Genomic DNA, 57,671 nt, shown 5'->3' with positions numbered 1-57,671 from the left:
CTGATGCCCTGATCGGCGCCGATCTGATCGAGCAGCGGGCCGACGCCAGTGATCGTCATGCGCAGGTTGACTGCGACGAGGCATACCGCCACGAAGAGCAGCAGCCAGGGGCGGCGCTCGTCGGCCGCGGAGCCCGGGGCGTTCGGGGAAGACGGGGGCACGGAACCGCACTCTATCCCATGACGGCGGGGTGCGCGTCGCTGCCCGAAGGGATCGCGCGGATCGTCTCGATCGCGAACTGCGCGAACCACGCGCTCGCGTTCGACATGGCCTGCCGTGCCGTGTGCCCGCGCACGGTGCTCGTGAAATGCTCGGCCGGCAGCGGCCACTCCTCGAGCGGCCAGGCCGGCGTCCAGACCTGTGCGATGCTGCGCGGTACGAAGGCCACGAGGTCGGAGTGCGCCACGATGGCGGGCACGGCCGCGAAGGCGGGCAGGTGCAGCGACCCCGGCGGCGGCGCGGCCATGTGCGATTCGAGCAGCTGGTGCCCGAGCGCATTGGGGGTGACGATGCGCGGCAGGGCCGAGAGTTCGTCGAAGCCCGGCTCGCCCGTGAAGCGACCGGCGCGCGCGACGCAGCAGTAGACGTCGTGCCGCAGTACCGAGGTGCGCACGTCGCCCGTGAGCAGAGTCGATGCGACGGCGAGGTCGAGCCGCCCGGCGAGCAGCTCCTCGGGGGCGGTGTCGATGTCGAGGTTCACCGCCACGAGGCTGCTGTGCGGCGCGACGCGGGCGAGCGCCGGAGCGAGTGCGGGGAGGAAGAGCGTCTGGCCGAGGTCGGTGAGCGCGACGCTGAAGGTCTCGGCTGTCGTCGTCGGGTCGAAGAGCGTCAGCTTGCGCACTGCCGCTTCGGCCGCGCCGGGCAGGTGGCCGATCTCGAGGTAGAGCTGGGTGGCCGAACGCGTCGGGGCGATGCCGCGGCCGATGCGAGTGAAGAGCGCGTCGCCCGCCTCGCTCCGGAGGCGGTTGATGGCCTGGGTGACCGAGGGCTGCGACATGTGCAGCCGCTTCGCCGCGGCCGTGACCGTGCCCTCCTCGTAGACCGCGGTGAATATGCGGATGAGGTTGAGATCCATGTCGCTCCTCGTTCGCCCTCGAACGTGCTCCGGTGTTGGGGACGCCGGTGTGAGCGGCGGTACATCTGCCCATTCTATAGGCTGGGTCTATAGATATTGACGCAACATCTATTAGAAACTTGGCATATTCCTCGATAACGTCGAATCCAGCGCCACCCCGCACGGGGTGAGCCGGCAGCGGAGCCGAATCGGGCTCCGCGAGTGCCGCCGTAGCAACCGCAGGAGTGGAACGATGACGTCAGTGCTTGAGTCGACCTTCAACGTGTTCCGTGCGCACGGGATCACGAAGATCTTCGGCAACCCGGGCTCGAACGAGATCCCCTTCCTCGCCGACCTCCCGGCCGACTTCGACTTCGTGCTCGGGCTCCACGAGCAGGTCGTGATGGGCCTCGCCGAGGGCTACTCGCGTGCGACTGGCGCAGCGGCGCTCGTGAACCTGCACGCCGCATCGGGCACGGGCAACGCCATGGGCGCCCTCACGAACGCGCAGAACGGCCATACCCCGCTCGTCATGCTCGCGGGGCAGCAGGTGCGCCGTACGGTAGGGCAGCGGGTCATGCTCGGCAACGCCGAAGCCGCGACCCTGCCGTCGCCGCTCGTGAAGTACTCGCACGAACCGCTCTCGCCCCAGGACGTGCCGCGGTCGCTCTCGCAGGCGCTGCTCGAGGCGACGACCGCGCCGACCGGCCCCGTCTACGTCTCGGTGCCGCTCGACGACTGGCAGGCCGAAGCGCTCGACAGCGACGCGCTGCTGACCCAGCGGAGCGTGGTCGTCGACACCAGCGAGCGCGGCCGTGCCGTCGCCGAGGTCGCCGCGGCGATCGCTGCGGCCGAGCGGGTCGCCATTGTCTTCGGCCCGCAGGTCGACGCCGCCGCGGTCCAGGATGCCGCCGTCTACACGGCGGCCATGGAGCTCGCCGAACGCGCCGACGCCTCCGTGTTCTCGGCGCCGTCGCCCGATCGCTGCGCTTTCCCGACCACGCACCCGAACTTCGCCGGCGCGCTCGTGCCGGGCATCAAATCGATCCGCGATGCGCTCGAGGGGTACGACCTCGTCGTGGTGATCGGCGCACCGGTCTTCCGCTACCATCGCTGGGAGCCGAGCGAGTACCTCGGAGCCGGCGTCGCGCTGATGCAGGTGACCGAGGACGCCGGCGAGGCGACCCGCGCCCCGTTCGGGCGCTCGTTCGTCGCCGACGTCGCATCGACGGTGCGCGGGCTCGCGCGCGAGGTGCCGGATCGCGGGTCGCGGCGCGGCGAGCGCGGCAGCCGGGCGATGACCCCGCCGACGCTCTCGGACGCCGGCATGACCGGAACCCAGGTGCTCGACGCGCTCAACGAGCTCGTGCGCGATGACGTGGTCTACGTGAACGAGACGACGAGCCTCGATGTCGACTACTTCGAGCGCGTCGCGATCGATCGGCCCGGCATGTACCATTTCCCGGCCTCGGGCGGCCTCGGCTTCGGCCTGCCCGTCGCCGTCGGCCATGCGATCGGCGACCCGGCGAAGCGGGTCGTCGCGACGGTCGGCGACGGCTCTGCGAACTTCGGCATCACAGCGCTCTATACGGCCGCGCGCAGGCGTGCCGGAGTGGTCTTCGTGATCATGAACAATGCCGGGTACGGCGCGCTGGCCGGATTCACGAAGCGCATGGGCGCCTCGTCGGTGCCGGGCCTCGAGCTCGGCGAGATCGACTTCGTCGCGATCGCCGAGGGATACGGCGTGCCCGCGAGCCGGGTCGCCACGGTCGACCAGTTCCGCCGTGCGTACGGCGCGGCCCTCGACGCCGAGGGGCCGGTACTGATCGACGTGCAGATCGTGCGCGAGAACTAGCCATGCCGGGCGGGCGGCGCCCTCCCGGACACGTCCAGACGAACCAGAGAAAGACCGAGAGCCCGAGGGGGCGGAGGAAAGGGAGAACGATGAAGAGGATGCAACGTCGAGCAGCGGCGCTCGTCGGAGGAACAGCGGCGGCTCTGCTCGCCCTCACCGGGTGCGGCGGCGGAGCGGGCGGCAGCGCAGAAGGGGAGACCATCACGCTGCACGTGGCCTCGTGGGCCAGCCCCAACAGCATCAGCGAGTACATGGCCGACTGGTGGTACGCCGAGATCGAGGATCGCACCGACGGTCGCGTGACCTTCGACGTCGCGGCGGGCGATACCCTCTGCAGCGCCTCCGAGATTCCCGAGTGCGTGCGCGACGGCCGCGCCGACGTCGGCCAGACGCTCACCGATTACTCATCGCAGCTCTTCCCGATGGCCTCGGTCGCGAGCATCCCGTTCCTGAGCCCCGGCAGCGAAGTCGTGGCGAACGCGATCTACGACCTCGGCACCGAGCACGAAGGCGCGGCCGCGCTCTGGGAGCAGAACGGCCTGCAGCCCCTCGCGCACATTCCGCCCGGGCGACTGCTGCTCGGCGGCCATGAAGACCTGAACTCGGTCGAGTCGCTCGAGGGCCTGCGCCTGCGCATGGCCGGCCAGTACGCGCAGCAGGCGGTCGACGCCGCCGGCGCTTCGAGCGTCGCGCTCACCGCCCCCGAGACCTTCGAAGGTCTGCAGCGCGGCGTCGCCGATGCCGCCGGTTTCCCGCTCGACGGCACGATCGCATACCAGCTCAAGGACATCCTGCCCGAGTGGACCGACCCCGGCGTCGGCACCTACACCACCATCGGCATGTGGATGAACAAGGACGTCTACGACGGCCTGCCCGAAGACATCCGCCAGGTCGTCGACGAGGTGACCGAGGAGTTCGTGCGCGAGGCCGCGCCCCGCATCTACTCCGAGACCGGCGAAGGCCACTGCGACCAGCTGCTCGAGACCGTCGGCGACCTGAAGCAGTGGGACGACGCCGAGACCGAGAAGTGGAGGGCCGCGCTCGAGAGCGAGGACATCGAGGCCAAGTGGATCGCCGCGGCCGAGAAGGACGGCCTGAAGGATGCCGAGGGCTACCTGGCCGCGTACAAGGAGAAGCTCGCGGAGTACGAGGCGACCTCGACCCAGGTCGATCCCGCGATCGCCTGCGCGACCCGCTGACCCGAACGACCGGGAGCCGAAGCACATGGAAACTCAGCAGAGCGCGCCGCCCGACCGGGCCGAGCGAGTGTTGCGCAGCGCGGCCGGCGCCATCGCCGGCCCGCTGGGCGCCCTCGGGTCGATCTCGACCGTGGCGATGATGATCGGCATCACCGCCGACGTGATCTCGCGCAACTTCTTCGGGCAGTCGATCGCGGGCCTGCTCGAGTTCACGGAGACGCTGCTCGTCACGACGGTCTTCCTCGGGCTCGCCTATGCGGGCGCGACGAACGCGCACGTCTCGGTCGACCTGCTGTCGTCGAAGCTCCCGACCGGCGTATCGCGCCGCATGGGCGGAGCGATGTGGCTGCTCGGCGCCGCGATGACCGTCTGGTTCATCGACGCGTGCTGGCAGCGCGCAGTGCAGAGCACTCAGCGCGGCGAGGTCACGCAGGGGCTCATGGAATGGCCGGTCTACCCGGCCCGGTGGATCATCGTGATCGGCCTCATCGCCTTCCTCGTCATCGCCCTGATCAACGCCTATCTCGGCCTGCGCGGCAGGCTGCTGCTCGGCGAGGACGAGTGGGACCCGACCACGGGCGACCCGCGGCCCGAGACCGCCGCCGTCCCGACCATCGAAGATGACGCCGCCGGCGTCGCCGCGGCCTCGGGCGCGGAACGAACGGAGAGGAACGCATGAGCGCCGCACTCGCCGTGCCCGTCGTCGTCGCGCTGCTGCTCGTGCTGCTGCTGCTGCGCCTGCCCGTGTGGCTGTCGCTCGCGGTCTCGGGAGCCGCCGGCCTGTTCCTGCTGCGGGGCGAATCGTTCGTCACCAACACGCTCGCGGCCGTCGCCTACGAGCAGACCTCCAGCTTCACACTGACCATCATCCCGATGTTCATCCTGCTCGGCGTCTTCGCGGTGAAGGCGAAGATCGCCGAACAGGTCTTCGCCATCGCCCGCCGCATCTTCCGGGAGACCCCGGGCGGCATCGGCATCGCGACCGTCGCCGCGTGCGCCGGGTTCGCGGCGGTGTCGGGCTCCACGATCGGCACGACCGCCACCATGGCGAAGCTGTCGGTCGAAGAGATGCGGCGCTCCGGCTACAGCCAGAGCCTCGCGGGCGCGCTCGTCGCCGTCGCCGGCACGATCGGCGCCATGATCCCGCCGAGCCTGTTCCTCGTGCTGTACGCGATCCTCACCATGGAGCCGATCGGCGAGATGCTCGTCGCCGGCATCATCCCCGGCGTGCTCAGCGCCGTCGCCTTCGCGGTCTACGTACTCATCCGCACCCGCAAGATGCCGGCACTGGCCGAGACCCCGGCGCGCCCCGGCGCGCTCGTCGGCGCGTCGGCCGGCAGCGGTGCGAGCGGTGCCGGCCTCGACGACGCCCTCGGCACCGCGATCGCCGACGCCCGCGAGGCCGGCGATCGCACGCGCCTGCCCTGGCGCGGCCTCGTGCGGCTCGTGATCATCTTCGCCATCATCATGGGCGGCATCTACCTCGGCTTCTTCACGCCCACCGAATCGGCCGCCATCGGCGCCCTCGCCGCGCTCATCATGCTCGTGCTCGAATTCCGTAGGCAGGGCATCCGCACCATCGTCGCGCAGTTCGTGGATGCGCTGAAGGAGACCGCGAAGACGACGAGCATGGTGTTCGCGATCGTCTTCTCGTCGGCGCTGCTCTCGCTGTTCTTCGTCGTCGCGCGCGTGCCGCAGTCGATCGGCGACTTCGTGGGCGGCCTCGACGTGCCGCCGTGGCTCGTGGTCGCGATCCTGCTCGCCTTCCTGCTGCCGCTCGGCATGGCGCTCGAGTCGATCTCGATCCTCGTGATCACCGTGCCGCTCATCTACCCGGTCGCGACCGAGCTCGGCTTCGACGGCATCTGGCTCGGCGTCATGATCGTGAAGCTCATCGAGATCGGGATGGTGACGCCGCCGGTCGGCATCAACTGCTTCGTCGTCGCCGGCACGGCGCGCATCCCCACGGCCGAGGTGTTCAAGGGGGTCTGGCCCTTCGTCGTCGTCGAACTCGTCCTGCTCGCGATCCTGTTCGTGTTCCCGCAGCTCGCGACCTGGCTGCCGTCGTTCGTGCAGTAGGCCCCTTGTGAGCCGCACCCGGGTGCGGCTTGACTCGTAATCAGACCAGCAAGAAGGAGGAATCATGTCAGAGAATGCATCGGCAGAGCCCCGCGGAGACGCGATGGACGTCGAGCGGTGGCGCGGAAAGGTGTACACCGACGGGTGGACGGTCGCGGCCGGCGGCACCATCGATGTGATGGAGCCCGGCACGCTGCAGAAGCTCACCGAGGTCGGCCTCGCGAACGCCGATGACGTGTTCGCCGCGGCGACCCGTGCTGCCGAGGCGCAGCGGGAGTGGGCCGCGAAGAAGCCGGCCGAGCGCGCAGCGGTGCTGCGGGCCGCGGGCGACTTCTTCGTGCGCAACGCGGAGGAGCTCGGCGAGTGGGTGCAGCGCGAGACCGGTGCGATCGCCCCGAAGGCCGGGCTCGAGACCCTCGTCGCCTCGAACGAATGCTTCGACGGCGCGGCGCTGCCGCATCACCCCATGGGCGATGTGCTCACCTCCGATGAGGATCACTGGTCGTTCGCACGGCGCCTGCCGTCGGGCGTCGTCGGCGTCATCTCGCCGTTCAACTTCCCGCTGATCCTGTCGATCCGCTCGGTCGCCCCGGCGCTCGCCCTCGGCAACGCCGTGATCCTGAAGCCGGACCCCCGCACCCCTGTCGCGGGCGGCGTCATGATCATGCGGGCCTTCGAGGAGGCCGGTCTGCCGGCGGGCGTGCTGCAGCTGCTGCCCGGCGGCGCCGACGCGGGCGCCGCACTGACCGAGGCGCCCGAAGTGAACGTCGTCTCGTTCACCGGCTCGACCCCGGCAGGCCGCGCCGTCGGCGAGGCCTGCGGCCGCAACCTCAAGCGCGCCCACCTCGAGCTCGGCGGCAACAACGCGCTCGTCGTGCTGCCCGGCGCCGACATCGCCGCAGCTGCCTCGGCCGGCGCCTTCGGGTCGTTCCTGCACCAGGGCCAGGTCTGCATGACGACCGGGCGCCACATCGTGCACGAATCGGTGTACGACGAGTACGTCGCGGCGCTGCGCGAGAAGGCAGAGCATCTACCCGTCGGCGACCCGTGGACCACGCTCTCGCCGATCGGCCCCATCATCGACGAGAAGCAGCGCGACCGCATCGACGGCATCGTGCAGGCCGCGAAGGCCGCGGGCGGCACCATCGAGGCCGGCGGCAGCTACGAGGATCTCTTCTACCGCCCGACCGTGGTGTCGGGCATCGACACGCAGAACCCCGCCTGGTCCGAGGAGATCTTCGGCCCCGTCGCGCCGGTGATCAAGTTCTCGACCCTCGACGAGGCCGTCGCGCTCGTGAACCAGAGCGCCTACGGTCTCTCGGTCGGCATCCTCGGCAACGTCGGGGAGGCGATGAAGGTCGCGGATCGCGTGCGCTCGGGCAAGGTGCACATCAACGAGCAGACCGTCAGCGACGAGTCGAACGCACCGTTCGGCGGCTTCGGCGACTCGGGCACCGGCTCGCGCTTCGGCGGCTACACCGCGAACATCGAGGCCTTCACCGAGGTGCAGTGGCTGACCGTGCGGTCGGACATCGCGCCGTACCCGTTCTGATCGGAGGACGCACCATGCGCATCGCGATCGTCGGCGCCGGAGCGATGGGGCAGCTCTTCGGGGCGCACCTGGGCGCGGCCGGCCACGACACCGTGCTGATCGACGTGTCGGCCGAGGCCGTCGCCGCCATCGACGCGCACGGTATCGCGGTGCGCACGGGCGACGGGGGCGGATTCCGCGCTCAGGTGCGGGCCGCCCTCGCCCCCGAGATCGCAGGGGCCGTCGAGCTCGTCATGGTCTTCACGAAGACGATGCACTCGGAGGCCGCCCTCGACTCGGTCGCGCACCTCATCGACGACGGCACGCTCGTGCTGAGCCTGCAGAACGGGCTCGGCAACGAGCGGCCGATCGTCGATCGGGTCGGGGCGGATCGGGCCTTCATCGGCACCACCGACTATCCGGCCGACCGCCAGCCCGAGGGCGGCATCGCGACCTCGGCCGAGGGGAAGATCGTCATCGGCGGCCTCGGTGCGGCAGGGTCCGACCGGGCGGCCGAGCTCGCCGAGGTCTTCGCGGCGGCGGGCATGCGCGCGCTGCACCACGAACGGGTGTACGAGGCGGTGTGGGAGAAGGCGATCTTCAATGCGGTGCTGAACACGCTGACCGCGGCGACCGGGCTCACCGTCGGCGCAACGGGGCGCGAGCTGCCGGCGCTGCGCCTCGTCGACGACGTGCTCGCCGAGACGTTCGCCGTGGCCGCTGCGCGCGGCGTCGCGGTCGACGAGGCCCGTGTGCGCGCGGCGGTGCGGAATGCGCAGCAGTCGCACGGCGAGCACCGCACCTCGATGCTCGTCGACCTCGAGGCCGGTCGCGCGACCGAGATCGAGGCGATCGGCGGCGCGATCAGCCGCATCGGGGTGGAGGTCGGCGTGCCGACGCCCGTGCTCTCGACGCTCTGCGACATCGTGCGCCTGCGCGAGGCCGCGCTGCAGCGGACCGCATGATTCAAGCAGCTTCGGGCTGCAGCGAGGCAACGATCTCGGCGATCTCATCACGGCATTGGAACAGCAGTGCGAGCCGGTCGCGCCGCAGCATCGAATCGAGTCGCACGATCGGCGTCGCGATCGAGATGCCCACTGCGGGTCGTCCTTGCGGGCCGAGCACGGCCGTGCCGACTGCGCCGACCCCCATCTCGGTTTCGCCCCGGCTGAGCGCATACCCCCAGGCGCGCGCCTGGTCGAGCTCCTGTGTGAACCGTTCGAACTCCGCTTCGTCGAGGGCGGTACCCGCGATCTGCGCGGCGCGACCGCGGTAGAGATTCTCCAGTTTCTCTCGAGGTTCGTAAGCGAGAAGCGCTTTGCCGCTCGATGCGCCGATCGCCGGCATCACCGTGCCGCTCCGGTCGCCGATGCGCAGCATCTGGCTCGCTTCGACGGTGTGCAGGAATCTGATGCTCACGCCGACGCGCACTACGAGGTTCACGGTCTCGTCGAGCTGCGATGACAGGATCTCCATGGGCTCCTGAGCCTCGCGGCGCAGTTCGTGCAGCCATGGGGCGCCCACCGCCCGTACGCCCAGTGCCGGGCCCGCGACATACCGGCGCCTGTCGTTCTGCATCGCGAAGCCCCGGTAGATGAGCATCGCCATCAGCCGGTGCGCTGTCGACTGAGCGATCTGCAGCTCCTCCGCCGCATCGGTCAGGCGGATATCGCCGCCGTCGCGCAGCATCTGCAGGAGGCGCAGAGCGTTGTCGACGGACTCGATCGGGTAGGGGGGCTTCTGCTGGAGCAGTTTCTTCTTCACACCAGAAGATCATTGTCTATTTTCTTCTGCGAGTAAAGAGTCGATGTCAACAACTCGTTGTCAGCGCCAACTCGAAGGAGAGAAGCAGATGGCCGATACGACAGTGATCGACGACCTCTACGTCGGAGTCGATACGGGCGGCACGTTCACCGATGTCGTCGTGATGGATGGAGCGGGCGGAGTCATCACGAACAAGGCCCCCACCACCCCGCACGCGCTCGAAGAAGGCGTGCTCGCCGCGCTCACCCTCATTGCGGACGAACGGGGGCAGACACTCGCCGAGATGCTCGCGCAGGTCGTCAGCTTCGGCCACGGCACGACCCAGGCCACGAACGCGCTCATCGAGCGGCGAGGCACCATGACCGGTCTGCTGACGACGCGCGGCTTCGGCGACACGATCCTCGTGCAGCGTCTCATGGGCTTCACTGCGGGGATGCCGAACGAGCTGCTCGGCCGCTTCAGCCAGCGCGCCTACCCGGAACCTCTCGTTCCCCGTCGTCTGATCGCCGAAGTGCCGGAACGCGTCGATCAGGCCGGCGAGATCCTGCTCCCATTGGACGAGGAGGCGGCTCGGACAGAGGTGAGGCGTCTGCGCGACGCCGGAGCCGAGGCGTACGCGATCAGCCTGCTGTGGTCGTTCCGCAACCCGGCGCACGAGCAGCGCATCGCCGAGATCATCCGCGAAGAGGCCGGCCCGGACGTGTACGTGAGCCTGTCGAGCGAGGTCAATCCGGTGCTCGGCGAGTACGAGCGCACCGCGACGACTCTGCTCAATTCGTACCTCGGACCGACCGTCGCCCGATACCTCGAACGTCTCGAACGAGTACTGCGGGATGCGGGCCTCGTCGGCAGGTTCAGCGTGCTGAACTCGATCGGCGGCGTGATGAGCGCCCACGACGCGGCCGAGCGGGCGGTGCTGCTGCTCGCCTCGGGCCCCACCGGCGGCGTGCTCGGCTCGCACTTCCTCGCCCAGGAGCTCGGACATCGGAACGTCATCACGACCGACATGGGCGGCACGAGCTTCGACGTCGGCCTCGTCGTCGCAGGTCGACCCGTGGTCTCGCAGGTGACCGAAGTCGCGCAGTACCATGTCGGCGTGCCGATGGTGAACATCACCGCCATCGGAGCCGGAGGCGGATCCATCGCCGAGGTCGTGTCGGGCGAGCTGCGAGTCGGCCCGAAGAGCGCGGGCGCCTTCCCCGGCCCCATCTGCTACCGGCGGGGCGGAACCCAGGTCACGGTGACGGATGCCGATGTCGTACTCGGCGTGATCGACCCGGCCGTCTTCCTCGGCGGGCGCATGAACCTCGACAAGGCGGCGGCCGAAGAGGCGATCCGCACCCAGATCGCCGAGCCGCTGGGCCTCTCGACGATCGAAGCCGCGGCGGGCATCAAGCGCATCGTGGACGCCCGCATGGCCGACACCCTGCGCGAGCTCACGGTCGGCCACGGACACGACCCCCGAGATTTCGTCATCTACGCCTACGGCGGCGCCGGACCGATGCACTGCGCGGGCTTCGGAGCGGACCTCGGAGTCGGCACCATCCTGGTGCCCGCGACCTCGATGGCGCACTCCGCGTACGGAGCGCTCGCCGCGGACATCCACCACAGCGCCGAACGGTCGATCTCGTTCCGTTCTGCACCGGGCAGCGATGACCCCGCCTCCGATTTCGACGCGACCGCACTGCGCGAAGTGTTCGCCGAGCTCGAGGTGCTCGCGCGGGAGCAGCTCGAGCGCGATGGAGTGAAATCGGAGGACGTGATCATCGATCGGTCGATCGACATGCGCTACCGGATGCAGACCCACGAGTTGATCGTTCCCGTCAGTGAAGAGCTGAGCGATGCCGATGCGGTCTCGCGGCTGGTCGCGCGATTCGAGACCATCTACGAGGACACCTACGGCCACGGCGCCGGGTTCCGGGAAGCCGGGCTCGAGATCACGACCTTCCGGGTCTCCGGTATCGGTCGGACGCCGAAACCGCGCTTCGCCGAAGCAGCGCGAGAGACGGCGCCGGCGGCGCCCACCAGCAGACAGGTCTACGACGTCAACCAGGCGGCATGGTTCGACGCGACGGTCATCGACTGGAACGGGCTCGGCACCGACCCGATCCCGGGCCCCGCGGTCATCGAACACCCCACGACGACGGTCTATGTGGCGAGCGGGCAGCAGGTCGCCCTCGACGCCATCGGCAACCTCGTCATCACTCCCACCGTGTGACAAGGAGGTCACGAACATGAATATCACCGTGCAGCAGAACGACACGGCGACGACCGACGTCGATCCGATCACCTTCGAGGTGGTCCGCAACCGCCTGACCGCGATCACCGAGGAGCAGGCGATCACGCTGAAAGCGGTGTCGGGGTCGCCCGTGGTGACCGACGCCACGGACTTCAACGTCGGCACCTACCTCACGGATGGCGAAATCGTCACCATGGGCCCGCAGGTGCTCTTCCACTCGGGATCGATGGCGAGCGTCGTGCGCAACATCGTCGCCGATTGCGCGGAGAACCCCGGCATCCGGGAGGGCGACATGTTCATATTGAACAATCCCTACAAGGGCGCGTTGCATCAGCAGGACGTGTCGATCGTCGCCCCCGTCTTCTCTGACGGTAAGCGGGTCGCCTGGGTCGGGTGCTGCGCGCACCAGATCGATATGGGAGGCCTGAACTTCGGATCCTGGGGCATCGGTGCGACGATGGTGCAGCAGGAGGCCGTGCTGATGAGCGGGGTCCGCATCGTCGAGGCCGGCGAGATCCGCGAGGATATCTGGAACATGGTGCTCGGCATGACGCGCATGCCGCTCGCAGTGGGGCTCGATCTCAAGGCGATGATCGCGGCGAACAACGTCGCGGCCAAGCGTCTGATCGAGCTGTTCGGTCGCTACGGGCTCGATCAGGTGCAGCAGGTCATGAGGCTCGAGATCGAGCACTCGGAAGAGCAGCTGCGGGATCGCCTGCGGGAGCTGCCGGACGGCGTCTACCGGGGACAGGATTACATCGAGCACGACGGCCACACGAACAAGCTCTACGAGTTCCGCCTCGAAGTGCGCAAGACGGGGGACCGGCTCGTCTTCGACTTCACCGGCACGAGCGAGCAGGCGCCCGGCTTCATCAACTGCACCTGGTCGGGCATGCTTGCCGGCGTGTTCTCGGCCCTGCTGCCGACGCTCGCCCCGACCCTGCGTTGGAACGAAGGACTGCTCCGAGTCATCGAGATCGAGGCCCCCGAGGGCATCGTGTGCAACGCCAGCTTCCCCTCCCCGGTCTCGGCCGCGACGATCTCGGCGACCTGGGTCGTCACCAATGTCGCGGTGCAGGCGCTCTCGCGGCTCGCCGCGACCACGCCCGAGACCCTCGCCGATGCGACCGCGGTCACCAAGGGGTCGATGAGCGCGTTCGTCATCAACGGGATGAACCGCGACGGCACCCCCTACGGCAACTTCCTCCTCGATTCCACCGCGGGCGGCGGCGGGGCGTACGACGATCACGACGGGCTCAACGGATCCGGCGACTTCTGCGTGCCGCGCCCGGCGATCACGAACGTCGAATCGCACGAGGCATCGGGTCCGATCCTCTTCCTCTACCGCGGCATCATCGCGGACACCGGCGGCCCCGGGCGGCACCGCGGTGGGGCATCCCTCGGCCTGGCCATCACCCCGCACGACACGGAGAGCCTGAACGGGATGATTGTCGGGCACGGTGTCGAGGTGCCCAACAGTCTCGGTCTCTTCGGCGGGCTCGAAGGGTCGTGCAATCGCAACGCCAAGCTGCATGCGGACGGGAGCAGCCCGGTGGGCCGCATCTCGGGCATCGACGATCTGCCGAAGTGGCCGGGCGAAACAGAGAACTTCGGGGCGAAGCCCGGTTTCTTCGGTTTCGAACGCGGTGACGTCATCGCCTACAGCTTCCAGGGCGGCGGCGGTTTCGGGGACCCGCTCGATCGCGACCCGCTCTCGGTCGTGGCGGACGTGCTCGACGGCTATGTGAGCGAATCGGCGGCACGCGAGATCTACGGGGTGGAGGTCGCGGGACCCGACTTCGATGCCGCCGCGACCGAAGCACGGCGGGCCGCGATCCGCGCCGCGCGCGTCGCCGGCGCGAGCTCCGAGACGGATGTCCCGGTCCCTGACGATGCGGTATGGATCACCCCGGACGTGTTCCAGAGCGGCGAAGAGGTGCGCACCCGCGCCGGCGCGCTGCTCGGCGGCCCGCACGATTGGGCGACGGGAGCGGTCCGACGGATCGTGCCGGCCGCGGAGCACGGCCCGTACATCGCGCTGCACGAGGAGCTCGAACTGCGCGAGTACCTGTGCCCCGTCAGCGGTCGACTGCTGTGGACCGCGGTCAGCCGCATCGGTACGCCCGACCTCGTCCCGGTGGAACTCCGATGAGTACCGGGTTCACCGTCGGCACCCGGATCCACTCGGGGCTCGGAACGCTCGCCGGCACCGCAGGAATCCTCCGCGGCATCGGCGTATCCCGGGTGATGGTGGTCGTCGACGGCGGCCTCGCCCGGCTCGGGCTCCTCGACGGCCTGGTCGAATCTGCCGGGGTACGCGATCTCGTCGTCGGGACGTCCCTCGTCGGTGTGAACCCCGCCCCGGCCGAGGTCGAAGCGGCGGCGGCCGAAGCGCTCGCCGCGGGCGCCGACGGCGTCCTCGCGATCGGCGGCGGCAGCGGGTTGAGCGCGGCGAAAGCCGTCGCCCTGCTGATGACCAACCCCGTGGCGATCGGCAGTCTCGAGGGCGATGGTCGGGCCGCGCACCCGCCCGCTCCGACCGTCGCGGTGCCGACGACCGCCGGCAGCGGGAGCGAGGTCTCGAACGCGCTCGTTCTGCACGAGCCCGGGAAGATCCGGGAGATGGTCATCAGAGGCACTGGATACGAACCCGTGGCTGCGGTGCTCGATGCGACCGTGCTGCGCGGGCTCCCGAAGGAGCCGCTGGTGTTCGCCGCTCTCGACGCGCTCACCCATGCGCTCGAGTCGCTGTGGTCGCGCGGGCGCAACGTCTTCACCGATGCGTGCGCACTGCACGCCGGTTCCGAGATTCTCGATGCGCTGCCCGAGACCGTCGAGGGGGCGATCGATGGGCGCAATGCGCGCGGCGAGAACGACGATGCGCTGCAGCGTCTGCTCGAAGCCGCGAGTCTTGCGAACATCGCGTGCGGCAACAGCGGCCTCGCGCTCGTGCACGCGCTCTCGTCGTCCCCCGCGGTGCAGGTGCCCCATGGCCTGCAGAACGGGATACTGCTGCCCTACGTCGCGGGCTTCAACCGGGGCGAGCTCTCCCGCGAGGGGCAGGAGCTCGTCGACCGGATCGACGAGCTCTATCACCGGATCGGCTTCGAAGCCCGCTTCGATGCGGGTCAGGCGCAGGCCGAGGCGATGATCGATGCCAGCCGTGGACATGTGTTCAGAAACAATAACGCCCGTAATTCGAGCGATGGCGAGCTGCACGAGCTGCTCCGGCTCGCCGGCGCAGCCGCCGCGTGATGCCGCGGGTGCGATCGCGAGGCCCCGTACGACCGAGCCGACCGAGGAGGAAATGATGACTGGAATCGACCTGAGCTCAGCGCTCGAAGGCCGCGAGCACGCGGCCGAGGTGGAGCGTCTGCTGAACCGCGAATGGCGCATGCTGATCGGGGGCGAGCTGCGCGCCGCGAGCGACCGCAGCACCTTCGCCTCGACCGATCCGTTCTCGCTGCAGCCCATCGCGGATGTGCCCGATGGTACTCCGGAAGATGTGGATGCGGCCGTCGCGGCCGCCGACGCGGCCCGCACGGGCTGGCGCGAGACCCCGGCGCTCGAACGGGCGGCACTGGTGCTGGAGTTCGCGGACCTCGTGGAGGAGCATGCGGACGACCTCGCCCTGCTCGACGCGATCGACGCCGGCTCGCCCATCGTCAACGCCCGCTTCGATGTGCAGATCGCGCTGCAGCAGATGCGCATGTTCGCGGGTCTCGCCCTCGAGATGAAGGGGCAGACGATCCCTGCGTCGAACGGCTTGCACATCACCGTGCGGGAGCCGGTCGGTGTGGTCGCCAAGATCTGGCCGTACAACCACCCGCTGATGTTCTTCTGCCGTATCGCGGCTCCGCTCGTCGCGGGCAACACCGTCGTCGCGAAGCCTCCGCAGACGGCACCGCTGTCACCGCTCGCCCTCGCCGAGCTCGCGGCCCGAGTGTTCCCCCCAGGGGTGGTCAACGTCGTCGTCGGCAGCGATGCCGAGGTGCCCGACCGTATCGTTCGTCACCCCGCGGTGCGACGCATCGGGTTCATCGGTTCGGAACCGACCGGCCGCCGGATCCAGCGGGCGGCCGCAGAGAGCGCGGTCAAGCATGTGACCCTCGAACTCGGGGGTAAGAACGCCATGGTCGTCTTCCCCGACTCCGACCTCGACGAGGCCGCGGCCGGCGCGGTGAACGGCATGAACTTCACCTGGTCCGGCCAGTCCTGCGGATCGACCTCGCGATTGCTCGTGCATCGCGATATCCATGACGCGCTCGTCGAACGGGTGGTCGCATTGGTCGAGGCCCGGCGGCAGGACGACCCGTTGAGCGAAGCCTCGCAGCAGGGCACGATGATCGACCGCGGCCAGTACGAGAAGTCGCTCGACTACATCGGCGTCGCGCAGGCTGCAGGAGCGCGCGTGGTGACCGGAGGCGGGCGACCCGTCGGGGAGCGCTTCGGCGACGGACTGTTCGTCGCCCCGACCGTGCTGACCGGGGTGACCCCCGAGTCGCGTATCGGGCAGGAGGAGGTCTTCGGGCCGGTGCTCTCCGTCATCCCCTTCGAGACCGAGGCGGAAGCGGTGCGCATCGCCAACGGCGTCGACTACGGGCTCACGGCGAGCGTCTGGACGAAGGACATCGACCGGGCGCTCCGCGTCGCGCGGGCCTTCGAAGCCGGCTTCGTCTGGGTCAACGGGTCGAGCGCGCACTACCCGAATGTGCCCTACGGCGGGGTCAAGGGCTCCGGTGTCGGCGGCAAGGAGGAGTGCCTCGAAGAGCTGCTGAGCTACACCGAGGAGAAGGTGATCAATCTCGTGTGAGGCGCACGGCCGCATCGCGATACGCATGACGAAATGACTGAAAGGCAAGTGGAAATCATGACCGACTACCAGGAACTGCGGGAGACCGTCGCTCTCTCCAGCCGCATCATGGCGGCATCGGGCAGCGGCGACTTCATCTGGGGCCACGTCTCGGCACGGGACCCCGAGGCTCGGGGCGTTTGGCTGAAGCAGGCATCGTGGGGTCTGGAGGAGATCACTCCGGAACGCGTGCACCTCGTGAACTCCGATGGAGAGGTGCTCGCCGGCGGCGGGCAGCGGCACAGCGAGTACCCGATCCACACCGAGATCATGGCGGCGCGCCCCGATGTCGGCGGCGTCGTCCATGTGCACAGCAGATACTCCGTCGCCCTCGCCGCCGCAGGGGCGGAGCTGCATCCGGTGAGCCACGAGGCGAACTATTTCGCGCCGCACGGCGTCCCCCGCTTCACGAAGACCGCCGACCTGATCCTGACGACGGAACTCGGTCGTTCGGTCGCCGCAGCATTGGGGGAGGCGGAAGCGCTGTTCCTGGTGAACCACGGCGTGGCGGTCGTCGGCCCCGACCTGCAGACCGCGACGGTCGCCGCGGTCGTGCTCGACCGCGCCTGCCGGCAGCAGCTGCTGACCGCGGGGTACGGCGGCGAGCCGAGCTGGTCCGGTCCCGAGGAGTCCCTGGCCAAGCGGGAGCACATCTACGGGGGCAACGCGCGGCACCAGGTCTGGGACTACCTCGTGCGCCAACTCCCTGCGCTGCGATCCTGAGCGTCCTCCTCGAACCGACACCGACAGACAAAGGAGTCTGACATGACACTCGTATCGGAACCGCGATCGCACGCGGCTGATTCCGACCCACAGCAGCACGAGCGAGGGCCGTCGCGAAACCGATGGAACGGCATCGGCTATCGCTACGGCATCGTGCTGGTCTGGGTCGCCATCTTCCTGCTCTTCAGCGTGCTTTCGCCGGGGGTGTTCCTCACGACGAACAACCTGTCCGCGATGCTGAGTTCGCAGGCGTCTCTGATCCTGCTCTCCCTCTCGGTGCTGCCGGTGCTGGCGGCCGGGGAGATCGACCTGTCGATCGCGGGCGCTATGACGATCGCCGCGACGACGGTCGGCCAGCTCAACGGCGTCTGGAAGATCGACATCGCGGTGTCGATCGTCGCGGCGCTCGCGATCTCGGTGCTGGTCGGGCTGGTCAACGGTCTGCTCACCATCAGGGTGGGGGTGGCCAGCATCGTCGTGACGCTCGGTATGAGCACGCTGCTCGTCGGGCTCTCGGTCTGGCTGAGCAACACGCTCACGATCACCGGCGTCTCGCCCGAGCTGGGACGGTTCGTGAACACACCGGTGCTCGGAATCAACCTCGCCTTCTGGATCTCGATCGCGATCGGCATTCTGCTCTGGTACGCCTACCGCCACACCGCGGTCGGCCGGCACATCGTGTTCATCGGTCAGAATGCCGAAGTCGCGCGGCTCTCCGGCCTACCGGTCGCGAAGCTGAAGCTCGGGGCATTCGTCGTCACCAGCTTCCTCGCGGGCCTCTCCGGGGTCATGGTCGTCTCCATCGCGGGAGGCCTGCAGCCCACCTCGCTGCAGACGCTGCTGCTGCCAGCCTTCGCCGGCGCATTCCTCGGTTCGGCCATCATCGACCCGGGCAGTCACAATCCGATCGGCACGATCATCGCGGTGCTGTTCCTCGCGACAGGGATCAACGGCCTGATCCTGCTCGGCGCCGAGTCCTGGGTCAACAACGTCTTCTACGGCGCTGCGGTCATCCTCGCCGTGACGATCTCGCGGATCGTCTACGTCCGGGCCCGCAAGAAGAATCTCGTCTAGAACTTTCCCCCTCCCATCAACATTCATCAGAAAGGCGTGGAGTCATGCGTACTTCCAGGCTCGTGAGGCGACGGAGCCTCACGCTCATCACCGCGATCTCGGCTGCGGCCGCACTCGCACTCGTCGGCTGTTCGAGCGGTGCCGGAGGCGATGCCCCGGGCGACGGCACGAATGCCGAGGTCGCGCAAGAGGTGCTCGACCGGATCGACCAGTACAGTGCGGCGCAGCCGTTCGAATACGACGGCCCCGCATTCGATGCCTCATCGGCCGTCGGCTCCACCGTATGGTGGGTGCCGATGACCTCGCAGAATCCTTTCCTCGTGACCGTCGGAGGAAACTTCGAGCGGGCGCTCGAATCGCAGGAAGTCGCGGTCAAGGAATGCGACGGCAAGGCGAACCCCGTGGACATCGGCACCTGCGTGGATCAGGCCACGGCGCAGCAGGCGAACGCGATCCAGGTGGACGGGCCCGAACCCGACATGTACTTGAACTCCCTGCAGGCGGCAGCGGCCGCCGATATCCCCGTGCTCGTCGGAGCCGCAGGAGCCGCCGAGGATCCGATGCCCGCCGAGGTGTCGGGTATCAGCAGCCAGCCGTTCGCACTGAGCGGCCAACTCGCGGCCGACTGGATCATCTCCGACTCCGATGCCAGCGCGAACGTGCTCATCATCACAACGCCCGACGTCGTCGGATCGATCAGCCAGCAGGAGGGCTTCGAAGCCGAGATGCAGGAGTTCTGCCCGCAGTGCAAGGTGACCGTGCAGGGCGTCACGCTCGCGAACTGGGCGACCGACCTCGGGCAGACGGTGAGCGGCGCGCTGTCGCGCGACCCGAACATCGACTACGTCTTCCCGGTATTCGACCCGATGACCCAGTTCACGAACCCGGCGATCCAGCAGGCCGGGCGAGCGGGATCGGTGAAGGTCATCACGGTGAACGGCAATCTGCCCTTCATGCAGGAGCTGGCGCAGCCCGACAGCCTCATCCACGCGATGATCGGCCTCGATCTCAACGCGCAGGGCTGGCAGGAGGCGGACCTCGCGCTGCGAGCGATGGCCGGCGAGCCGACAGTGGCGGGCGTGCACCCGCCGGCCCGCATCTTCACGAAGGAGAACGTCGCCGAACTGACGCTCGACGAGGCGTCGGCGAACGACAGCTCGTGGTACAGCGGCGCCGGTACCGTCGATAAGTTCTTCACGGAGCTCTGGCAGAAATGACCAGCACGGCCTTGCTCACGGATGGCGGGGCGGAGGACCGGCCCGCCATCCGGCTCCGCAATGTGAAGAAGTCGTACATCGAGGGCATTCCCGTGCTCACCGATGTGAACCTCGACATCCCGCGCGGACGAGTCACGGCATTGGTCGGCGCCAACGGGTCGGGCAAGTCGACGCTCGTCAAGATCATCTCGGGGTACCAGGCCCCGGATAACGGTTCGGAGATCATGATCGGCGACCACCGAGTCGAGGGGCAGGTGCGCGCAGACGAAGCCCGGGCCGCGGGCATGCGTTTCGTGCACCAGGACTCGATGCTCGTGTCCGGCATTTCCGTTCTCGAGAACATGCTCATCGGTGTCTACCGCACCGGGTGGCTCGGGCGCATCGCCTGGCGATCCGAACGCCGCAGTGTGCAGGCCATGCTCGACCGCTGGGGAATCGACATCGACCTCGACCGGGACCCGAGCGAGCTGCCGATCGCGACGGTGGCGAAGCTCGCCGTCATCCGCGCGCTGCGCACCGAGCCCGGCGAGCGCATCACCGGCCTCGTGCTCGACGAGCCGACGGCCTCGCTCGGGAAGGCCGACTCGCAGGAGCTCCTGCACTGGGTGCGCGAGCTCGCGAACCGGGAGCACGTCGGCGTGCTGCTCATCGGGCACCGCATCGACGAGATCCTCGCCACCGCCGACCGGGTCGCCGTACTGCGAGCGGGCCGGATCGTCACCGAGAGCGCGGTCGCCGACCTGACTCCGGACGGTCTCGTGCAGCAGATCGTCGGAGGCGAGATCGACTCCTTCTACCCCGAGCGGGAGGGCTCTGCTCTGGAAGAGGGAGGAGCCGCCCTTCGAGTACGAGGTCTGTCGCACCATCGACTGACCGAAGTGTCGTTCGAAGTGCGCCGAGGCGAGGTGCTCGGGGTCACCGGTCTGGTGGGTTCCGGATTCGAGGACCTGCCCTACGCTCTCGTCGACCCCGAGGCGGGGGCAGATGGGTCGATCCTCATCGATGGGACCGAGATAGACCCGCGGCGCGCATCCATCTCGGAGCGCTTGCGGCTCGGTCTCGCCCTCGTACCTGCGGATCGGAAGCGTCGTGCGCTCGCTCTCGACCTGAGTCTGCGCGAGAACATGGTGCTGCCGAGGCTGCGCGACTTCGTCAAGCGCGGGGGGCTCGACAGACGGGCCGAGCAGGTTGATTCCGAGCGATTGCTCGAGCGGTTCGGAGTGCGGCCGCCCGATGCGCGACTCGCGGCGAGCAACCTCAGCGGCGGCAACCAGCAGAAGGTCGTGCTCGCGAAATGGATGTCGGTGGAGCCCTCGGTTCTCGTCATCCACGAGCCGACGATCGGCGTCGACGTCGGCGCGAAGTCGGATATCTTCACACTGATCGCCGACTCGGCGGAGGCCGGGTTATCGACCGTCGTGGCGAGCGTCGAGTACGAGGATCTTGCTCACCTCTGCGATCGCGTACTGGTCATCGGAGACGGCCGTATCGTCGCGGAGCTGAGCGGGGACTCCCTGACCACCGAGTCGATCACCTCCGCCGTCCTGCTCGGAGCCGGCGCAGTGGCCGCGTGATCGACGGCGCGGCGGCGCATCGTCTCCGGTTCGTCCGAAGCGATGCGCCGCTTACTGCGTTCGCCTGCCTCAGGCGCCCTGCAGATCGAGGGCGACGTCGACGAGCATGTCCTCCTGCCCGCCGATGAGCCCCCGCTTGCCGGCCTCGACGAGCAGCGCGCGGGCATCGAGCCCGTAGCCTGCGGCCACTCGTTCGGCGTGCCTGAGGAAGCTCGAGTAGGTGCCGGCGAAACCGAGCGAGAGCGTCTCGCGGTCGACCTGCACGGGGCGATCGTGCAGCGGGCGCACGAGGTCGTCGGCCGCATCCTGCAGCGCGAAGAGATCGGCCGCGACCTCCCAGCCCTGCAGCTCGGCGACCGCGACGAACGGCTCGATCGGGGTGTTGCCCGCGCCGGCTCCGTGCCCGGCGAGCGAGGCGTCGACGCGCAGCGCGCCCGCCTCGACCGCGACGACCGAGTTCGCGACGGCGAGCGAGAGGTTCTGGTGTGCGTGGATGCCGATCTCGGTGCGCTCGTCGAGCGCATCGCGGTAGGCCCTGATGCGGGCGCGCACGCCGTCCATGGTGAGCCGGCCCGCGGAATCGGTGACGTAGACGCAGTCGGCGCCGTACGACTCCATGAGCTTCGCCTGCTGCGCGAGCGACGCGGGGTCGTTCAAGTGCGCCATCATGAGGAACCCCGAGACATCCATGCCCCACGACTTCGCGGTCTCGATGTGCTGCCGCGACACGTCGGCCTCGGTGCAGTGCGTGGCGACGCGCACCGAGCGCACCCCGCGGTCGAAGGCTGCGCGCAGATCGTCGATCGTGCCGATGCCGGGCAGCAGCAGCGTCGTGAGGCGGGCGCGCTGCACGACCGATGCCGCCGCCTCGATCCACTCGAGCGGGTCGTGCGAGCCTGGCCCGTAGGTGAGGCTCGCCCCGGCGAGGCCGTCGCCGTGGGCCACCTCGATCGCGTCGACGCCCGCGGCGTCGAGGGCCTGGGCGATGCGCGCCACGAGCTCCGGGGTGATCCGGTGCCTGATCGCATGCATGCCGTCACGCAGGGTGACGTCCTGCAGGAAGACGGGGGTGCTGGTGCTCATGCGGACTCCTTCGAAGCGGTGGCGGGCGACGCGGCGATGCGCTCGGCCGTGCGCAGCGCCGCCGAGGTCATGATGTCGAGGTTGCCGGCGTAGGCGGGCAGGTAGTGCGCGGCTCCCTCGACCTCGAGGAACACGGTGACGCGGGTGTAGCCGTCGGTGCGACGGTGCTCGGCGGGCACGAGCAGCCCGACATCGAGCTGCTCGTCGTCGAAGACGACCTCCTGCTTCAGGCGGTAGCCGGGCACGTACTCGGCGACCTCCGCCACGCGCTCCGCCACCGCCTCTGCGACGCGTGCGCGCTCGTCGTCGGCGAGGGGCCGGGTGAGCACTTGCACGGTGTCGCGCATCATCATGGGCGGCTCCGCCGGGTTCATGACGATGATCGCCTTGCCGCGCGCGGCCCCGCCCACCTGCTCGATGGCGGCCGCCGTGGTCTCGGTGAACTCGTCGATGTTGGCCCGCGTGCCGGGGCCCGCCGAGCGCGATGCGATGGAGGCGACGATCTCGCCGTAGAGCGCCGGGGCGACCGATGCGATCGCGTGCACGATCGGGATGGTCGCCTGACCGCCGCACGTCACCATGTTGATGTCGGGGGCATCGAGGTGCTCGTCGAGGTTCACCGGCGGCACGACGTAGGGGCCGATCGCCGCGGGCGTCAGGTCGATGAGCCGCTTGCCGAACGGCAGCAGCTTCTCGGCGTTCGCCCGATGCGCCGAGGCGCTCGTGGCGTCGAACACGACGCCGATGCCGTCGAAACCCGGGCTCGCGATGAGGCCGTCGACGCCGTCGGCGGTGGTCGCTACGCCCAGCCGCTCCGCGCGGGCGAGGCCGTCGGATGCCGGGTCGATGCCGACGAGCATGCCCATCTCGAGGCGTCCCTCCGAGCGCAGCACTTTGAACATCAGGTCGGTGCCGATATTGCCCGAGCCGATGATGGCGACCTTCGTCTTCGACATCTGTCCTCCTTGGTTGTCGAGAAATGTGTCCGGCTACGCGGCGATGCCGAGCGAGACCGGTGCGAAGCCCGCGGCCTCGGCGCGCCAGATCGATCCGATGTCGGCGGTCGTGACCGCGACGGCGCCGGTGACGGCGCCCGCGAGCACCACCTCGCCGGGGGCGAACGCCTGCCCGTACCGGCCGACCGCCTCCGCGAGCCAGTGCAGCGCGACGACCGGGTCGCCGAGCACGGCCGAACCGGGCCCCGAAGCGACGCGCTCGCCGTCGCGGGTCATGACGATCTCGGTCTCGAGCAGTTGCCGCAGCAGCTCCGGGCTCGCTTCGCGCCACGCGCCGACCACGATGCGCGCCGACGACGCATTGTCGGCGACGGTGTCGACGAGGCCGATGCGCCAGTCGCGCACCCGCGAATCGATGATCTCGATCGACAGCGCGACCGCTCCGATCGCGTCGCGCACCTCGTCGACGGTGGGCGACGCGGGCAGCGCGCGGTCGATGCGGAACGCGAACTCGGGCTCGAGCTTCGGCGAGATGAGCTCGCGAAGGGGGAGCGCCCCGGCAACGTCCAGCACCATCGCGTCGGTGACGACCCCGAAATCGGGGCTGTCGACGCCGAGCTGCCGCTGCATGGCGAGCGAGGTGAGGCCGACTTTGCGCCCCACCACACGCTCGCCCCGGGCGACCCGCCGTGCGATGCCGAGCTGCTGCACCCGGTACGCATCGTCGAGTTCGAGGCCGGAGCCGGGGCCGGACCCGGCGATCCCTGGAGATGCCGCCGAGGGCTGCTCGATCGGCTCGCCCGTGGTCTCGGCCCGGCGCAGTGCCGCCGCGAGCTCCTCGCGCTGCTGCTCGGTGAGCGCCATGGCTAGAGCTCGCCCCCGAAGAAGGAGCGCACGAGCGCGAGCATGCCGTCGCGGCGCTCGATCTGCACCCAGTGGCCGCACTTCTCGAAGATGTGCAGCTGCGAGTTCTCGAGCAGGCCGTTGAAGTAGACCGACGAGTCGGGTGTGATGAAGCGATCCTCGCGGCCGTGCACGAGCAGCACCTTGTGCTTGATGCGCACGAGCGCCGACAGCGGCAGCGTCATCTCGGCGGGCGACGTCGGGGTCGCGTACATCGACGTGAACGAGCGGCGGATCTCGGGGCGGCTGACCTCGGCGAAGCGGTCTTCGACGATGTCCTCGATCGACGAGCCGAGCGTGCTCTCGTCGTACACGAACCAGCGGGTGAGCGCCTCGAGGTTCGCCTGCGTCGGATCCTTGTAGAACGACACCATGCGGATGACCTCGGTGGGCGGGGCCGCCATCTTGCCGCCCGCACTGCCCATGAGCACGATGTCCTCGACCCGTTCGGGGGCGGTGACCGTGATCCACAGCGACAGCGCGCCGCCGGCCGAGTTGCCCACGAGGCGCACCCTGTCGATGCCGAGGGCGTCGAGCAGGGCGAGAATCTGGTTCACGCGGGCGCGCATCCATGCCGTCTTCGAACCGGGCGCTTCGCCCTCGGCCGGGTGATCGGTGTTGCCCCAGCCGAAGATGTCGGGCGCGATGACCCGGTAGCGATCCGACAGGCCCGGGATGAACCCCTGCCAGTTGGTGCGCGCGTTGGCGCCCGGGCCGCCGCCGTGCAGCAGCAGCACGACGTCGCCGTCGCCGCCCGAATCGAGGTACTCGGTCGTGATGTCGCCAGTGCGGATGCGCTCCACCGCGAAACCGGGGTGCGCTGCCGATCCGGCGGTCGCAGTGCTTGTGGTCATGTCAGGCCTCCGTCGTCGTGTTCATGATGTTGTCATCGGTGTGCGGCACGTAGTCGGTCGGGCCCCACATGGTGAGCGCCGTCGCGATGTCGTCCATGCCCCACTCGACCGGCTCCCAATCGGGGTCGAAGATGAGGTAGCCGTTGCTGAAGATCTCGACGCGGTGGCCCGAGCCCGGGTCGCGAACGTAGAGGAAGAACGCCTGGCTGACGCCGTGCTTGCCGGGGCCCTGGTCGGGGATGATGCCGGCCTCGACGCAGATGTCGGCGGCGCGAAGCACGTCGGCGGCGTTGTCGAGCCAGAACGCGAGGTGGTGCATGCGCGCCGGTGTCGTCTCGTGCGGGCCGGCCTGCATCACGGCGACGTCGTGCACGAGGGGCGTGACGCTCATCCAGCCGCCGACGCGGCCGCCGGGAGTCTGGATGAACTCGCGCAGCTTGAACCCGAGGTTCTGCGTCAGCCAGTCGTGCTGCGCCTCGGGGTTCTCGGTGGTCCACAGGTTGACGTGGTCGATGCGGCGCACGCCGATGCCGCGGTTCCACGACTTGTAGCGCTGGTTGAGCAGCACCGAGCGGTCGGCCTCGGCGACGCCGGGCTTGTCGACATCGTAGTAGAGGCGGAACTTGTGGCCCGACGGCATCTGCAGGCGCAGCGACTTGCCGTAGCCGTCTTCGCGGTTCGGCGCCTCGACGGCGACCTCGTTGCCGTTCTCGGTGAGCAGCGTGTGGAAGCCCTCGAGGTCTTCGGGCCGCTTCACCCGCCACGAGACATGATCGAGGCGCGCGCGGTCGCCGGCCTCGAGAACGAGGCTGTGGTGCTCGCGCTCCATGGCGGCGCGCAGGTACACCTTGGTCTCGGTCTGCGCGGTGACCTCGAGTCCGATCACGTCGCGGAAGAACCAGAGCGACTTCTCGAGATCGGGGGTGAAGAGGTGCGCGGCGCCGAGCTTGGCGACCTCCGGGTAGTGCTGAAACGTCATCGTCTTCTTCTTTCGATTCGGGGTGTGCGGGTGCGGGCGACGCCGCGGTGCTTCGGTGCTTCGGTGCGGGGTGCTGGGGTGCGAGGGCGCTCGACAGGGATCGCCGCTATGCCCAGTCGGGGGCGGCGAGTCCGCTCGTGTCGGCCGCGGCGACGAACCGATCGGGCCGCAGGGCGACGGCGCGCACGCCGTAGCGCTGCATCCAGGCTTGCAGCGATCCCTGTAGATCGACGATCTCGTCGGGGGTGTCGGTGCCCTGATCGCGCTGGCGCACCACCAGGTAGCGGGCGCCGAGGGCATCCCAGGCGGCCTTCTCGTCGGCGGTGAGCAGCGAGGCCGGGTCGATGCCGTCGCCGAGCAGCACGTACTCGCGGCCGAGGGCCTCGTCGAGCTTCAGCATCCAGCCGTCGGTCGTCTCGACGCGGGGCTGCGGCGCCATGCGGCCGATGATGCTGTCATCGCCGATCGGGCCGCGCAGCCAGCCGTCCACGAGCACCGGGGGAGCGATCAGCGGCGCGTCGGGCACCTCGACGCCGGGGGGCGGCGGGGCCGTCGCGGCGGCGAGCTCCTCGTCGCTGAGCTCCTGCTTGATGATCTTGCCGAGACCGATCGCGAGGTTCGTGAAGAAGTCGACGTTCGGGCGGCGCTCGGTCTCGTAGGTGTCGAGGATCGCCTCGGGAGCCGTGCCGTCGAGCACGCGGGCGATCTTCCACGAGAGGTCGTAGGCGTCGCGCATGCCCGACTGCATGCCCGCGCCGGCCCACGGCGGCATGAGGTGCGCGGCGTCTCCGACGAGGAAGACGCGGCCGTCGCGCCAGCGCTCGGCCATGCGCTCGTGGTGCCGGTAGAAGGCGTGCTGGTGGATCTCGACGTCGTCGGGCGAGACGCCGAGGTCGCGCAGCAGCGGCCAGACCTGCTCCTCGGTCGTGAAGTCGGCCTCGGACTCGTTCTCGCGGAGCGGGATCTCCCAGCGGTGGTTGCCGAGGGGCAGGGGGATGTCGACGACTGGGCGCTGCTTGTCGGACCAGAAGGTGAGGTAGTCGCGGTCGGGCCACCAGCGCTTCACCTTGCAATCGATGACGATCCAGAGCACATCGAGGGTGTCGCCGAGCAGCGGGATGTCGAGCGTGCGCCTCGTCGCGCTGCTGCCGCCATCGCAGGCGAGCAGGTAGCGGGCGCGCACGCGGCGCTCCTCGCCGGTCTCGAGGTTGCGCGAGGTCACGGTGACGCCGGTCTCGTCCTGTTCGACCGAGATGGACTCCCATCCGAAGCTCACTTCGACGGAGCCCTGCTGCCGCTCGACTCCCGCGCGCAGGATCGGCTCCATCGCGGGCTGGTAGACGTTGTAGAAGCGCGTGCCCTCGACGGTGCCGAGCGTCGACGGGGTGAAGCTCACGCGCATGAGCTCCGTGCCGTCGTAGGCGACCCAGCGCAGGGCGCGCTGCGGATCGACGACTTTCAGCACGTCCTCGTCGAGGCCGAGCTCCTGGAAGATGCGCATCGTCCAGTCGTTGACCGTGACGGCGCGGGCGCGGGGATAGATATCGATGTCGCGTTCGATCGCTGCGACGCTCAGCCCGCGCGAGGCGAGCGTGTTCGCGGCGATCACCCCCGAGGGGCCGTAACCGATGATGGCGACGTCGACGTCGAACGTCTCCGTGCTGTCTGCGTGGTGCATCGCTTCTCCTTCAGATCGTCCTTGACCTCTGCAACTGCGACCAAGCTAGGTCGCGGCGGGCCGAATGCCCCAGCATCCGTGCCACTGAGTGAGACGGGTGGTTTCGAGGTGTGCTTGTATGGGCGAGACTGAGGGCTCGAACCGGGCGCGATTGCAAACAGGGTGGTCGATATGGCGCAGATGAGGCATCCCGCTGAGCGGGACAACCCGACCGCGGTGGTCGATCGCATCGCCGCGATCGTCAACTGCGTCGCGGAGCACGGTGCCCCGATCTCGATCGGGGAGATCTCGCGCCGCACCGGCCTGCCGAAATCGACGACCGCGCGCATCGTGCGATCGCTGCTGCCGCACGGGCTCGTCGAGGCGCAGGAGGAGGGCTATGTGCTCGGCCTGCGGTTCTTCGAGCTCGGCGAGAAGGCGTCCCGGCCCCGCAACCTGCGCCGGCTCACCTATGCGCACATGGTCGGGCTGCGGCATACGACCGGGCTGACCGTGCACCTCGCGGTGCTCGACGGGTCGCATGTCGTCTACATCGAGATTCTGCGCTCGCGCACGACCCCCATGATTCCGAGTCGCATCGGCGGTCGCGTGCCCGCCCATGCGACCGCGCTCGGCAAGGCGATGCTCGGCTTCTCGCCGCCCGAGGTCAGCGAGCGGCTGATCGCCTCGGGGCTCGAGCGGCTCGGGCCGCGCACCATCACCGACCCCGACGCACTGCGGGCCGCGCTCTGGCGGGTGCGCTCGAATGGCATCGCGATCGAGAAGGAGGAATCGGCGCCAGGCGTCGCCTGCATCGCCGCACCGATTCTGACCGAGGGTCATAGCGGCCCGATCGCGGCGCTCTCGGTCGCCGGTGCGCTCGCCGATATGGATCTGGAGGCGAGCGAGCGCGCCCTGCGCGAGACCATCGATGCGTTGCGCAGACAGGCCAGCGCGCTGCCGCACGCGAGCCGCACGATGTGAGACCTGGGTCTGATTCTCGGGGTTCTTCGGGCTACCTTCTTCTTCCACAGGGTGGCGTTTTGGGCGGATTCGCTCAAATCGGGCGAGTTATCCACAATTCCTGATCAGAAGCACTTTTCGGGGTGCAAATGTCGGTGGGAACTGGGACAATAGAAGCATGTTCACCACCCCAGACCACGCGCCCCAGGGCCCAGGTTTTTCGCCCGCGGAGCCCAGTGCTTCTGAGGCGCGTGCGGGTGCTGCCGATGCTCGCGCCGGGGCGGGTGTGGGTGCTCGTTCGGGTGCGGTGCCGGTGGGGGTGTTCGGGCCGGGCAGTCGCAATCTTGCGGCGTTGGATCAGGCGGTGTCGTGGGTCGAGGATATCGAGCGGCGCTCCCGCGCGCTGGAGGCGGAACGTCTGCGGGCGCACGCGTATGTGCGGGCCGTCGCTGCCGCCGAACACGCGGGCCTCGTGGTGCGGGAGCCGGGCTCGAGTGAAGCCGCTTCGGGCGCCGGGAAGGCGGGGGATGGTCCGGTGGAGCGGTCGCTCGCATACCGGAGCGCGGTGGCGGATGTCGCGGCGTCCGTGAAACTATCGGAGCAGTCGGTGCAGCAGCGCATCGAGAAAGCGGTCGAGCTCACCACCCAGTACGCGCAGGTCGTGTCGGCGCTCGAGGCGGGGGAGGTGGCGCCGCAGCATGCGGGCGTGATCGCGGAGGCCGGCCGCATCATCGGTATCCCCGGCAGTGAAGATACTTCGGAGATCAGAGATCGTCGTGCGGTGTATGAGCGGCTCGTGCTCGACAAGGCCCGCACCGTGTCTCCGAACCAGCTGCGCCCGTATGCGAGGCGTATCGCGGAACGGTATGCGCTGGAATCGATCGATGACCGGCATGCACGCGAACAGCAGCACCGACGAGTGTGGATCGAGACGGCAGGCGACGGTATGGCGCTGTTGTGCGCGTATCTGCCGGTGGATCGGGCGCAGCGATCTACACGCGCCTCACCCGTATGGCGCAAGCTACCGCCCAGTCCGAGGCGGCAGAGGCACGCGCAGCGCGGGAGGACGCCCAGAAGCAGGGCACTGAACTGCCGGTGGTGCGGCCGCGGGGTGCGGGGGAGATCCGGGCGGATCTGCTCGCCGATTTCCTCGGCATCGACTTCACCACCGAAGACAGCGCGCAGATTGTCGCGGATGCGGCAGCGCAGGCGGAGTCGACGGCTGCGGGGAATGTGCAGGGCATCGTGCAGGTGATCGTCCACGCGGACGACCTCGACACCGACCTCGACCCCGACCTCGACCCCGGCCTCGACACCGACATGGCACGCGACCCCGATACTGAAGCATCCTCGGGCCCCGGTGCACGACCACAGTCCACGCTCCAGCCCGAGCTCGAGGGCTGCGGCCCCATCCCGGCCGACATGGCCCGCCGCATCGCGGGGGCCGCGACCTCGTGGACGGAAGTCACCGTGCATCCCGGTACCGGCGACATCCGTGAGGTCGCATCGCGGGTGCCGTCGGCGGATCAGAAGCGCAAGCTCCAGGTCCGAGACGTGCATTGCCGGTGGCCGGGCTGCCGCATGCCGGGGTTCCGGTGCGATATCGACCACACGATCGCCGTGCAAGACGGCGGCGAGACCGCGATGACGAACCTCGGATTCCTGTGCCGTAACCATCATCTCGTGAAGCATCACGGAGGCTGGCGGGTGGTCCAACTGCCGGACGCGACCTACGAATGGACCTCGCCGACCGACCGGAAGACCCGGACGGTGCCGGAGGGCCGGGTCAGGTTCGTCGAGACCGGCGAACCCCCACCCTTCTGACAGGAGAGCGCTGACCGCTCGGCTGTGGTGCGCGCCGGGCTACGGGGTCGTTGAGAACGACACGCCCTGCTCGACATCGAGGCACGCGACGCCGGGCGCGGCCGACTGCGTGATCAGCGACCAGAACAGGGCGAAGCCGGTGCCGCTCAGGTGCACATCGTGGATCGGGAAGACGCGGGGCGCCGCGACCGCGCTCGCGAACTCGACCGTCTCGCGGAGGCTGTTCCACGGGCCGAGCAGCGGCAGGGCGAGCAGATCGATCCCTGCAGGCACAGTCTCGTAACTGTCGCCGGGGTGGAAGACGCGCACGCCGTCGGCGCCCGTCAGCACGAAGCCGACGTTCGTGCAGCGCGGCATCGACGGCAGGATGACCTGGTGCAGTTCGCCGACCGGCTCGATGCCGATGCTTCCGATCGAGAACGGGGCGCCTGCTACAGCGATGCGGCCACGCGGGTCGCCCGCGAGCCCGATGAGCTCGAGCACAGCGGCGGGCGCGTGCACGGGTGCGGCGGGATTGGCCGCGAGCAGTGCGCCGATGCGGTCCGGGTCGACGTGATCCTGATGCTCATGGGTGATCAGCAGGGCATCGAGGCGATCGATTTCGAACACCGCGTCGCCCGAGAGCGTGCCCGGGTCGAGAAGAATGCGCGTCTCCCCGTCTTCCACGAGCACCGCCGACTGACCGAACCGTGTGATCTCCATAACCAGAATCCTCTCGAACATCCGTGTTCCGTGAGGCATCCTAGGCGGTCGCACGGCGGCGATCAGACTCGAGAGCCCTACGATATGAATCATGAAGCGTGACGTGCGGGATCTCGACCTGCCGGCCTATGCACTGGGGTCGGTGGACAAGACCTTGCGCGTTATTCACATGCTGCGTGATGGCAACCCGATTCGGGTGAGCAATGTTGCGAAAGAACTACATATCGGAGTTTCGACAGCTCATCGAATCATGGCGATGCTGGTGTTCCACGGGTTCGCCGTGCAGGATGCCAAACGCCAGTATTTGCCTGGCCCCGCTTTGGGTGCTCCGGTCCTCATGTCGCGGGACGTCGATCAGTTGAGGCAGATCGCCGAACCGATCATCGAGAGACTTGCTGCCGAGGTCGGAGAAACGGTGAACCTGACGCTGAGGGTCGGACCGCATGCGCGAGTGCTCCTTGCGGTCGGGACGAATGGTCGAGCGGAGATGGATCGCAGCGGTGCAGTCCTGCCGGCGTACACGACCGCGGCTGGTCGAGCTGCGCTAGTGGGAGTCAGTGCAGAACAACTCGAGCATCTTTTCCGAGGACCGGCGGCGGAGCGTGCGAGCACGGCACTCGATGATGAGGCATTCGGCTCATTGGTGAGGGAGTTGAACCGGACGAAGACCAGAGGCTTTGCGCTGTCGCGGGAAGATGCCGTGAAGGGCGTGAGCGCGGTCGCTCTTCCGACCTCATATACGGGTACCCGTTCAATCACGATTGCTGTGCTGACTCCCGCCGATCGCTTCGAGGCACTGTTGGCCGACGCGAATCGCATGGACCAGATCGCACGAGCTGCGACGCTGCTCGGAGATCAGCTCCAGGTCGAGGACTGAAACCGACCATCCAAGACCTGTGCACGCCCTTCTGAGGCACTTGCCGGTGCCCGGGTTGCTTTCTTCCCAGCAGAAAGTCATACGAGTAGCAGTGTCGGGCTTCATAGCCTGGGGCCAACCTCGAACGCAAGAGGTCGGTGCAAGGCATACCGAAGTTCTGAGCTGACTCTGCGAGGGTGATCCGTCGCATTTCTGCGACCTCGGTTCACCGACCGAGGGCAGGAACTGGAAGGAGATCTCGATGGCGAGTATGACGGAACGGGCGGCGGACCAGGGCGCGCCGCCCCGGATCGACACGACCGGCGGCCACCATGCGGTGCGCGACCGCGAGTGGCGGTTCCTCGTGAACGGCGAACTGCGAGGTGCGGTGAACGGCGCCACGTTCGAGCGCATCAGCCCGTTCACCCGAGACGCGATCGCGACCGTGCCGAGCGGCGACGCCGGCGACGCCGACGTGCTCGCCGAGGCGGCCTGGGCCGCGAAGAAGGGCTGGGCCAAGACCCCGATGCCCGAGCGCATCGCGGCTGTCACACGCGCAGCCGACATCATCGAGGAGCACCGCGATGAGCTCGCCTTCCTCGACGCGATCGACGCTGGCTCGACGCTCGCCAACGCCAACATGGACATCGGCCTCGCCCTCGCGCACATGCGACTCTTCGCGGGCATTGCGATGGAGCTCAAGGGCACGACGATCCCCGCCAGCCGCGGGCTGCACCTCACCGTGCGCGAACCTGTCGGCGTCGTGGTGCGCATCGTTCCCTTCAACCATCCCTTCATGTTCGCGGCGAAGGTGTTCACCGCGATCCTCGCGGGCTGCCCCGTCATTCTGAAGTCGCCTGAAGTCGCCCCGTTGTCGGCGCTGCGCCTCGGCGAGCTCATGCGCGACGTATTCCCCGCCGGCGTGCTCCAGGTATCGACCGCTCGCGGTCGCGCCCTCGCGGACTCGCTCGTACGCCACAAGCGAGTCGCGAAGATCGCCTTCATCGGCTCGGAGTCGACGGGAGCGGCGATCTCCCGGGCCGCCGCCGAAACCGGCTTCAAGCGCGTATCGCTCGAGCTCGGCGGTAAGAACGCGATGATCGTGTTCGATGACGCCGACCTCGATAAGGCCGCGCAGGGCGCCATCGCCGGCATGAACTTCACCTGGTCGGGCCAGTCGTGCGGCTCGAACTCGCGCTTGCTCGTGCAGCGGGGAATTCACGACCGTCTCGTCGAGCGCATCGCGCAGAATCTTGAGGGCCACCGCCTCGGCGACCCCCTCGACCCCGAGGCGCAGCAGGGCACCGTCATCCACGAACGCCACTATGACACCGTCATGGGCTACATCGACCAGGCGCGCGCCGAAGGGGGCACCATCGTCACCGGCGGCGAGAAGCCCGCCGACCCCGCCCTCGGCGACGGACTCTTCGTGCCCCCGACCGTGATTACCGGGCTGCCGCTCGACGGCAGGGTCGTCACCGAGGAGATCTTCGGCCCCGTACTGTCGGTGATCCCTTTCGATACCGAAGAGGAAGCCCTCGAGATCGCCAACGCCCTCGATTACGGCCTCACCGCGAGCGTCTGGACCAGCGATATCGGTCGTGCCCTGCGGGTCGTGCACGACGTCGAAGCCGGCTTCACCTGGATCAACGACTCCTCCAAGCACTTCCTCAACGTGCCGTACGGCGGCGTGAAATCGTCGGGCATGGGGCGCGAAGAAAGCATGGAAGAACTGCTCAGCTACACCGAACTCAAGACCATCAACATCACATACTGACGCGACCGCCGTCAAGGGCGCAGTGCAGGCATCAGTAGCAGCGCGGACCGGGTCGAAGCAGACCGGCTGCGCGGAACAAGGAGAGGACCAGAAATGGGATACACAGGACTGGACGAGAAGGTCATCGTCGTGACCGGCGCGGCCCAGGGCATCGGAGCCGCCTACGTGCGGCGCCTCGTCGCGGAAGGGGCGACCGTGATCGCGGCCGACCTCAACCTCGACGGGGTCGAGAAGCTCGCCGCTTCGCTCGGCGAACGAGTTGTACCCGTGGCGATCGACGTCTCATCCGTCGACTCGTGCCGGGCGCTCGCCGACCGGCTCGCTGCCGACTACGGCCGCTGCGACGGACTCATCAACAACGCCGCGATCTTCTCGACCATTCGCATGGCCCCCTTCTGGGAGATCACGGAGCGCGAGTGGGATCTGCTCATGAACGTGAACCTCAAGGGCGTCTGGCAGCTCAGCACCGCGCTCTTCGAACTCTTCAAGGCCTCGGGCAAGGCCAGCATCGTGAACATCGGCTCCGATTCGGTGCCGATGGGGCGCACCAACTACCTGCACTACACCGCGAGCAAGGCCGCTGTCACCGGCATGACCTACGGGATGTCGAAAGAGCTCGGCGGCTTCGGCATCCGCGTGAACACCCTCTCGCCCGGACCCGTCTACACCGAGGTCGCTCGCGATACGGTGACCGAGGAACAGACGAAGGCGATGCTCGCGAACACGGCGCTCGGCCGGAAGGCCGGCCCCGACGATATGACCGCGGTCGCGGCCTTCCTGCTGTCGGACGACAGCGGGTATGTGACCGGGCAGACCATCAGCGTCAACGGAGGGCTCTACCACCGATGAATACTTCAGTTCAGACTCCGACCACGGAGCAGATCGACGAGATCCGCCTGCTCGTCTCTCAGTCGTCGCGGATCATCGGCGCAGCCGGACTCGACGACTTCATCTGGGGCCACGCTTCCGCGCGCGACCCGCAGGGCCGCGGTGCCTGGATCAAGCGCTCCGGCATCGGGCTCTCGGAGATCTCCCCCGAAGACGTGCATCTCGTCTCCCCTGAGGGCGATGTGCTCGACGGCGAGGGCGTGGCGCATCTCGAGTACCCGATCCACACCGAGATCTACAAGGCCCGCCCGGATGTCGGCGGCGTGGTGCACATCCACCCGCCGCACGCCGTCGCGCTCGCCGCCTCGGGATCCGAACTGTTGCCGGTGAGTCACCAGGCTACGCACTTCGCGCCGGGATCGCCGCCGGTCTACGCCGATACCTCCGACCTGATCCGCACCATGGGCCTCGGGGCCGATGTCGCGAAGCAGCTCGGCGATCGCAACGCGGTCTTCCTCATGAATCACGGGATCGCTGCCGTCGGGCCCGATCTGCGGAGCGCGACGATCACGGCGCTGCTGCTCGAAGAGGCGTGCGAGCAGCAGCTGCGCACCGCGGGCTACGGTGAGATCAGCACTTGGACCGATGAGGCCGAGGCAGTCGAGAAGCGCGACCGCATTTATTCGCCCGGAGCGATGGCGAACGTATGGTCGTACCTGCTGAGGAAACTGGAAGGCCCAGCTGCAGCCCGATAGAACGGCCGGTTGAGGTCTCCGTACGAGAGCCTCTTTCCGCCAGCCAGAAACACTTAGGACGACCGTTTCCGGTCTTCCTATGCTCAAACTCACAGATCCGCTGAGCAGCGGATCGAAACATCCCCAAAGGAGTGGAAGATGTCTTTTGTCATCGGTATCGACACGGGCGGTACGTTCACCGACGCGTTCGTGGCGGACGACCAGCAGCGGTTGGCGGCCGCGAAGTCTCCGTCGACGCCGCCGAACTTCGCGACCGGCTTTCTGAACGCGATCGATGAACTCGCTATCGAACTCGGCCTCTCGACGCATGAGCTGCTCTCGGAGACCGACTACATCGTGCATGGCACGACCTCGACGCTCAACGCGATCGTCACGGGCGAGGTGGCGAACGTCGGCTTCCTCGCCACAGAGGGCCACGCCGACTCGATCAGGATCATGAACCTCGAAGGCCGTTACGCGGGCCTCGGAAGCGACCAGATCCAGAGCATGGCCCGCACTGCGAAGCCCGCCGGCCTCGTGCCGCGCGATCGCGTGATCGAGATCAGCGAGCGCTTCGACTACAAGGGAGCCGAGATCGTGCCGCTCGACGAGCAGCAGGTACGCGATGCCGTGCGCAGCCTGCTCGCCGACGGAGTCGAGGCGATCGCCGTCTCGTACCTGTGGTCGTTCCAGAACGATGCGCATGAAGTCCGCACCCGCGAGATCATCCAAGAAGAGGCGCCCGAACTCTACGTCGCGATCTCGAGCGAGATCAGCCCGCGCATTCGCGAGTACTCGCGCAGCGTGACCACGATCATGAACACGCAGGTCGGTCCGAAGCTCGGCGCCTATCTCCGCCCGCTCGAGGAAGAGCTGCGCGAGCGCGGCCTGAACGGCAAGCTGCTCGTCATGCAGGGTTCCGGTGGCTGCATCACTTCTGAAATCGCCCCGAAGTACGCGGTGAGTACCATCGGTTCGGTGCTCACCGGCGGTGTGATCGGGTGCACCCGTCTGGCAGATGCACGCGGCGATAGCAACGTGATATCCACCGACATGGGCGGCACCACCTTCCTGGTTGGACTCGTGATCGATGGCAAGCCCGTTGCCGCGACTTCGACCACTCTCAATCAGTTCACGGTGAGCACTCCCATGGTCGACGTGCATACGATCGGCGCGGGCGGTGGAGCGATCGCCTGGATCGACGCCGGAGGCAACCTCAAGGTCGGGCCGCGCAGCGCCGGCGCCCACCCCGGCCCCGCTTGCTACGTCGACGGTGGTGAAGAACCGACAGTAACCGATGCGGATCTGATTCTCGGCATCATCAACCCGGACAACTTCCTCGGTGGCAAGAAGCAGCTGTCGGTCGAGCGTGCGCGGGCGATCATGAAGCGCACCATTGCAGACCCGCTCGGCATGACGGTCGATGAGGCCGCCGCCGCGATCTATGCGATCCAGAATGCGCAGACCGCGGACCTCGTGCGCAAGGTCGTCGTCGACTCGGGCAACGACCCGCGTGACTTCGTGCTCTACGCTTTCGGCGGAGCGGGGCCGATGCACTGCGCCAGCTACTCGGCCGAGCTCGGTGTGAAAGAGGTCGTCGTGCCGATCGGGTCGACTTCCGCGGTGTTCTCCGCGTACGGTCTCGCTGCCAGTGACATCGTGCTCACGGCCGAGCGCTCGCAGCCGGCTGCGATGCCGGTCGATCCCGCCGAGATGACCGCGATCTGCCGCGAGCTCGAACTGGAGCTCGAAACCGGCCTCGCCGAGCAGGGCCTCGAATTCGACTCGATCGAGTTCGAACGCGAAGTAGACATGAAGTACACGATGCAGATGGGGGAGGTTTCGACATCGATCCCCGGCGGCGTGCTCGATGAGCGGGCCGTGGTGGGTGTGGGCGACGCATTCGAAGCTCGCTACGAGCAGCTCTACGGCGAGGGATCCGGGTTCCCAGATGCCGGCCTGCAGGTGCTCACCTACCGAGTGCGAGCTATCGGCAAGCTCAAGATCCGCCCTCAGCTGCCCGAGTACGCCGTGCACGCGGGTGCTCCCGAAGTGAGCGGTCGGCGCGAGGTCTTCCTCGACCCGCGTCGGGGCAAGGAGGATGCCGCGATCTACGACTACCGCGCGCTCGGCGCCGGCCAGGCGATCGCCGGTCCCGCCGTCATCGAGGCTCCGACGACCACCGTCGCGCTGCCGCTCGGGACGATCGCGAAGGTTGACCGTTTTGGAAACTTGGCCATCCGCTTCGCGGAGGCAGAAACGAAGGAGAAGAACTGATGGCACTCATCCCAGTCGCCGGTTCGGAACGGTTCGCCCAGAACGGGCAGCCGGTGGATACCGAGCAGGATTTCGGCGGCCTGACGCTGCACACGGTCGATGACGACCAGATCGCCGGCGTCGACCCGCTCACCTACGAAGTCGTGCGCCACCGCCTCGTCGCCATCACCAACGAGATGGGCGACACGATCAAGCGCATGTCGGGATCAGTGGTCGTCACCGACTGCAACGACTTCGGGGCAGGCATCATGGACGAAGGCGGCGAGACGATCCAAGTGGGTCTCTACAACACCCAGCTCGGGTCGTCGCTCGATATGGCCGCGCGGTGGACGCTCGAGAATCGTTTCGAGGAGCCCGGCATTCACGAGGGCGACCAGTTCCTCTGCAACGACCCGTGGGTCGGAGGCGGCCTGCACCAGAACGACGTGACGGTGCTCGCCCCGGTCTTCCATGACGGCGAGCTGTTCTGCTGGACCGGCGCGGTCGCGCACCAGGTCGACCTCGGAGGGGTCTCTCCGGGCAGCTGGTCGGTCGAAGGGCGCGACGTCTTCTGGGAGTCGCTGCCGATCCCGCCGGTACCCGTGGTGGAGAAGGGACGCCTCCGCGTCGACATCGAGGACATGTACCTGCGGCGCTCGCGTGTGCCCAAGCTCATTGGCCTCGACCTGCGTGCGAAGATCGGTGCGAACAATGTTGCGAAGGAGCGCATTCTCGAGATCGTAGAGAAGTACGGTCCCGACACGGTGAAGGCCGTGATGAAGCGCATGATGAACGATGCTGAGGGACGCTTGCGCGAGAAGCTGCGCTCGCTTCCTGACGGCGAATGGTCGGCAGTCGCGCATCAGGACGGTGGCAGGGCGGGGGACCGGGAGATCCACCGCATCGTGCTCAACATGCGCAAGGTAGATGACCGCTTGATCTTCGATTTCACCGGCACCGATGAGCAGGTCGAGGGCATCATCAACTGCACCTTCGCGGGGCTGCGCGGCGGGATCCTGCCTATCGTGCTGACGATGCTCTGCCCCGATATCCCTTGGGCGCCGGGCGGTATCTACCGCTGCCTCGAGATCATCAGCGAGCCGGGCACCATTAACAACTGCACCTTCCCTGCCGGGATCGGCAAGGCCTCGGTGAGCTCTGCGTGGGCTACTCAGAACGCCGCCTCCGAGACCATCGCAAGCATGCTGCACACCGACCCAGTCCTCGCCGGATCGGCGATGAGCGTGTGCTGCGGCACCTGGGACCTGGCGCTTCTCGCAGGCGTCGACCAGCGCGGGGGCGGCTTCGTGACGATGCTGTGCGATTCGATGGCAGGAGGGCTCGGCGCGAAGGTTGACGGCGACGGCGTCGACACCGGTGGAGTCAACTGCATTCCGATGGGGCGCGTCGCCGATGTAGAGATCAACGAGTTCAGCTTCCCGATGCTCTACCTGTGGCGTCGGGAGGAAGTCGATTCGGGCGGCCCCGGCGAGTTCCGCGGCGGAGTAGGTGCATCGAGCTGTTTCGTTCCTCATGATTCGCCGATCGGAGGTGTGCACCTCGTCGTCTCCGCGACGGGCAAAGCGGTACCGCAGGCTTCCGGACTTTCCGGCGGTTATCCGGCAGCGACTCAGTGGGATGTGCTCATGCGCGGTACCGATGTGCGCGAGCAGTTCGCACAGGGTCGGATTCCGCAGAGTTTCGAAGCGATCGGCGGTGCGAACGAGCTGATGCCGGTGCACCATGAGACCGATATGAGTGACACCGACGTGTACTTCACGCATTGGCAAGGCGGCGGCGGTGTCGGCGACCCGCTGCGCCGATCCCCTGAACGGGTTGCCGCCGATGTCTCCGACGGGTCGGTGTCCAGGCTCGCCGCAGCGACCGTCTACGGCATCGTACTCGACGATGCCGGGCATGCGGACCTCGACGCCTCGGAAGCGCGGCGTAAGCAGCTCCGTCGTGAACGAGCCGGGCTCGCGAGTTGAAAGGAAAGACCATGCAGATCGATATGAATCTCGAGCTCGGCGAAGACCGAGTGGTGCGTTGCAAGCACTGCGCAGCAACTGTCGGCACCGCCGCCGACGCGTTCGCGAACGCCGTGCGACGCGAGCAGGACTCCAGAGCAGCAGGGCCCGGCGTGCATGCCGACCCCGCAAACTTCTCTGATCGCGAGGTCGTGCTTCGGCAGCGCTTCTGCCCGGAATGCTTGACGCTGCTCTCGACTGAGATCGTGCCGAAGGGCGAAGAGGAAGTGCGCGGCTGGCGGATGTAGACGCATATCCGAAGACTGACCGAGCGCGCTGTCCCGATCCGATTCGGGGCAGCGCGCTTCGTCGTGTCATCGGGAGAGCCGTGGATGAGAGGCCGTTTTGAATTAATGTAATATCTGGTACGTTAATTAAAACTCCGAACCCGGAACCACGACGACAAGGAAGTCCCGTGAACGAACGCCCACCAGAACCGTCCGCGACACCGCGGCCCGTTTCGCCGCTCGCGAGGGTCGGCCGCGCGATCGGCGCCATCGAGATGACCTTCGGCATCGTCACGCTGACGGCCATCCTCATCCTCATCTTCCTGCAGGCACTGCAGCGCTACCTGCCGATGGAGCAGCTCGCATGGACCGGTGAGATCTCGAGGTTCTCGCTCACCTGGTTGACCTTCGCGGCCGCCGGTCTGCTCGTCACTTCGCGCGGGCACATCTCCCTCGAGATCCTCGACTCGCTGAAGTCGCCCCTGGCCGTCCGCATCGTGCACGTCATCTCGTACCTTGCCCTCGCGGCGATCGGCGCAGGCCTCGCCTACGCCGCATGGATACTGGCCGATTCTCAGGGCATCGTGAAGTCGCCCGTGCTGAAGGTTCCGATGTCCTACGTGTACATCCCCGTGCTGCTGGGCCTCGTCAGTATGACCGTGCGCTCGCTCATCATGGCGTTCGACGTCCTGAAGAACGGGCCCGCGCTCAATGAGATCGAAGACGACGAAGTGGAGGTCGTGGCATGACGCTCACGCTTCTCGCGCTCGGCATCGCCGTGCTGCTCGTATTCCGCGTTCCTGTCGCGTTCGCGTTCCTCGGGCCATCGCTCGTCTACATGCTGCTGATGGGGCAGAGCGCCGGCCAGGCACTCCGGCTCGTGACGAACGCGAGCAGCAGCTTCCCGCTCCTCGCGGTCCCCCTCTTCATTCTGCTCGGCTCCCTCGCCAACCATGCAGGGATCGCCGACAGCCTCTTCCGCTTCGCGATGGCGGCGCTCGCACGCGTCCGCGGCAACCTCGGCTACGTCGCCATCGGCACGAGCGTCGGGTTCTCGTGGATGAGCGGCTCGGCCGTCGCCGACGCCGCCGCGCTCGGCAAGGTGCAGATCCCGGCCATGATCCGCGCCGGCTACGGACGCCGCTTCGCCACGGGCGTTTCCGCCTCGTCGTCGCTGATCGCACCGGTCATGCCGCCGAGCATCCCGGCGGTCATCTACGCCGGTCTCGCCGCCGTTTCGACGGGCGCGCTGTTCGCAGCCTCGGTGATCCCTGCGCTCGCCATGGCCCTCGGACTGTGCATCGTGGTCTGGATCCTCGTGAAGCGCAACCCCGCGATCAAGGCCGGTCGCGTCGACCGGGCCGAAGTCATCGCCTCGTTCAAGCAGGTCATCCTGCCGCTCATCGCTCCATTCATCATCCTCGGCGGCATACTCGGCGGGTTCTTCACTCCCACCGAGGCGGCAGCGGTCGGCGTGGTCTACATCCTGCTCGTCGCGCTCGTGCAGCGATCCCTGCCCTGGAAGGGACTGCTGCAGGCGCTCAAGGAGACCGTGCTCACGACCGGTGCCATCATGATCATCGTCGCTTCGGCGTCGCTGCTCGGATACATTCTGGCGCGCGAACGTCTCCCGCAGATCCTCACCGAGGCCATGCTGTCCGTCAGCGACAACCCCTCGGTGTTCCTGCTCATGTGCATGGTCATCTGCCTCATCCTCGGCACCGTCATCGACGCCACCGCGATCCTGGTGCTCATCGTGCCGATCCTGCTGCCGATTGCCGAGCGCTACGACGTCGACCCCATCGTGCTCGGTGTGGTGCTGATCATCTCGCTGATGATCGGACTGCTCACACCGCCGGTCGGCACCGTGCTGTTCGTCACGGCCGCGGTATCGAAGACCCGCATCGGCGAGGTCTTCCGCGGATGCCTGCCTTTCATCGTCCCGTCGCTGGTGGTCGCACTCCTGTGCATGCTCCTGCCGGCCGCGGTGATGTGGCTCCCGAACGTTCTGGGGCTGTAATCCATGGAACACGAAACGAACACTCAAGGGGGCGGGAAGTTCCCGCTGCCCGCTCGACGGAGAGGAAAGAACATGCAGAAACGACAGGGACTTCGCTGGGGATGGGTCGGTGTCGCCGCGGTTTCGGCGCTCGCACTCGCGGCGTGCTCGGGCGGCGGCAGCGACGCGGCTGCCGATGGCGACACGATCAAGCTCACCCTCGCTCACAGCTACACGGAAGATCAGCCGCAGCATGCTTGCGGCGCCCAGGTCATCGCCGATGAGGTCGCGGCCGCAGATGTCGGGCTCGAGATCGAGATCTTCCCCTCGAGCCAGCTCGGCGGTGACGCCGACCGCATCGCGTCCGTCGTGTCAGGCGACATCGACATCGACCTGCAGGGCGCCTCGGCGCTCGGCGCGGTCTACGAGCCGATCAGCGTGCTCGACGCCGCCTACGTCTTCGACGGCCCCGAGCACCTCGCGGCCTTCATGGACGGCGACGCATCGGCAGAGGTCAAGGAGGCCTTCGAAGCGGAAACCGGCGTGCATGCGCTCGGCGCGTGGTCGGTAGGCTCGCGCCAGTTCACGGCGAACACCCCCATTCGCACCCCTGAAGATCTCGAAGGCCTGCGCATCCGCTTCCCGGGCTCGCCGCAGTTCCTCATGAACGCCAAGGCGCTCGGCGCGACCGCGACCGAGGTCGCCTACGAAGAGCTCTTCCTGGCGCTGCAGCAGGGCACCGTCGACGGGCAGGAGAACCCGATCACCAACATCGAGGCGCAGGGCCTCGCCGAGGTGCAGGACTACCTGAGCCTCTCGAGCCACCAGCTCAACACGAACCTCATCATCATGAGCTCGAAGTGGAACGACCTGAACGACGAGCAGCAGGGCGCCCTGACCGACGCCGTGCAGACGGCGGTCGGCGAGGTCACGCAGTGCGTGGCCGACAACGAGCAGGCGACCCTCGACGAGTGGCGCACGGGCGGCGAGTGGGAGGTCGTCGAAGACGTCGATATCGATGCCTTCCGCGAGCGCGCCCTCGACTACCTGTCGAAGGAGCTGAGCGGCGACTCGCTCGCCGTCTTCGAAGCGATCCGTTCGAGCGCTTCCTGATCGAGCCGCGGCGATGACGATCACACCCCTGCGCGCGCTGCCGACGTACACGGGCGACATTCCGGGCGATGAGGTCGGGGTGACGCTCGTGCACGAGCACATCTTCGTCGGGGACGCCGAGCTCGACCGCAACTTTCCGCATCCCGAGTGGGATGAGGAACGCGCGGTCGAGTCGGCCGTCGCCGACCTGGTCGCGCTGCATGCGCGCGGCGTGCGCACGGTCGTGGATCTCACCGTCATGGGTCTCGGGCGCAACGCCGGGCTCGTCGCTCGAGTAGCCGAGCGCAGCCCGGTACGGCTCGTCGCAGCGACCGGTTGGTACGCTGCCGAGACGCTGCCGCCCTACTTCCGCATCAACGGACCCGGCCGGCTCATCGACGGCGACGATCCGCTCATCGAGATGTTCCTCACGGACATCACGACAGGGATCGCTGGCACCGGAGTGCGCGCCGGTGCGCTCAAGATCGCCTCCGACGAGGCCGGAATCACCGTCGATGCGGCGCGGGTGTTCCGTGCGGCAGCGACTGCCCAGGCCGAGACCGGCGTGCCGCTCATGACGCATTCGCATTCCCCGAGCCGCGGCGGCCTGGCCCAGCAGGAGATGCTCGCCGGGCTCGGCGTGCCGCTCGACCGGGTGGCGATCGGGCACGCCGGCGATTCGGCCGATCTCGACTATTTACGGGAGATGGCCGACCGGGGTTCGTACCTCGGCTTCGATCGGTTCGGCATGGAGCATGCCGCGCCCGACGAGCAGCGCATCCGCACGCTGCTCGAGCTCTGCGAGCTCGGCTACGAGGATCGCATCCTCGTCTCGCACGACGCCGCAAGCTTCAGCCGGGTGACTCCGCCGTCTTGGCGGCGGGAGCACGCGCCGGCCTGGCGCATGGACCATTTCTTCACCGGGATGCTCCCCGAACTGCGGAGACGGGGCGCCGACGATGCTCTGATCGAACGGCTTCTGGTCGACAATCCCCGGAGGCTGTTGCTCGGTTCGTGAGTTCGTCCTCGGAAGTGCGAATGGAATTGGGCGGAACGGCGAGGAAATGGGTAAGGTGCGGAACATGACGGATGCGCAGACGAAGACTCGGGTCGCTCGCCCGAAGAAGGAGCGCTCCCAGCGCGCCGAGGGGGAGCGCATCCGCGATGCCGAGCGCACCCGGGCCGAGCTGCTCGCGGTTGCAACCGAGGTGTTCGCCGAGGAGGGCTACACCGGCGCTCGCGTCGACGACATCGCCGACCGCACGAGTACCACGAAGCGGATGATCTACTACTACTTCGGCGGTAAGGAGCAGCTCTACCTCGCCGTGCTCGAAGAAGCGTACCGCGGCATCCGTGCGGCCGAGCGCACCCTCGATGTCTCGGGGCTCGACCCGATCGAGGCCGTGCGCCGCATCGCCGAGGTGACGTTCGACCACCACGTCGAGCACGAGGCCTTCATCCGCCTCGTCGCGATCGAGAACACCCACCGCGGTCGGTTCATCAGACAGATCGAGTCGCTGCGCGAGCTCGGCCGGCCGGCCGTCGACCTGCTCGACGGCATCCTCGCACGCGGGCGCGGGGCCGGTGAGTTCCGCAGCGACATCGACGCATTCGACGTGCACCTCATGATCAGCTCGTACTGCGTCTTCCAGATCGCGAATCAGCACACCTTCGGTTATCTCTTCGAGCATCCCCTGTCGGAGCCGGCGACGCGTCGGCGCCTGCGCGGGATGCTCGGCGACATCGTCGTCTCCTGGCTCACGGATACCGCTGCGCAGGCTTGAATCCGGTGCCCGGGATCGCGTGTTCCGATGCCGGGCACCGGGCCCTATCGCAGGGTGCCCGTCTCGACCCCGTGGGCGAGCATGCGGCGCAGCATCGACCGCAGTTCGTCGCGTTCCGAAGCGGCGAGGGTCTCGGTGAGCAAGGCGTCGACGCGTTCGACCCCCGGGTTGATCTCGTCGAGCGTCGACGCGCCGCGCTCAGTGATCGTGAGCACCTTGCGGCGGCGATCCTCGGTGCTCTGCGCGCGGGCGAGTAGACCGCGCCGCACCATGCGATCGACCAGATCGGCGATCGTCGACCGGTCGAGGTCGAGCTCGTCGCACAGTTCGGCCTGGCTGAGACCGGGACGTTGCCGGATGACCAGCAGGGCGGCGAACTGCACGCTTGAGACCTCGCTCGACACCTCGCGGTTCCAGAGCGCCTGGTGCAGTTGCTGCGCCCGACGCAGCAGGTGACCCGTGTGGTAGAGCGGGCCGGCATCTGCGCCGGTCACTGCAGGAACGCCTCGAAGTACGCGGTGAGCGTCGCCGTTCCGGTGAGCGGCAGCACCTGCGCGACGTACTGGTCGGGGCGTACGAGCACGGCGCAGCCCTGCTCGCGGTCGATGCCGCGCAGCTCGAAGATGTCGCGTACGGCGTCGAGGTTGTTCTCGCGGCTGATCGCGCTGAACGCCTTCTCGTGGTCGATGAGGCCGTAGCGGCCGCTCGTCGGCCGCAGCAGGGCCGGCAGCTCGCGCACGTCGATCTCGTGGTGCGGGCGCTGCAGCACACCGCGCACGTCGATGACCGAGTCGATATCGGCGCCCGCAGGGGTGTGCGCGACGATCGGCGATGCGGGGTCGTTCTCGAGCCAGTCGCAGAGCGACGCGAAGCGCTCCTCCGCCGCATCGGCGAAGAGGTAGAGGCGCCAGCGGCCATCGGCGCGATGCACATGGCCGAGCTCGCCGCGATAGGCATCGGCGACGCGGGTGACGGGGGCCGAGTGGAAGCGGCGGCCCACCTCGTAACCGGTCGCGAGCGACTGGTGCGCGGTCGTGCCGGTGAGCGAGATCTTCGCGCTCGCGTCTTCCGTGTACTGCACGCCGAAGCCGGCGGTGTACTGACCGGCCCTGACGAAGTACTCCTGCAGCTCGGCCGGGTCGACGCCGCCGCGCTCGGGGTGCTCCGGGTCGCGCGGGCCCGCGGCCATCATCGCCGACCATTCGCGATCGAAATCGATGAGATGCTGGGCGACCGGCTGGCGCTCTTCCGAGTAGGTCTCGAGCAGTTCGGGCTTCGCCTGCCCGCGCAGCACCGCGGCGAGCTTCCACCCGAGGTTCAGCGTGTCCTGCATCGACACGTTCATGCCCTGGCCGGCCTTGGCGCTGTGCGTGTGGCAGGCGTCGCCAGCGATGAAGACGCGCGGCTCGGCATCGGCGGCCTCGGGGCGGCCCGCGACGTCGTCGAAGCCGTCGGTGACCCGCTGCGCCACTTCGTAGATCGACCACCACACCGTCTCCTTGACGTCGAGGGTGTAGGGGTGCAGCACCTGGTTCGCGGTGCGCTGCAGATCCTCGGCGCTGCGGGTGCGTACTTCGGCGCGCGTGCTCTCGTCGATCTCGCCGAGGTCGACGTAGAGGCGCACCAGATTGCCGCCCTCGCGCGGAATGAGCAGGATGCTGCCGTGGTCGGCCGATTGGATCGCGGCCTTCTTGCGGATGTCGGGGAAGTCGGTGTTCACCAGCACGTCCATCACGCCCCAGGCGTGCCCGGCGGCATCGCCGTGCAGACTGCGGCCGATGGCCTTGCGCACGTTGCTGCGCGCGCCCTCGGTGCCGACGAGGTACTTGGCGCGCACGGTGCGCTCGTCACCGCTCGCCGTATCGCGCAGAGTCGCGGTCACGGGGTGCTCCGCGGAGCGGTCGACCTCGAGGGTGACGAGCTCGAGACCGTAGTCGGGTTCGAGGCGCGTGGTCGAACGCGCCATGAAGTCGAGCAGGTAATCGTTGATGCGCGCCTGATTGACGATGACGTGCGGGAACTCGCTGAGGTTGTCCGCCACGTCCTGGATGCGGCCGGTGCGGGCGATGTCGCCGCGGTCGCCCTCCGCCGGGCGCCAGAAGACCGTCTCGTTGACCCAGTACGCCTCCTCGAGCAGCTTCTGCGCGAGGCCGAACGCCTCGAAGGTCTCGACCGTGCGGCAGGCGATGCCGTCGGCCTGCCCGAGCAGCAGGCGGCCGTCGCGACGCTCGACGATGCGGGTCGTGATGTCGGGGAACTGCGAGAGATAGGCCGAGAGCATGAGGCCCGCGGGGCCGCTGCCCGCGATGAGCACGTCGACCTCGTCGATGCGGCCAGCGGTGCTCAGTGGCGCGCGTGGGCCGGTCTGCACGGGGTGCGGGTGGATCGTCGGCTCACCGGGATAAAAACCGTCGCGGTAGTGCTGCTGCATGATGAGGCTCCTTCGGCTCGGCTGTCATGAGCAGTATATGATCAGTACCCCAACTAATTCAACGACGAATTTCCACCGCGCCTCTCGACCGTGCGCGACTACCGCTTCCCGTGTTCCCGCTGCGCCGCGAGGCGAACCGGCGCGCTCGCGGCGCCGTATCCGTCGTAGCCGCCCCGCCGCTCCACGATCTCGATGAAGATCTCGCCGATGACCGGGGTGTAGAAGTGCACGAAGGCGCCGTCGGCGCCCTGGTCGTAGAGCAGGTCGAGTTCGCGCAGTTCGTCGAGCAGTGCGGGAGCGAGGCCGAAGCGGGCCTCGAGATCGTCGTAGTAGTTGTCGGGCATGTTGAGGAACACCAGCCCGGCCGCGCGCGCTCGGCGGGCGACGCCGATCGCGTCGTCGACGCGCACCGCGATGTGGCGGGGGAGGAGCGGCGCCGTGGGCGGGGCGAGGTTCATCGCGAGCCGTACCGCGCCGTCGGCGGTGCGCATGACCTGGCTGCGCACGAGGCCGAGGGGCCCGGGCACATCGGCGGGCGGCTCCGCGTCGAGGGCGAGGGTGCTCGTGTTGAAGAGCACCGCCTCGTCGAACTCCTGCCAGGGGTAGGCGACGTTGATGTGGTCGATGATGCCCTCGAGGTCGTGCGCGTCGGCGTCCTGGCCGCCCTCGAACTCCGAGAGCCACGACTCCGCCGCCGTGCGCGAGTTCCAGAAGATCTCGGTGCCGTCGGGGGCGGCGACCGCAGGCAGTTCGGCATCGCCCGAGCGAGTGCGCCGGAAGACGGGCGGAGCGCCGATCGAGACGGCCCGCCGCGCCGCGGATGCCGCATCGTCGACCTCGAAGCCGATGCCGGCGAGGTGCGCGTCTCGGGCCCGGGGCTTCTCGGTCAGGATCAGGTTCGCCCGCCCGGCGCGCCACAGATGCACGGCCTTGGTGCGGTGGCCGCCGCTGAAGACGAAGCCGAGCTGCTCGAGCGTCTGCTCGACGCCGGAGAGGTCTTCGCCCGCGATCTCGACGAAGTCGATCGCCCGCGGCGGCTGCGGCGGGTCGATCTGCAGCTCGGTCCAGCCGTGCCGCGCCGCGGTGCGGTCGTAGAGCCAGCGCAGCGAGCGGATCGCGTGCGCCGCGGTGCGAGCGGTGTCGGTCTGGCGGAAGGTGTCGTTGAAGACCTCGAGCGAGAGCGGCCCGCGGTAGCCGGCGAGCATGACGTGCGAGAGGAACCGGATGAGGTCGAAGTCGCCCTCGCCGGGGAAGAGGCGGTGGTGGCGGCTCCACGACAGCACGTCCATGTCCATCGACGGGGCGTCGGCGAGCTGCAGGAAGAAGAGCTTATCGGCGGCGATCTCCTCGATCTCGGCCGGGTCGTGCCCGCGCGAGAGCACGTGGAAGCTGTCGAGGCAGATGCCGAGGTTCGGGCGGTCGGCCTTCTCGACGATGCGCCAGGCGTCGCGGTAGTCGTTGACGTACTTGCCCCAGGCGAGGGCCTCGTATGCGATGGAGATGCCGTATTCGGCGGCGACGTCGGCGAGGGCTGCGAGCTGCTCGGCGGCGACCTCGGGGTCGGCGATCGTGGCGGTGGCGACGTTGCTGCACAGCAGCACCATCTCTGCGCCGAGCCGCTGCATGACCTCGAACTTCGCGCGGGCCCGCCGCAGGTTGTCGGCGAGCAGCTCGGAGGTCACGCCCTCGAAGTCGCGGAACGGCTGGAAGAGATCGATCGTGAGCCCCAGGCGCGCGCACAGTGCACGGATCTCTTCGGGCGACTCGGCGGCGGCGACGAGGTCGGAGTCCATGATCTCGACGCCGTCGAAGCCTGCAGCGGCGCAGGCATGGAGCTTCTCGGCGAGACCGCCTGACAGGCAGACAGTGGCGATGGAGGTGCGCATGCCCATAATGTACCAACCGGATAGTTAATTTACTAGGCTTGACAAGAACGCCGGAGACCCGGGAGCATTAACTCACTGGTTAGTACATAATGTACTGCCGAGTATCTATCGGAGAGCACTCCGGTCGATACTGCACCGCGAACGAAGGAGTGGCCGTGCCCCCCAAGAATGTGATCCTCATGGGCCTCGTCGGCACGGGCACCACTCCGTCGCTCACGCCCCCGATGCACATGCGCGAGGGGCGGGAGCAGGGCATCGCCCTCGTCTACCGGCCGATCGACCTCACCGCGCTCGATCTCGAGCCGGAGCGCCTCCCCGAGATCCTCGATTGGGCCGAGCGCCTCGGCTTCGACGCCCTCAACATCACCCACCCCTGCAAGCGCGACGTCATTCCGCTGCTCGGCCGGCTCGACCCCGTCGCCGAGGGGCTGGGCGCCGTCAATACCGTGCTCCTCACGCCCGAGGGGCGCATCGGCTACAACACCGACACTACGGGCTTCGAGCGCGCTTTCCGCGAGGCCCTCCCGGGCGCCGCCACCGGAAGCGTCGTGCAGCTCGGCGCTGGCGGGGCGGGCTCCGCCGTCTCCGATGCGCTGCTGCGCCTCGGCGCCGCAGACCTCGTCATCGTCGACCTCGACGCCGAGCGGGCCGGCGCGCTCGCCGCCGAGCTCGAGGTCCGCCACGGCCGCCCGGTGCGCGCCGCCGGGCCCGAATGGCTTCCCGAGCTGCTCGAGACCGGCGACGGCGTCGTCAACTGCACGCCCATCGGTATGGACCACCACCCCGGCACGCCGCTCGATCCCTCGCTGCTGCGCCCCCGCCACTGGGTCGCCGACATCGTCTACCGGCCGCTCGAGACCGAGCTGCTGCGCACCGCCCGCGAGGTCGGCTGCCGCACGATGCACGGCGGGCACATGGCCGTCGGCCAGGCGGTCGACACCTTCCGGCTCGTCACCGGCCGCGAGGCCGATCCGGCCCGCATGCACGCGCACTTCCGCAGCCTCATCGAAGCCGAGGACGCCGCGGAGGCTGCGGAGACCGCGGCGAAGTAGGCCGAGAGCGGCATCGCAGACGCAGCACCGACATCGGCTTCGACTCGTAGCGGCTGCAATCGCGGGCCCGCACCCGCGCTGCGGCGACGATGGGTCGCATATTGTGGGGATCCCTGTCCCGGAACCCCGATATGCGACCCATTGTTCCGCCCCGAGCGTATTCTCGTGTCAACGGATACGCGAGGGGGCGGCATGGCCGAGCAGGTCTTCGGGCGCGAGGGCGCCGAGTTCGGGCGCGGGCTCGGCTTCTTCGACGCCATCTACGGGTTCGCGATCACGCTACTCATCGCGAATATCGACCTGCCGCCGGCGGCCGAGTGGACCGACCTGGCGACGCTGCTCTCGGGCGGGCTCGGGTCGCAACTGCTCGGCTTCGTGATCAGCTTCATCGTGATCGCCATCTTCTGGCGCGCGAACACCTCGGTTCTCGCGAAGTTCCGCGCCTTCGACAGCGCGGTGATCGCATCGAATCTCGTCACCGCCGGGCTCATCGTGTTCATCGCGTTCACGACGCAGGGCATCAGCGACCCCGAGATCTCTGAGTACCCGCTGCCCACCGCGATCTACGCGGTGAACGTGGCGCTCGCGATCGCCTCGCAGGGCGTCACCGTCGAGATCGGGCGGGCCCGCGGCCTGCTCGAGGAGCGCCTCGCCCCGCGGGCGGTGCGGGCGGCGCGCTTCGACCTCGTCGCGCAGATCGCGGTGTTCGCGGCGTCGATCCCCGTCGCCTATCTCGCCGGCCCGAACTGGGCGCAGCTGTGCTGGGCGCTGCTCGTGCCCGTCGGCTTCGCGACGGGCCGTATGAGCGAGCGCGCCGCGGCCCGGCAGGCGTGATGCGCGCGAGCGGCGCCGGGTTCCGCGGTATCGGGGTGCGACGGGCGAACTCACAGCTAGCGCGAGGGGCGATCCCTGGCGAAAATTCGCGCACTCGCATAAACTTGAGTCATTATCACTCAAGTTTGTGATTCGGGTGCGTTGAGCGGCCCGATCGCAGGCGTCTGCTGAACGAAAGGACCCCCGCATGCAGGCGAATTGGCAGCCCGCCCAGGGCGAAGGCGGCGAGCAGAGCGCGCTCGAGCAGTTCGGCGTCAACCTCACCGAGGTCGCGCGTTCCGGCGGGCTCGACCCCGTCATCGGCCGCGATTCCGAGATCCGCCGTGTGAGCCAGGTGCTCACCCGCCGCACGAAGAACAACCCGGTGCTCATCGGCGAACCCGGCGTCGGCAAGACCGCCGTCGTCGAAGGCCTCGCCCAGCGCATCGTCGCGGGAGACGTCGCCGAGTCCCTGAAGGACAAGGAGCTCATCTCGCTCGACATCTCGGCGCTCATCGCGGGCGCGAAGTACCGCGGCGAGTTCGAGGAGCGCATGAAGGCCGTGCTGCAGGAGATCAAGGACTCCGACGGCAAGTTCATCACCTTCATCGACGAACTGCACACGCTCATGGGCGCGGGCGGCGGCGAATCGTCGGTCGCGGCATCTCAGATGCTGAAGCCCATGCTCGCGCGCGGCGAACTGCGCCTCATCGGCGCGACCACCCTCGACGAGTACCGCGAATACATCGAGAAGGACGCGGCGCTCGAACGGCGCTTCCAACAGGTGTACGTGGGGGAGCCCACGGTCGAAGACACCGTGGCCATTCTGCGCGGGCTGAAGGAGCGCTACGAGGCCCACCACAAGGTCACCATCGCCGACTCGGCGCTCGTCGCCGCGGCTGCGCTCTCGAACCGCTACATCACGGCGCGGCAGCTCCCCGACAAGGCGATCGACCTGATCGACGAGGCGGCGTCGCGCCTGCGCATGGAGATCGACTCGGCCCCCATCGAGATCGACGAGCGCCGCCGCGCCGTCGACCGCATGAAGCTCGAGGAGATGGCGCTCAAGAAGGAGAAGGACGAGGCCTCGAAGGATCGCCTCGCGAAGCTGCGCGACGACCTCGCGGCGCGCCAGCGCGAGCTCGACGTGCTCGAGGAGCGGTGGGAGCGCGAGCGCGCCTCGCTGAACCGCGTCGGCGAACTGCGCGAGAAGCTCGACCAGCTGCGCATGCAGGCCGAGGTGGCCCAGCGCGACGGCAACCTCGAGAAAGCGTCGAAACTGCTCTACGGCGAGATCCCCGTCATCCAGAAGCAGCTCATCGAGGCCGAGCACGCCGAAGAGGCAGGCGCCGCGGCGGGCGACGGCGAGCCGCGCATGGTGAACGACCAGGTGACCGATGAGGATATCGCGGGCGTGGTCGCGGCGTGGACCGGCATCCCGGTCGGCCGCCTCATGCAGGGCGAGACCGAGAAGCTGCTCGCGCTCGAGAGCGAGCTCGGCAAGCGGCTCATCGGCCAGAACGACGCCGTGCGTGCGGTCGCCGACGCGGTGCGCCGCACGCGGGCGGGCATCGCCGACCCCAACCGGCCGACCGGCTCCTTCCTCTTCCTCGGCCCCACCGGCGTCGGCAAGACCGAGCTCGCGAAGGCCCTCGCCGAGTTCCTCTTCGACGACGAGCACGCCATGGTGCGCATCGACATGTCGGAGTACGGCGAGAAGCACTCGGTGTCGCGCCTCGTCGGCGCCCCTCCCGGGTACGTCGGCTACGAGCAGGGCGGTCAGCTCACCGAGGCCGTCAGGCGCCGGCCGTACTCGGTCGTGCTGCTCGACGAGGTCGAGAAGGCGCACCCCGAGGTGTTCGACGTGCTGTTGCAGGTGCTCGACGACGGCAGGCTCACCGACGGTCAGGGCCGCACGGTCGACTTCCGCAACGTCATCCTGATCCTCACCTCGAACCTCGGGTCGCAGTACCTCATCGATCCCGAGATGTCGTGGCCCGACAAGGAGGGCGCCGTGCGCGAGACCGTGCGGCGAGCCTTCAAGCCCGAGTTCGTGAACCGCCTCGACGAGATGGTCATCTTCCATCCGCTGTCGGTCGACGACCTCGCGCAGATCGTCGAGCTGTCGATCGACCGCCTCCAGACGCGCCTGTCCGAGCGGCGCCTCACTCTCGCCGTGACGCCGGGCGCGCGCAGGTGGCTGGCCGAGCGCGGCTACGACCCCATCTACGGCGCCCGCCCGCTGCGCCGCCTCATGCAGCGCGAGATCGACGACCGGCTGGCCCGGGCGATCCTCGGCGGCGAGGTGCGCGACGGCGACACGGTGCGGGTCGATGTCGCTTCCGACGGCAGCGCGCTGATGCTCGAGAGCCAGGGATCGGCGCCCGCCACGGGCGGCACCGGGTTCGGTGGCGGCTCCGGTGGATCGGGCGACGGCGACGACGGCGTGATCGAGGCCGAGCTGCTCGACTGACGCCGCGCGAGCGGCCTGTGCCACACTGGTCGACGTGACCGCCGTCGCTCTGCTCGTGAACCCGGTGTCGGGGCGCGGGCTCGGAGCCCGGGCCGCCGATGCCGCGGTCGCGCGCCTGCGCGAGCACGGCATCGAACCGCGGGTGCTGCGGGGCGGATCGCGCGACGAGATGCGCCGCCTCGCCGCAGCCGCCGTGCGCGACCGGCCCGACGCGATCGCCGTCGTCGGCGGCGACGGTACGCTCTCGCTGATCCTCGACGACGTGCTCGGCTGCGGGATCCCGATCGCGCTCGTGCCCGCGGGCACCGGCAACGACCTGGCGCGGGCGCTCGGGCTGCCCGTCGGCTCGGGGTCGGCTGCATCCGCGGAGCAGGCCGCCGCCGCGATCGATCTCGTGCTGAACGGCCGCACCCGCCCCATCGATGTCGGCGAGATCGAGTGCACCGTCCCGGGCGGCGGTGTGCGGCGCATGCGCTTCCTGACGGTCTGCGCGATCGGGCTCGACGCCCGCGTCGCCGACCGCACCAATCGGCTGCGCTGGCCGAAGGGGCGGCTGCGCTACTTTCTCGCGCTCGCGATCGAGCTGCTGCGCCTGAGCGCGCTGCCGTTCGAACTGCGCCTCGACGGCGGTGCGCCCGAGCCGAGGCCCGGCATCCTGCTCGCCGTCGGCAACACTCGCAGCTACGGCGGCGGCATCCCCATGTGCCCCGACGCCGACCCGGCCGACGGCTTCCTCGACATCACGCACGTCGCGCCGATCGGCCTCGCGCGTCTGCTGCGCATCTTCCCCCTGCTGCTGCAGGCCCGCCACGCCGAGCGCCCCGAGGCGACGATGCTGCGCGCGAACGAGGTCGAGGCGCAGGCGCCCGGCCTCGTCGCCTACGCCGACGGCGAGCGGGTCGGCGAGGGCCGCGTGCGCATCCGCCTGGCCGCCGAGCGGCTCGAAGTGCTCGCCCCGGCGTAGGGCGGGCCGTTCGCGGGAGGCGATCCCTGTCGATGGTCACCCGAGGGCGGTAGCCTGGCGCAATGCGAACCTTCACCCTGCCGGGCACCGATCTCACCGTCTCCGAGGTCGTGCTCGGGCTCATGCGCATCGAGCACCAGAGCGACGAAGAGGTGCGCGCGCTCGTGAGCGCCGCGCGAGACGCAGGGATCAACGTCCTCGACCACGCCGACATCTACGGAGACGCCGTTCACGGCTGCGAACGCCGCTTCGCCGAGGCGCTGCGGCTCACGCCGTCGGAGCGCGAGCAGTGGAAGATCCAGTCGAAGGTCGGCATCGTCGACGACGGCCCCTACTTCGACTTCTCGTACGAGCACATCATCGAGGCGGTGCACGGATCGCTCGCAGCGCTCGGCACCGACTACCTCGACCTGCTGCTGCTGCACCGGCCCGACGCGCTCGTCGAACCCGACGAAGTGGCGCGCGCGTTCGACGAACTCGCGGCGGCCGGCAAGGTGCGCGCATTCGGCGTCTCGAACCACACGCCGGGGCAGATCGAGCTGCTGCGCCGCAGCCTGCATCAGCCGCTCGTCGTGAACCAGCTGCAGCTGTCGATCACGCACGCGCCCATGATCTCGCAGGGGCTCGCCGCGAACATGCAGGGGCTCGAGCAATCGGTGATGCGCGACGGCGGCGTGCTCGACTACTGCCGGCTCAACGACATCGCAGTGCAGGCATGGTCGCCGTTCCAGGCGCAGTTCTTCGACGGCGCCTTCCTCGGCTCCGACCGCTACCCCGAGCTGAACGCCATGATCGACCGACTCGCCGAGAAGTACGACGTGCCGCCCGAGGCGATCGCCGTCGCGTGGATCACCCGGCACCCCGCGCGCATGCAGGTCGTGCTCGGCACCACCACGCCCGCACGCGTCGCAGCAGCGGCGCAGGGATCCGACATCGTGCTGACCCGCCCCGAATGGTACGAGCTCGTGCGCGCGGCGGGCACCGTCGTGCCGTAGGTCGGCGTCGGGCGGGCTGCGCGGCGCGGTGCCGGTCAGGGGAAGGCGACCCCTGTCGAAGTCGCCCGCATCGGCGATAATCGACGTATGCATGATGGAGTGATTCACGGGGCGACGCTCGCCGAATGGCAGCGGCGCGAGCCGGTCATCGCCGACCTCGTCGCGCTGCGCGAGACCGAGTGGTTCGCGCCCCGCCTGCCGCCGACCGCCGTCGCGCTCGCCGATGTAGGGCTGACCCGCGCCGACATCGACGACGCGGCGGCCCGGCTGAAGCGCTTCGCCCCCTACTTCCGCGCCGTGTTCCCCGAGACGGGGGCGACGCAGGGCATTCTCGAATCCCCGCTCGTCGGAGCGCCCCGCCTGCACGCCGAGCTCGCCGCACGCGCGGGCCGCGAGCTGCCGGGCAGCCTCTGGCTGAAGCTCGACAGCGAACTGCCGGTCTCGGGCTCCATCAAGTCGCGCGGCGGCATCTACGAGGTGCTGCGGCACGCGGAGCAGCTCGCCGTCGAAGCCGGCGTGCTGAGCATCGACGACGACTACGCGAAGCTCGCGACCCCCGAGTTCGCCGAGTTCTTCGGGCAGTACGGCATCGCGGTCGGATCGACCGGTAACCTCGGCCTCTCGATCGGCATCATCAGCGCCCGCCTCGGCTTCGCCGTCACCGTGCACATGTCGGCCGATGCGCGCCAGTGGAAGAAGGACAAGCTGCGCTCGCACGGCGTCGAGGTCGTCGAATACGACGCCGACTTCTCGGAGGCCGTGACGCGCGGGCGCGAGATCGCCGAGACCGACCCGAGCTGCTACTTCGTCGACGACGAGAACTCGCGCGACCTCTTCCTCGGCTACGCCGTCGCCGCCCGCCGCCTCGCCGGGCAGCTGCGCGCCTTCGACATCGAGGTCGACGCCGAGCACCCGCTCTTCGTCTACCTGCCGTGCGGGGTCGGCGGCAGCCCGGGCGGCATCGCCTTCGGCCTGCGCACCGAATTCGGCGACCAGGTGCACCCGATCTTCGTCGAACCCACCCACAGCCCGAGCGTCATGCTCGGCGTCGTCACCGGCCTGCACGAGCGGACCTCGGTGAACGACTTCGGCATCGACAACGTCACCGCCGCAGACGGCCTCGCGGTCGGCCGCCCCTCGGGCTTCGTCGGCCCCGCCATGCAGCGCCTCGTCGACGGCTACTGCACCGTCGACGACGACCGGCTCTACCGCGACCTCGCGCTGCTCGACCGGACCGAAGGGCTGCGCGCCGAACCCTCGGCGATGGCCGGCCTCGTCGGCCCCGAGCGGGTCGCGGCGCACCCCGAATACCTGGCGGCGCACGGCATGACGATCGCACAACTCGCGCATGGCACTCACATCGCCTGGCTCACGGGTGGCAGTATGGTGCCAGCCCCTGAAATGGAAAAGTATGTGGCTCGGGGGCGATCCCTGGTCGAATGATCAGGCCTTCTCACTGAAAGGAAGACAGATGCCCGACGCACCTGTACAGACCCCCGCCACCACCGCCAGGCTCTTCGCCGAGCTGGTCGGCACCTTCGTGCTCGTCTTCGGCGGCGTCGGCACCGCCGTGTTCGCCGGGAGCCACGTCGGCTTCCTCGGCGTCGCGCTCGCATTCGGCCTCACCGTCGTGGTCGGTGCGTACGCCTTCGGCCCGCTCTCGGGCGGCCACTTCAACTCGGCAGTGACCGTCGGCCTCGCCGTCGCCGGCCGCTTCGCGTGGAAGGACGTGCCCGGCTACCTCATCGCGCAGATCATCGGCGGCGTGCTCGCCTCCTCGCTGCTCTTCGCCATCGCGAACGGCCGCCCCGATGCCGACCTCGGCAGCTTCGCCTCGAACGGCTACGGCGAGGGCTCGCCCGACGGCTACGGCCTGCTCTCGGTCATCCTCATCGAGACGACGCTGACCGCCGTCTTCGTGATCGTGATCCTCGGCGCGACCCACAAGCGCGCGGTCGCGAACCTCGCCCCGCTCGCCATCGGCCTCACGCTGACGCTGATCCACCTCATCTCGATTCCGGTGTCGAACACCTCGGTGAACCCGGCCCGTTCGATCGCCGCCGCGATCTACGGCGGCCCCGAGGCGCTCGGCCAGCTGTGGGTCTTCCTCGTGTTCCCGACCCTCGGCGGCATCATCGGCGGTCTCCTCTTCGCGCCGCTGTTCGACCGCGTGCAGCAGCTGCGCTCGGCGTAGGCGCCGGCGCGACCCCGCCCTGCGGCGCCTCCCTCGCCGGGCGACCGTATAGGCAACGAACGGCCGTGCAGCTCGAACACCGTATTCGAGCTGCACGGCCGTTCTTCGTCTATACGCTGGCCACACAGTGCCTCAGCACCTCTTCCTCTCAGTGCCTCAGTGCCTCAGTGCCTCAGTGCGGCCGGCGGCGATGTTCCTCCA

At 68.5% G+C, this 57,671-nt stretch carries 49 protein-coding genes (1 of these 49 running past the window's edge); 35 read left to right on the top strand and 14 right to left on the bottom strand.

Going from position 1 to position 57,671, the window contains the following annotated elements; genetic code table 11:
• Positions 1-161, bottom strand: the start of a protein-coding gene (locus NHL51_RS04685; protein ID WP_434142055.1) for an MFS transporter. Its footprint begins 1,093 nt before the window's first position; only the first 161 of its 1,254 coding nucleotides appear in the window; its start codon is at positions 159-161; its stop codon lies off the left edge, out of view.
• Positions 162-172: 11 nt separating this feature from the next.
• Positions 173-1,075, bottom strand: coding sequence for a LysR family transcriptional regulator (locus NHL51_RS04680; RefSeq protein WP_434142053.1), 903 nt, complete (start codon positions 1,073-1,075; stop codon positions 173-175).
• Between the two features lie 232 nt (positions 1,076-1,307).
• On the opposite strand from NHL51_RS04680, the gene mdlC reads away from it, so the two are divergent.
• The 6 genes from mdlC to NHL51_RS04650 all read left to right on the top strand — a co-directional run bounded on the left by mdlC (position 1,308) and on the right by NHL51_RS04650 (position 8,683).
• Positions 1,308-2,909: a benzoylformate decarboxylase gene (gene mdlC, locus NHL51_RS04675; protein WP_434142051.1), complete on the top strand. Its 1,602-nt coding sequence runs from the start codon at positions 1,308-1,310 to the stop codon at positions 2,907-2,909.
• A gap of 98 nt (positions 2,910-3,007) precedes the next feature.
• Positions 3,008-4,108, top strand: a complete 1,101-nt coding sequence (gene dctP, locus NHL51_RS04670; protein ID WP_434142049.1) for a TRAP transporter substrate-binding protein DctP — start codon at positions 3,008-3,010, stop codon at positions 4,106-4,108.
• A 25-nt stretch (positions 4,109-4,133) separates the two neighbouring features.
• Positions 4,134-4,787 carry a TRAP transporter small permease gene (locus NHL51_RS04665; RefSeq protein WP_434142047.1) on the top strand — a complete coding sequence of 218 codons (654 nt, stop codon included), beginning with the start codon at positions 4,134-4,136 and terminating at the stop codon, positions 4,785-4,787.
• Entirely contained in the window at positions 4,784-6,187 is a 1,404-nt protein-coding gene (locus tag NHL51_RS04660; RefSeq protein WP_434142046.1) for a TRAP transporter large permease, read from the top strand. Before NHL51_RS04665 ends, NHL51_RS04660 begins: the two co-directional genes overlap by 4 nt.
• Positions 6,188-6,251: 64 nt before the next feature.
• The gene (locus tag NHL51_RS04655) at positions 6,252-7,739 is read left to right on the top strand and encodes a benzaldehyde dehydrogenase (RefSeq protein ID WP_434142043.1); all 1,488 of its coding nucleotides are present in this window, start codon (positions 6,252-6,254) and stop codon (positions 7,737-7,739) included.
• A gap of 14 nt (positions 7,740-7,753) precedes the next feature.
• Positions 7,754-8,683, top strand: coding sequence for a ketopantoate reductase family protein (locus NHL51_RS04650; RefSeq protein ID WP_434142041.1), 930 nt, complete (start codon positions 7,754-7,756; stop codon positions 8,681-8,683).
• 1 nt (position 8,684) lies between these two features.
• On the opposite strand, the gene NHL51_RS04645 is transcribed toward NHL51_RS04650, so the two are convergent.
• Positions 8,685-9,482, bottom strand: a complete 798-nt coding sequence (locus NHL51_RS04645) for an IclR family transcriptional regulator (RefSeq protein ID WP_434142038.1) — start codon at positions 9,480-9,482, stop codon at positions 8,685-8,687.
• Positions 9,483-9,570: 88 nt separating this feature from the next.
• On the opposite strand from NHL51_RS04645, the gene NHL51_RS04640 reads away from it, so the two are divergent.
• From NHL51_RS04640 to NHL51_RS04605, 8 genes are read left to right on the top strand one after another with little or no spacing between them, the layout of a single operon-like run.
• Positions 9,571-11,700 carry a hydantoinase/oxoprolinase family protein gene (locus tag NHL51_RS04640; protein ID WP_434142036.1) on the top strand — a complete coding sequence of 710 codons (2,130 nt, stop codon included), beginning with the start codon at positions 9,571-9,573 and terminating at the stop codon, positions 11,698-11,700.
• Between the two features lie 16 nt (positions 11,701-11,716).
• Positions 11,717-13,873, top strand: a complete 2,157-nt coding sequence (locus NHL51_RS04635; RefSeq protein WP_434142033.1) for a hydantoinase B/oxoprolinase family protein — start codon at positions 11,717-11,719, stop codon at positions 13,871-13,873.
• The gene (locus NHL51_RS04630; protein ID WP_434142031.1) at positions 13,870-14,976 is read left to right on the top strand and encodes an iron-containing alcohol dehydrogenase family protein; all 1,107 of its coding nucleotides are present in this window, start codon (positions 13,870-13,872) and stop codon (positions 14,974-14,976) included. Before NHL51_RS04635 ends, NHL51_RS04630 begins: the two co-directional genes overlap by 4 nt.
• 55 nt (positions 14,977-15,031) lie before the next feature.
• Positions 15,032-16,534 carry an aldehyde dehydrogenase family protein gene (locus NHL51_RS04625; protein ID WP_434142029.1) on the top strand — a complete coding sequence of 501 codons (1,503 nt, stop codon included), beginning with the start codon at positions 15,032-15,034 and terminating at the stop codon, positions 16,532-16,534.
• A gap of 33 nt (positions 16,535-16,567) precedes the next feature.
• The gene (locus NHL51_RS04620; protein WP_434142028.1) at positions 16,568-17,296 is read left to right on the top strand and encodes a class II aldolase/adducin family protein; all 729 of its coding nucleotides are present in this window, start codon (positions 16,568-16,570) and stop codon (positions 17,294-17,296) included.
• 42 nt (positions 17,297-17,338) lie between these two features.
• Positions 17,339-18,370, top strand: coding sequence for an ABC transporter permease (locus NHL51_RS04615; protein ID WP_434142026.1), 1,032 nt, complete (start codon positions 17,339-17,341; stop codon positions 18,368-18,370).
• A 44-nt stretch (positions 18,371-18,414) separates the two neighbouring features.
• Positions 18,415-19,587, top strand: a complete 1,173-nt coding sequence (locus tag NHL51_RS04610; protein WP_434142024.1) for a sugar ABC transporter substrate-binding protein — start codon at positions 18,415-18,417, stop codon at positions 19,585-19,587.
• On the top strand, positions 19,584-21,161 hold the full coding sequence (locus NHL51_RS04605; protein WP_434142022.1) for a sugar ABC transporter ATP-binding protein: 1,578 nt from the start codon (positions 19,584-19,586) through the stop codon (positions 21,159-21,161). The genes NHL51_RS04610 and NHL51_RS04605 overlap by 4 nt, the downstream gene beginning before the upstream one ends.
• Positions 21,162-21,230: 69 nt before the next feature.
• Here NHL51_RS04605 and dmpG read toward each other — a convergent pair whose 3' ends face one another.
• From dmpG to NHL51_RS04575, 6 genes are all read right to left on the bottom strand, one after another.
• Positions 21,231-22,244: a 4-hydroxy-2-oxovalerate aldolase gene (gene dmpG / locus NHL51_RS04600; protein ID WP_434142019.1), complete on the bottom strand. Its 1,014-nt coding sequence runs from the start codon at positions 22,242-22,244 to the stop codon at positions 21,231-21,233.
• Positions 22,241-23,200, bottom strand: coding sequence for an acetaldehyde dehydrogenase (acetylating) (locus NHL51_RS04595; RefSeq protein WP_434142018.1), 960 nt, complete (start codon positions 23,198-23,200; stop codon positions 22,241-22,243). The genes dmpG and NHL51_RS04595 overlap by 4 nt, the downstream gene beginning before the upstream one ends.
• A 33-nt stretch (positions 23,201-23,233) precedes the next feature.
• Positions 23,234-24,064 carry a 2-keto-4-pentenoate hydratase gene (locus tag NHL51_RS04590; RefSeq protein WP_434142016.1) on the bottom strand — a complete coding sequence of 277 codons (831 nt, stop codon included), beginning with the start codon at positions 24,062-24,064 and terminating at the stop codon, positions 23,234-23,236.
• 2 nt (positions 24,065-24,066) lie between these two features.
• Positions 24,067-24,957, bottom strand: a complete 891-nt coding sequence (locus NHL51_RS04585; protein ID WP_434142014.1) for an alpha/beta fold hydrolase — start codon at positions 24,955-24,957, stop codon at positions 24,067-24,069.
• Position 24,958: 1 nt separating this feature from the next.
• Positions 24,959-25,936, bottom strand: coding sequence for a VOC family protein (locus tag NHL51_RS04580; RefSeq protein ID WP_434142012.1), 978 nt, complete (start codon positions 25,934-25,936; stop codon positions 24,959-24,961).
• A gap of 106 nt (positions 25,937-26,042) precedes the next feature.
• Positions 26,043-27,614, bottom strand: a complete 1,572-nt coding sequence (locus NHL51_RS04575) for a bifunctional 3-(3-hydroxy-phenyl)propionate/3-hydroxycinnamic acid hydroxylase (RefSeq protein ID WP_434142010.1) — start codon at positions 27,612-27,614, stop codon at positions 26,043-26,045.
• A gap of 171 nt (positions 27,615-27,785) precedes the next feature.
• Between NHL51_RS04575 and NHL51_RS04570 the strand changes: the two genes are divergently transcribed.
• Complete coding sequence (locus NHL51_RS04570) at positions 27,786-28,577, top strand: IclR family transcriptional regulator (RefSeq protein WP_434142007.1); 792 nt, start codon at positions 27,786-27,788, stop codon at positions 28,575-28,577.
• Between the two features lie 571 nt (positions 28,578-29,148).
• Here NHL51_RS04570 and NHL51_RS04565 read toward each other — a convergent pair.
• Positions 29,149-29,469: a hypothetical protein gene (locus tag NHL51_RS04565; RefSeq protein ID WP_434142006.1), complete on the bottom strand. Its 321-nt coding sequence runs from the start codon at positions 29,467-29,469 to the stop codon at positions 29,149-29,151.
• A 98-nt stretch (positions 29,470-29,567) separates the two neighbouring features.
• Between NHL51_RS04565 and NHL51_RS04560 the strand changes: the two genes are divergently transcribed.
• Positions 29,568-30,380 (top strand): HNH endonuclease signature motif containing protein, encoded by an 813-nt coding sequence (locus tag NHL51_RS04560; protein WP_434142003.1) that lies wholly within the window; start codon positions 29,568-29,570, stop codon positions 30,378-30,380.
• Between the two features lie 39 nt (positions 30,381-30,419).
• Here NHL51_RS04560 and NHL51_RS04555 read toward each other — a convergent pair whose 3' ends face one another.
• The gene (locus tag NHL51_RS04555; protein ID WP_434142001.1) at positions 30,420-31,082 is read right to left on the bottom strand and encodes an MBL fold metallo-hydrolase; all 663 of its coding nucleotides are present in this window, start codon (positions 31,080-31,082) and stop codon (positions 30,420-30,422) included.
• Between the two features lie 91 nt (positions 31,083-31,173).
• Here NHL51_RS04555 and NHL51_RS04550 point away from each other — a divergent pair, with 91 nt between their 5' ends.
• From NHL51_RS04550 to NHL51_RS04495, 12 genes are all read left to right on the top strand, one after another.
• The gene (locus tag NHL51_RS04550; protein ID WP_434141997.1) at positions 31,174-31,959 is read left to right on the top strand and encodes an IclR family transcriptional regulator; all 786 of its coding nucleotides are present in this window, start codon (positions 31,174-31,176) and stop codon (positions 31,957-31,959) included.
• Positions 31,960-32,200: 241 nt separating this feature from the next.
• Positions 32,201-33,715 carry an aldehyde dehydrogenase family protein gene (locus NHL51_RS04545; RefSeq protein ID WP_434141995.1) on the top strand — a complete coding sequence of 505 codons (1,515 nt, stop codon included), beginning with the start codon at positions 32,201-32,203 and terminating at the stop codon, positions 33,713-33,715.
• 93 nt (positions 33,716-33,808) lie between these two features.
• Positions 33,809-34,564: an SDR family NAD(P)-dependent oxidoreductase gene (locus NHL51_RS04540; RefSeq protein ID WP_434141993.1), complete on the top strand. Its 756-nt coding sequence runs from the start codon at positions 33,809-33,811 to the stop codon at positions 34,562-34,564.
• A complete protein-coding gene (locus NHL51_RS04535; protein WP_434141990.1) occupies positions 34,561-35,298 on the top strand; it encodes a class II aldolase/adducin family protein in 738 nt (245 codons plus the stop codon). Before NHL51_RS04540 ends, NHL51_RS04535 begins: the two co-directional genes overlap by 4 nt.
• Positions 35,299-35,436: 138 nt before the next feature.
• On the top strand, positions 35,437-37,554 hold the full coding sequence (locus NHL51_RS04530) for a hydantoinase/oxoprolinase family protein (protein WP_434141989.1): 2,118 nt from the start codon (positions 35,437-35,439) through the stop codon (positions 37,552-37,554).
• The gene (locus NHL51_RS04525) at positions 37,554-39,521 is read left to right on the top strand and encodes a hydantoinase B/oxoprolinase family protein (RefSeq protein WP_434141987.1); all 1,968 of its coding nucleotides are present in this window, start codon (positions 37,554-37,556) and stop codon (positions 39,519-39,521) included. The genes NHL51_RS04530 and NHL51_RS04525 overlap by 1 nt, the downstream gene beginning before the upstream one ends.
• An 11-nt stretch (positions 39,522-39,532) precedes the next feature.
• Positions 39,533-39,808, top strand: coding sequence for a hypothetical protein (locus tag NHL51_RS04520; protein ID WP_434141985.1), 276 nt, complete (start codon positions 39,533-39,535; stop codon positions 39,806-39,808).
• 167 nt (positions 39,809-39,975) lie between these two features.
• Entirely contained in the window at positions 39,976-40,536 is a 561-nt protein-coding gene (locus NHL51_RS04515; protein ID WP_434141983.1) for a TRAP transporter small permease, read from the top strand.
• Entirely contained in the window at positions 40,533-41,807 is a 1,275-nt protein-coding gene (locus NHL51_RS04510) for a TRAP transporter large permease (RefSeq protein WP_434141981.1), read from the top strand. The genes NHL51_RS04515 and NHL51_RS04510 overlap by 4 nt, the downstream gene beginning before the upstream one ends.
• Positions 41,808-41,879: 72 nt before the next feature.
• Positions 41,880-42,899, top strand: a complete 1,020-nt coding sequence (locus tag NHL51_RS04505; RefSeq protein WP_434141980.1) for a DctP family TRAP transporter solute-binding subunit — start codon at positions 41,880-41,882, stop codon at positions 42,897-42,899.
• Between the two features lie 13 nt (positions 42,900-42,912).
• Entirely contained in the window at positions 42,913-43,896 is a 984-nt protein-coding gene (locus tag NHL51_RS04500) for a phosphotriesterase family protein (protein WP_434141979.1), read from the top strand.
• Positions 43,897-43,960: 64 nt separating this feature from the next.
• Positions 43,961-44,662: a TetR/AcrR family transcriptional regulator gene (locus NHL51_RS04495; protein WP_434141977.1), complete on the top strand. Its 702-nt coding sequence runs from the start codon at positions 43,961-43,963 to the stop codon at positions 44,660-44,662.
• 44 nt (positions 44,663-44,706) lie between these two features.
• Here the strand turns inward: NHL51_RS04495 and NHL51_RS04490 are convergent, their stop codons facing one another.
• From NHL51_RS04490 to NHL51_RS04480, 3 genes are all read right to left on the bottom strand, one after another.
• Positions 44,707-45,156, bottom strand: coding sequence for a MarR family winged helix-turn-helix transcriptional regulator (locus NHL51_RS04490; protein WP_434141976.1), 450 nt, complete (start codon positions 45,154-45,156; stop codon positions 44,707-44,709).
• Positions 45,153-47,093, bottom strand: coding sequence for an FAD-dependent monooxygenase (locus tag NHL51_RS04485; RefSeq protein WP_434141975.1), 1,941 nt, complete (start codon positions 47,091-47,093; stop codon positions 45,153-45,155). Before NHL51_RS04485 ends, NHL51_RS04490 begins: the two co-directional genes overlap by 4 nt.
• Positions 47,094-47,191: 98 nt before the next feature.
• Positions 47,192-48,979, bottom strand: a complete 1,788-nt coding sequence (locus NHL51_RS04480; RefSeq protein WP_434141974.1) for a TIM barrel protein — start codon at positions 48,977-48,979, stop codon at positions 47,192-47,194.
• A gap of 179 nt (positions 48,980-49,158) precedes the next feature.
• On the opposite strand from NHL51_RS04480, the gene NHL51_RS04475 reads away from it, so the two are divergent.
• The 7 genes from NHL51_RS04475 (at position 49,159) to aqpZ (ending at position 57,470) form a co-directional block, all read left to right on the top strand.
• Complete coding sequence (locus tag NHL51_RS04475; protein WP_434142202.1) at positions 49,159-50,031, top strand: shikimate dehydrogenase; 873 nt, start codon at positions 49,159-49,161, stop codon at positions 50,029-50,031.
• Between the two features lie 192 nt (positions 50,032-50,223).
• Entirely contained in the window at positions 50,224-50,865 is a 642-nt protein-coding gene (locus NHL51_RS04470) for a TMEM175 family protein (protein ID WP_434141973.1), read from the top strand.
• A gap of 187 nt (positions 50,866-51,052) precedes the next feature.
• Positions 51,053-53,317, top strand: coding sequence for an ATP-dependent Clp protease ATP-binding subunit (locus tag NHL51_RS04465; protein WP_434141972.1), 2,265 nt, complete (start codon positions 51,053-51,055; stop codon positions 53,315-53,317).
• Positions 53,318-53,351: 34 nt separating this feature from the next.
• Positions 53,352-54,281 (top strand): diacylglycerol/lipid kinase family protein, encoded by a 930-nt coding sequence (locus tag NHL51_RS04460; RefSeq protein ID WP_434141970.1) that lies wholly within the window; start codon positions 53,352-53,354, stop codon positions 54,279-54,281.
• 62 nt (positions 54,282-54,343) lie between these two features.
• Complete coding sequence (locus NHL51_RS04455) at positions 54,344-55,276, top strand: aldo/keto reductase (protein ID WP_434141969.1); 933 nt, start codon at positions 54,344-54,346, stop codon at positions 55,274-55,276.
• Between the two features lie 87 nt (positions 55,277-55,363).
• Positions 55,364-56,719, top strand: a complete 1,356-nt coding sequence (locus tag NHL51_RS04450) for a D-serine ammonia-lyase (RefSeq protein WP_434141968.1) — start codon at positions 55,364-55,366, stop codon at positions 56,717-56,719.
• 28 nt (positions 56,720-56,747) lie between these two features.
• Entirely contained in the window at positions 56,748-57,470 is a 723-nt protein-coding gene (gene aqpZ, locus NHL51_RS04445) for an aquaporin Z (RefSeq protein ID WP_434141967.1), read from the top strand.
• Positions 57,471-57,671: the final 201 nt, after the last annotated feature.

It is taken from the genome of Leucobacter sp. gxy201 (genome assembly GCF_051043335.1).
Classification (GTDB): domain Bacteria; phylum Actinomycetota; class Actinomycetes; order Actinomycetales; family Microbacteriaceae; genus Leucobacter.
This window is presented reverse-complemented; position numbering and strand designations above follow the sequence as displayed.

Excerpts from the sequence above, each read along its gene's own strand:
- NHL51_RS04680 (WP_434142053.1), bottom strand. The coding sequence starts at position 1,075 with ATGGATCTCAACCTCATCCGCATATTCACCGCGGTCTACGAGGAGGGC.
- mdlC (WP_434142051.1), top strand. The coding sequence starts at position 1,308 with ATGACGTCAGTGCTTGAGTCGACCTTCAACGTGTTCCGTGCGCACGGG.
- dctP (WP_434142049.1), top strand. The coding sequence starts at position 3,008 with ATGCAACGTCGAGCAGCGGCGCTCGTCGGAGGAACAGCGGCGGCTCTG.
- NHL51_RS04665 (WP_434142047.1), top strand. The coding sequence starts at position 4,134 with ATGGAAACTCAGCAGAGCGCGCCGCCCGACCGGGCCGAGCGAGTGTTG.
- NHL51_RS04660 (WP_434142046.1), top strand. The coding sequence starts at position 4,784 with ATGAGCGCCGCACTCGCCGTGCCCGTCGTCGTCGCGCTGCTGCTCGTG.
- NHL51_RS04655 (WP_434142043.1), top strand. The coding sequence starts at position 6,252 with ATGTCAGAGAATGCATCGGCAGAGCCCCGCGGAGACGCGATGGACGTC.
- NHL51_RS04650 (WP_434142041.1), top strand. The coding sequence starts at position 7,754 with ATGCGCATCGCGATCGTCGGCGCCGGAGCGATGGGGCAGCTCTTCGGG.
- NHL51_RS04640 (WP_434142036.1), top strand. The coding sequence starts at position 9,571 with ATGGCCGATACGACAGTGATCGACGACCTCTACGTCGGAGTCGATACG.
- NHL51_RS04635 (WP_434142033.1), top strand. The coding sequence starts at position 11,717 with ATGAATATCACCGTGCAGCAGAACGACACGGCGACGACCGACGTCGAT.
- NHL51_RS04630 (WP_434142031.1), top strand. The coding sequence starts at position 13,870 with ATGAGTACCGGGTTCACCGTCGGCACCCGGATCCACTCGGGGCTCGGA.
- NHL51_RS04625 (WP_434142029.1), top strand. The coding sequence starts at position 15,032 with ATGACTGGAATCGACCTGAGCTCAGCGCTCGAAGGCCGCGAGCACGCG.
- NHL51_RS04620 (WP_434142028.1), top strand. The coding sequence starts at position 16,568 with ATGACTGAAAGGCAAGTGGAAATCATGACCGACTACCAGGAACTGCGG.
- NHL51_RS04615 (WP_434142026.1), top strand. The coding sequence starts at position 17,339 with ATGACACTCGTATCGGAACCGCGATCGCACGCGGCTGATTCCGACCCA.
- NHL51_RS04610 (WP_434142024.1), top strand. The coding sequence starts at position 18,415 with ATGCGTACTTCCAGGCTCGTGAGGCGACGGAGCCTCACGCTCATCACC.
- NHL51_RS04605 (WP_434142022.1), top strand. The coding sequence starts at position 19,584 with ATGACCAGCACGGCCTTGCTCACGGATGGCGGGGCGGAGGACCGGCCC.
- dmpG (WP_434142019.1), bottom strand. The coding sequence starts at position 22,244 with ATGAGCACCAGCACCCCCGTCTTCCTGCAGGACGTCACCCTGCGTGAC.
- NHL51_RS04595 (WP_434142018.1), bottom strand. The coding sequence starts at position 23,200 with ATGTCGAAGACGAAGGTCGCCATCATCGGCTCGGGCAATATCGGCACC.
- NHL51_RS04590 (WP_434142016.1), bottom strand. The coding sequence starts at position 24,064 with ATGGCGCTCACCGAGCAGCAGCGCGAGGAGCTCGCGGCGGCACTGCGC.
- NHL51_RS04585 (WP_434142014.1), bottom strand. The coding sequence starts at position 24,957 with ATGACCACAAGCACTGCGACCGCCGGATCGGCAGCGCACCCCGGTTTC.
- NHL51_RS04580 (WP_434142012.1), bottom strand. The coding sequence starts at position 25,936 with ATGACGTTTCAGCACTACCCGGAGGTCGCCAAGCTCGGCGCCGCGCAC.
- NHL51_RS04575 (WP_434142010.1), bottom strand. The coding sequence starts at position 27,614 with ATGCACCACGCAGACAGCACGGAGACGTTCGACGTCGACGTCGCCATC.
- NHL51_RS04570 (WP_434142007.1), top strand. The coding sequence starts at position 27,786 with ATGGCGCAGATGAGGCATCCCGCTGAGCGGGACAACCCGACCGCGGTG.
- NHL51_RS04560 (WP_434142003.1), top strand. The coding sequence starts at position 29,568 with ATGGCGCAAGCTACCGCCCAGTCCGAGGCGGCAGAGGCACGCGCAGCG.
- NHL51_RS04555 (WP_434142001.1), bottom strand. The coding sequence starts at position 31,082 with ATGGAGATCACACGGTTCGGTCAGTCGGCGGTGCTCGTGGAAGACGGG.
- NHL51_RS04550 (WP_434141997.1), top strand. The coding sequence starts at position 31,174 with ATGAAGCGTGACGTGCGGGATCTCGACCTGCCGGCCTATGCACTGGGG.
- NHL51_RS04545 (WP_434141995.1), top strand. The coding sequence starts at position 32,201 with ATGGCGAGTATGACGGAACGGGCGGCGGACCAGGGCGCGCCGCCCCGG.
- NHL51_RS04540 (WP_434141993.1), top strand. The coding sequence starts at position 33,809 with ATGGGATACACAGGACTGGACGAGAAGGTCATCGTCGTGACCGGCGCG.
- NHL51_RS04535 (WP_434141990.1), top strand. The coding sequence starts at position 34,561 with ATGAATACTTCAGTTCAGACTCCGACCACGGAGCAGATCGACGAGATC.
- NHL51_RS04530 (WP_434141989.1), top strand. The coding sequence starts at position 35,437 with ATGTCTTTTGTCATCGGTATCGACACGGGCGGTACGTTCACCGACGCG.
- NHL51_RS04525 (WP_434141987.1), top strand. The coding sequence starts at position 37,554 with ATGGCACTCATCCCAGTCGCCGGTTCGGAACGGTTCGCCCAGAACGGG.
- NHL51_RS04520 (WP_434141985.1), top strand. The coding sequence starts at position 39,533 with ATGCAGATCGATATGAATCTCGAGCTCGGCGAAGACCGAGTGGTGCGT.
- NHL51_RS04510 (WP_434141981.1), top strand. The coding sequence starts at position 40,533 with ATGACGCTCACGCTTCTCGCGCTCGGCATCGCCGTGCTGCTCGTATTC.
- NHL51_RS04505 (WP_434141980.1), top strand. The coding sequence starts at position 41,880 with ATGCAGAAACGACAGGGACTTCGCTGGGGATGGGTCGGTGTCGCCGCG.
- NHL51_RS04500 (WP_434141979.1), top strand. The coding sequence starts at position 42,913 with ATGACGATCACACCCCTGCGCGCGCTGCCGACGTACACGGGCGACATT.
- NHL51_RS04495 (WP_434141977.1), top strand. The coding sequence starts at position 43,961 with ATGACGGATGCGCAGACGAAGACTCGGGTCGCTCGCCCGAAGAAGGAG.
- NHL51_RS04485 (WP_434141975.1), bottom strand. The coding sequence starts at position 47,093 with ATGCAGCAGCACTACCGCGACGGTTTTTATCCCGGTGAGCCGACGATC.
- NHL51_RS04480 (WP_434141974.1), bottom strand. The coding sequence starts at position 48,979 with ATGCGCACCTCCATCGCCACTGTCTGCCTGTCAGGCGGTCTCGCCGAG.
- NHL51_RS04475 (WP_434142202.1), top strand. The coding sequence starts at position 49,159 with ATGGGCCTCGTCGGCACGGGCACCACTCCGTCGCTCACGCCCCCGATG.
- NHL51_RS04470 (WP_434141973.1), top strand. The coding sequence starts at position 50,224 with ATGGCCGAGCAGGTCTTCGGGCGCGAGGGCGCCGAGTTCGGGCGCGGG.
- NHL51_RS04465 (WP_434141972.1), top strand. The coding sequence starts at position 51,053 with ATGCAGGCGAATTGGCAGCCCGCCCAGGGCGAAGGCGGCGAGCAGAGC.
- NHL51_RS04455 (WP_434141969.1), top strand. The coding sequence starts at position 54,344 with ATGCGAACCTTCACCCTGCCGGGCACCGATCTCACCGTCTCCGAGGTC.
- NHL51_RS04450 (WP_434141968.1), top strand. The coding sequence starts at position 55,364 with ATGCATGATGGAGTGATTCACGGGGCGACGCTCGCCGAATGGCAGCGG.
- aqpZ (WP_434141967.1), top strand. The coding sequence starts at position 56,748 with ATGCCCGACGCACCTGTACAGACCCCCGCCACCACCGCCAGGCTCTTC.